The organism is Desulfosporosinus shakirovi (assembly GCF_020595055.1).
In the GTDB taxonomy this organism is placed as follows: Bacteria; Bacillota; Desulfitobacteriia; order Desulfitobacteriales; family Desulfitobacteriaceae; genus Desulfosporosinus; species Desulfosporosinus shakirovi.
This window is the reverse complement of record NZ_JAJDOO010000028.1, coordinates 1-57,671: the sequence shown is the minus strand read 5'-3', so window position 1 is coordinate 57,671 and position 57,671 is coordinate 1. Positions and strand designations below refer to the sequence as shown.

Here is a 57,671-nt window from a genome sequence, read left to right as displayed (position 1 = left end):
GGGAACAACTTTTTGCCTATTTCATCCATTGGCAGCCCCATGCAGCCCTGCATATCTTCAGGGGTTACTGCTTTTGTAATCTGGGGATAGTTGGCTAAGACCGTTTGCCAGGCCTCACAAATTCCTGCTATGGAATTCCAAAGTGTGCCGTCTAAATCAAAAATAATACTATCAATCTCCATTTTCTTACCATCCTTTTAATTGTTACCGATCCAATCGGTATAATTTTTACTCTGTGATTTGGTTTTTTGTATAACTCAATTATACGCCAACTGCTGGTTCTTTCGAATCCACAGTTAAATAGATACAAGATTTCTGTTTATCTCATGTTTCTCTGCAATATCATCGTAAGTATATCTGTACTTATCTGATCCTTGAAACCTTTTCTCTACAAGGTCATCTTTGACGTGCATAGGAACATGTTCATCAAAGGCCTCTTTGCTGTTCGCAGCGGTTCGTTTCAATTTCGAAATTTCAGAATATGGTTGATTATAGGACTAAAAATGAGTTATCTCTGTCATATTGAATATATAAGGTTTAAATCTGTGAGTGTTATAAAAGGGTAACGTCTTATAGGTTAACGTTTAGATCTTATTTATATTTTTATTACTAGGAGGTAAAACAAATCCTACTATCACGATTTTCTTAATACCGACAGTATAAATGGTTTTTGTGGAAGGAAAAAACTAAAATATGGAGAAATGGTTATCCTTAGTAAAGTATAAAAATGGAAGGTGGCCAAGTTTTTATGAAAAAAATGTTATTCTCGGTAAAAGGTTTGGTTTTATCTGTTGGGCTATTAGCTGGACTATCATTTTTTGCATTTTCTAACCCCGCTATTTCTGACAGTTATTATCTGGATGAGGAATTCAGGGTGCAAAAGTCAGTCGCTGACACTTTTGACTTAAATAGTAAGAAAGAAATGAAATCTTACTTTATGAACGATATATTCGATAAGAATATATCAAAATTAAGTAGCGATATAAACAAAAAAGTTCTTTCTGCTATTCTACTGCTGAGTAAAGATAATAAAATCGGGGATTTTAAACCAATAATTTACTTAGAAGGAAACGATAAACTTTTGATAGCAATTAAACATGAAGATAAAACTATTACCCTTACTGAATTTGACATTTCAAAAGATGCACCAATCATAGTCAAGACGCAGACTAAGGAGGGAAAATAAATGAATAGGAAAAAATTAATTATCGGGACAACCTTAGCTATTTTTCTATGTACTGCAACAAGTGTTTTCGCTTGGTCTATGGGTATGTCTAATAATCTGAGTACCGGGATATCAATAACTGGGTATTCTGTAACGACCGCTACTGAAACTTGTTCATCTATTTCCGCATATAATGGAATTTATGAAGATGGGGTACTCAAAGCAAACAATCAAAAAGAAGAAACATTGGCCAAATCCGCAAAATCACTAAAAAATTCTACTCCCAATCATTTGGGGACTCAAAAATGGGAAAGTTATGGAATTCATAATGCGGTTTGCAATGGAGAAGTTTTAATCGATTCAACACTTAAAACTGCAAATTATTAAAGGGGTAGGGTTCAACATCTTTGTTTGGTTTTATCATATTAGTTGGTTTCAGGTCAAAGTTCCTAAAAGTGTAGGTATCGGAAATGTTTAAGCTGATCAACGATTGCATAACAGCAATATCTATTATTCCACTCAAGTTATCCTTTCCTGCTCCCAATTGTCCTATAGCGCTATTCCCCTTTTTTGTTCAAATGGAATTATCCCTAATTCGCCTTTATCATATTCGTCAATTACCTCTGGTTCAATATGATAGTAAATCCTAGAGTCCATATATATTCTACCACATACCAAGTATTGGAATGGTATTTCCTTCTACAATTGACACCAACTTATCAAATTCAATATCTCTTCCCTGTTTGTAATTGACCCGCTCTTATTCTTATTTCAGCAATAACCAGGATGATGACCGGTAAAATCACCTGAAAGGGCAGGGCATAATAAGCATAGATCTCAAAAGCAAAATAAATCATATCCATGATATTTTCATACATGATATAAGCCAGTAAAACCATTAAGAGGCCTGTTTGAACAACAATTGACCTGTAATTATTTAATCCGAATAATTTGCTGATGCCGATACAGGTAACATACAAGCATACACTCACTTTTATAAAGTCGGTAATTACAAATGTCGTAGCAACAGAAACTTCTATTCTCTGGATAAATTCGCCAATATTTATCCGGCTAACTTCAACATAGAGGGGAAAATTAACCACGCTGACAATATCACCGCCTAAAACAAGGATATTTCTTAGGGTAAGAAGGACACCGATGGCCGCAAAGATAAACAGCCCCGAATAATATACCCGGTAAATTGACTTATCGGTCTTCAAGGCAGAAAAAACAGCCAGAAAAAGCACCGTTTCAGCAAGCGGAAAAGAAAAGATATCAAAGGCGCTGTTTAAAACAGGCCCAATCCCGTCATACATTACCGGTTTGAGGTGGGCAAAATTCAAATAAGGAATGACAAGCAAGGTGGTTACAAACATGATAATAACAACGATGGGGAAGAAAATTTTGCTGCAGCGTCCCAGAACCTCCACTCCCGCCATGACCGCCCAGATGGATAAAAAACCCATAAAAAGCATGGGCAAAAGCATGGGTGTCTCCGGCATGGCCACAGTGTTAAAGAATTCTCCAAGATCTCTTATGACCATGGCTCCTAAATGCAAGGGATACCAAATATACGCCAGGGCTACTATTTTCCCTAAAACATTCCCGAAAACCAAATTAAGTATATCGAATATATCCCTTCCTTTAAAAAGTGAGAGCAGCCTGGCGTAGATAAAAATTATGGGCAGAGCCATCAACATTCCCACAAGAGCCGCAATCCAGGCGTCACTCTTGGCAACCGGAGCCAATCCCATAAACAGATTGCTTCCTATCATGAACAGGATTAATAGGTAAACCCCCTGTTTAGAAGTAATCATTTCCTTAATCATAACTAACCTACTTCCCCAAGATTGAAATTATTAAACTTTTGATTGGATTTACCGGACTGGGTATTGCTACATCCAAGCTTATTAAAAAGGCGATGGCAAAGGTCAATAGAGTAAGGGCCATATTGACGCCAAAATCCCGCCAAAGCTTTTTCCTGTATAAAGGCATCAAATCTAAATAGATAATGAATGCATAGGAAAAAATGACTAAAACAACCATACCTTAATCTCCAATTCTAAGAGGTTGAGAGAATGCGGCACTATTTTTGATGGTAAGTTCCGGATGAACAGAAACCTTTAGATCTTTAAATTTGCCGCCCCATAATGTCTCAATTTCTTTCCAAGTGCCGGGCATATCCGCTTTAACTTTAGCTCCAAACCCGAAGATGTCGCTGTTGTACTTCGTTTGAACTTCTTGAACTACATTTTCAAGGCTCTTTTTCATACTCTCTTCGGCACTTTTCTCCAGCCTAAGCCTTCCCGGTTCATCGATATAGTTTTCCGTGCCTTCGATCTCATCGATGGCAACCGTAGTTTTAATTTCAATGGAGATTTCTAGATTCCCATCTTTCTCAATAGGTTTTAGTTTTGTCCTATTTTCTAATATTTTTAAAGATACTTTTGTACCGGCGTTGTCCCCTTCCCCATTCTGGACAAGTGATCCGCCATCAACTTTGTTTTGAATAAAGAGCAAGTCCCTCGTGTCATCCACATTTAAAAAGCCGACCAACTTATCCTTTTTAAAGACAGCGGTTCCCGTCACAGAGGGCAAGGTTCGGCTATTGACTTTCTTGAGGGACACCAAAGGAAGGACTGCAGAAATACCGCTGCCACCTAAATCGTTGATCAAAGTCCATAACTCTTTCTCAGGAGCATTGGCGATAGTTTTTTGGTTTTTTAACACTTTGTCCAGTTCAAAGGAAATGATTTGGTCCGTTTTGCTCCCGGTTTCCAGTATTTCTTTGGCAGTGCTTTCCTGGGATACCAGCACTTCAATATCTTCCCTGAGCTCGGCGTTCCTGGCTAACCAATCAATAACTTTTACTGCCCCCTCTTTCGCCACATCCTGGCTTAAAACCGCGATCCTGGTATGAGCAAAATACAACTTTTTCCCGGAAATAGAATCCATATTTTTTTTAGCGTCCAACAGCGTATCTCCAGCCACTGTCATGGTGTTTGAATTCATGATTGATTCTCCACCGTTCTTAATATCCACCGTTTCGACGGTTAACAGATATTGATCGCCGGTTTCGCTTTTGTCAATGGCTATCCCTGCTACAAACCTCAGGGTATCGATCTCCCGATAGTTCCAGCAACCGGCTAAAAACAGGGTATTCGCTAAAATCAAGATCACTGATAGAATTTTACTTGTCGATTTCATGAAGCTGCTTACCTCTATTTTCTATGATCTGACTCATGGTTCTCCACCACCGGGAGCCGGGGGTGAAAATGCACTTGCCGCCAGGGTGTTCTGGTAACCGTATCCTTGATGTTGTTCTCATCAAAAGCAGTAGTCCCCAACAGATAGGGGACGCCATAGGAACGCATTTGCATAAAATAAATAACCAGTCCGATTAAACCGAAGATAATTCCGTAAAAGCCCATAAGAAAAGCCAGGAATAACAATAATAGCCTGAGAATTATGGGAAAGCTTTTAAACTTTACGGTCAGGAGCGCCGTAATACCCGTCAATCCACTGACGATAACCATAGGAGCGCTGATAAACCTTGCTTCAATCGCTGCTCCCCCCAGGACTAATGCCCCCACAATAACTACCGTCTGCCCAATTGGCGCAGGCATTCTCGTCCCGGTTTCCCTCAGGATTTCGAACAAAAAACCCATGATCACCGCTTCCAGGATTGTCGGAAAGGGCGTGCCTTGTCTGGCAGCTGTAATACTTAATAAAAGGGGTGTCGGTATCATCTCCTGGTGAAATGTTGTCAGTGATACATAAATTGCCGGGAGGAATATTGCTGCAAAGGTACCGATCATCCTTAAGGTTCTGCTGACGGTTGTAAATAAGGAGTCGTTATAGTAATCTTCATCGGCGTGAAAATATTCAACAAACAAAAACGGCAGCGTGAGCACAAACGGACTTCCGTCAACGACAATTGCAATCCTTCCTTCCAGCAGCTTCCCGGCTACATTATCCGGTCTTTCTGTGGAAGCTACCGTTTCCAAAGGCGATAAGGGAGCATCTTTGATGAGTTCCTGGATATAGCCGGAATCCATAATCCCATCGATTTCAATGTTATCCAGCCGGTGAATCAATTCCTGAAGAACTTTTTCGGGGGCCACCCCTTCAATATAGCAAAGGCAGATTTTGGTCTTGGTGCTTGATCCCAATTCTTTAAATTGAAACTTCAAGTCCGGATTTTTGATTTTCCGCCTGATTAAGGACAGGTTTATGATTAAGGACTCGACAAAACCTTCTCTTGGTCCGCGCACGACCCTCTCGGCCAAGGGTTCATCAATGGGCCTGGTCTGCCATCCTTTGGTACTTACAATGAGAGCTTGCTTATAGCCCTCCACCAGCAAGACCGTATCACCATTGATTGCAGACTCGACCAGATCGTTAATATTGGCTGCTTCTTTGACATCGCTGGAGGCAATTACTTTATACTGCAATTCTTCCAGCAGGTTGCCATCAGAAATTTCTTCCTTTAAATTCCCGCCTAAAATAGGCTGAATAATGTTCTCATTGATCACTTCGGTATTTACCATGCCATCAATGTAGATAACACAGCAGGCCGCAGCTTTTAAATACTTATTCTGAAAATTCCTGACAATCAAAGTATCATCATTTGTGAAAATGTCTTTAAATAATTTGATGTTTGCCTCGACGGAATTGGTTAATTTAAGGGAGGCAGAGAGCACCGATTGGTTTTCAGTTTTTGCTTTCTTCTCCTCTTTCTTTCGAAAGAAACTAAACATACACTCAACTCTTCCTAATTTGTATTAGACACTTTATTATGTGATACTATTAATTCCGTTATGCGTGAGCTATATCTCCCGGAGAATCCAGCAAGAACTTTCTCCCTTGCATCTTTTGTTTCAAATCCATACATTAATCCCCTACCTGCCTTAACTGATCATTTGATGTCGTTCACCTTAATGCAGGATGTAAGTATAAATTGCTGGACCGAGCATGTTTAATACCTGGCAGTGGTGGTTCACTGTAGCGATTCTTATATGTATTATCCGCACCTATGCTTTTCTTGCTGAACTGCTGTTTGTGGAGCTCAGAGATTGTGACAAGAAATAGGGGGCCTTCTCCTCAGCCCCCCAATTAATTAAAACTATAGTTAGTATTAGAGCTAAGCTTGAATTAACAAAGCTTAGCTCTTTAGGATGCTATGGAATGTTTGAAAGTTTACTAACCTCGAATTATGAGATAAAGAATAGCTGTACCCGGCAAAGTTGCAACCGACCCCACTCAGGTTATAATTATTTAAGTAATACTATAACCAGCTTCCCACAACATGTTCCGTGCTTGCGTAACCGAGAAACCTCTATTCTTTTCAGTTTGAGATTCCATATCTCTTGGATTAGTCGAAATAGACTTGGATCAACTGCTCGTAACAGTGGACCCGACAGCCGGCGTTGAAAAAGTACCTGACCACTTCACAGCCCGATTTAGTCCAGCATTTTTAAAAAGTCTTTTTCATATCGTTTAAAAAATTCATAGTATGTCCGCACATTTTCCAATTCCGTCCACCGTTTAACATCTACCGGATTCTCGTCAAGATCATATATTTTTGCTCCCCGCAAGGCAAGTAAAAACGGCGAATGGGTTGAGATAATAAACTGGCAGTTCCAAAACCGTGCGGCATCCTCAATAAATTTCATTAATTCCATCTGTCGTTTGGGAGACAGACTGTTTTCAGGCTCGTCCAATATATAAAGTCCATTTTCAGTAATTTTTTCGGTAAAGTACAAGAATGCACTTTCTCCATTGGAATATTCTCGTACATTGGCCATCAATTTCTTTCTCACAAATCGAGACTGTGTTTTACTTCTAGCCATATTTACTGTTTTAAGCAGCTCATAATCGGATAGGGACTTCATCTGAAACTGAGAATACTTGGCATCCAAATATTCGTCAAAGAGTTTATCTCGTTTTTGGTCTATACCTTCGTTGAGATTACGGACATTCAGCATATAGTCAAATACATCATCGCTGGTAATAATTCGGCTGTCTTCAGGAATATCTGCCTCCAGGTGCATCCCGCACATATTAATATAGTTGGGATAAAAATTAGATTTATTATAAATAGAATCTCGATTGATGCCTGTTTTTTCGGCAATCACATTTAAGGCCGTAGATTTTCCCGAACCGTTTCCTCCATATAAAATGGTAACCGGCTCAAAATCAATTCTCTCAAAATTATGTGTGGATAAAACCCTAAATGGATAAAACACGTCATAACATGTTCTTTTTACCTCAAGGAAGAAGTCGAATTCCATCTCGTCATTGGGAAATGTAAAAATACTTAAGTAAACCATTGTTACCTTCCTTCCACTAATAACAATAAAAGGCTAACAATCCTGTCAGCCCTATGATGCCACATTATATATAGTTAAGTCTATCCCTCTCCGATCATGACTGTAAAGTTACTTGAATTATAACATATTATCATAATAGGCATTTAGTCGGTACCCCGCTCCCCAAATCGTTTCTATGATTTTGGGATTACCAGGGTCTTCCTCAATCTTTTCTCGGATGCGATTAATATGCACCATCACAGTTGCACTGTCACCCACATATTCATATCCCCATACTTTCTCGAAAATTTGCTCCTTTGAAAAAACAATATCAGGGTTCATAGCCAGAAACCTCAGTAGTTCAAACTCTCGATTTGGAAATTTGATTTCCTGTTCACCACGATAAGCTTTATAGCTCAATGCAATAATCTTTAGATTCCCAATCTGGATTATCCTCTGCTGTGCTGATGTAACCGGCGTCGGTTTGTTCTTCAAGCCGCCACCGGCTAGTCGTTCATATCTGCTTAAATGGGATTTTACTCTGGCCACCAATTCTGCCGGATCAAAGGGTTTGGCAATATAGTCATCTGCCCCAAGACCTAATCCCCGTATCTTATCAATGGATTCTGTTTTGGCTGTCACCATCAAGATAGGAATATCTATTTTGTCTCGTATTTCCCGACAGATATCATACCCACTGCTGCCCGGCAACATCAAGTCCAATAAGATTAAATCATACTCTCCTGTCAATACAGCGTCTACAACCTTACAGCCATCCTGAATCAGTTCTGTTTCATAGCCGCTGATTTCCAGGTAATCTTTTTCCAGCATAGCTATTTCATTGTCATCTTCTACAATTAGAATCTTGCTCACTACATGTCCTCCGTTACCTGGGGTAAAGATATTATGATTTTTAGTCCCTGATCATTCTCTGCTGTAATGACTCCGTCAAATGCTTCAACAATGTATTTGGCAATATATAAACCAAGACCATTTCCCTCACTGTTTTTCTTACTCCTCGACTCGTCCCCTCTATAGAACTGTTCAAATAAGTGGGGAAGTTTATCTGCATCCACACCACGTCCATTATCAGAAACCACGATTACCTCGCGCTGCTTCTCTTGGGTAAGTGAAATCTTAATCTCCAAAGAGCTCGTATTGGCATATTTTAAGCTGTTCTCAACCAGATTCGTTAATACCCGTTGCATTTGATCTATATCGATGGAAGCCAAATGGATTTTTCCCGAAGTTGCAAAGGAAATACTGGCACCTTTTGTCTCTAAATCATTTTTACATCCTTCGACAAACTTCAGGATGAATTCGTTTAAGTCAGTCATTTGCCGATAGAAGGGCATGTTTCCCGTTTCCATTTTGGAAAAATAAAACAAGCGCTGCAACAGGACATCCATTTCACAGGCCTTCGCATAAGCAATGTCCAGATATTGATGTTGTTTTTCCGGAGTATTAGCGATCCCATCTTTTAACCCTTTTATATAGCCCTTTACGGAAGTAAGGGGTGTGCGTAAATCATGTGAAATACCTGATACCATATCCGTTCTCGCCTTCTCGTAGGTGGCATTTTTTTTCTGTTCCTCGAATAAATAGCTCTGCATATGATTAAAGGAAGTACATACTGTCTCAAATTCATCCTCTCCCGCATAAACAATCGGATCTTCCAGATTTTTTTCTTCAATTCGTTTTGCCCCATCCATCAGCTGATCGATAGGTTTCATAATTCGTTCTACAAGGCTCCTGGTAAATAACTGACTAATTCCTAAAATAACCAAACTGGCCGCCAAACCGATGAGAATAAAATGAATAATAAATCGTTCAAAACTTGTACCAAACCAGGTGAATTCATCATCGGCGTTATTTACTGCAACGATCTTATATTCATGATCCTCGACTAGAATAGATCTTCTTACGACAGTCAACGAATCCCGATAATATACGCTGGCATGGACTCTCGCTAAATCAATTACTTTAAGAAACTCCGTCAGTTCTTCTTCATCATCAGGATCAAAATTAGAGTATTTTTTCTTACCATCTACCATCACAAATAATTGGTAATTGTATTTTGAAAGACTCTTACTAAGAGTTTCATATTCAAGCATGATTGCAGGTGATTGTTCAAACAAGCTTTGGACCTCAAACACATTTTCATCCAGCTTCGCCTTGGCAATCTCTGTATTGATATTTTCATTTAAATTAACCAAGGCTGCAGTGATGGCTAGTAAAGTAACCAACGAAACCAAAACCATGACTGTATTAGAAATGAAAATTCTGTTTCGTATTTTCATACTAACCTCTCTTCCTACAACACAAAGGGTTTTATCACATTGATTGTTCCCTGTCATTGATTCAATAATACCTGATATCATAAGCACAAACAATGTGACCCTCCAAAAAAATCGACTATCCGATTTTTTGCACATTTCTACTATTCATCGATTGCAGGAAGTCTAAGGATGAACACAAACGATAGGGTAAGAGCGGAGCTGGACAATTATGAGGGATCAAAAATCGGAATCGTCATCGACGGTACACGCAACCATCCTATAAAAATGATGCTTACTACTTGGTAAGCTTATTTTAACTGAACTTATAGATGCGTTTAATAAGCTTAAGGCCAAGAGATATAAGGCGTGGGCTGATTTTCTGCCCAAACCTTATGCCTGAATTGAGAAAGTCCTTGCGCAGTACAGTATACAGCTTTTCATCCTTTTGCTTTATAAAGTCCCAAAGCTCGTCGGCCTGGCCGCTAAGCTTTTCATCCTCTGGGATGTAGATATGAGTCACGGTGATGGCGATCATCATGGAAAGATAGAAAATCATGTAGCGTCTAAGTTTCTCACCTGCAATATCCTTGAAAAGATTGTACTCCTCAATCATCAGGCGCGTTACTTTAAGCTGCTGGTCAATCTGCTTGATCATGACCTGGGTGTTGACAGACTGACCGGGCCGGCCAATGAGATAGTGATAGGGAGAACAGTCCAGATAAACGAAGCTCTTCACATAGGGCAAGGGTAGATAGGCGACAAGGTTGTCTACATAAAAGGTGTGTTCCGGCAGCTTGAGGCCGCACTCCCGCAGCAAATCCGTCCGATAAAACAAGGAGTGCATCAGCATTAGCTGGTCGAAGCGAAAACGACCCATACTGTCCCAGGTAATAACCTTGCCTTGTGGAAAAACATTACTGAAGCCCATGACTTTATGCTTACCGTTATAGGAATATTCGTAGACATAGTTGGTAATCAGCAGGTCAATGGAGTCAATGCCGCCCAGCAAGGAAAGCACCGACTTGTAGTCGGAAGTATCCAGCCAGTCGTCGCTGTCGACAACCTTAAAATACCTACCCGTGGCCACCTCCAGTCCGCGGTTGACTGCCGAGCCATGGCCACCGTTCTCTTTCTGCTCAAGGCGGACAATTCCGGGAAAACGAGCGCAGTATTCCCGGGCGATCTCCGCCGTGCGATCCGTAGAACCATCATCCACCACAATAACCTCCACCTCCTGCCCGCCCTTGACTACACTGTCCAGGCAGTGGCGAAGATAGTCCTGGGAATTATAAGACGGTACAACAATTGATAAAAGTTTAATAGTTTTCATCTCCAAATTATCGTTATTTTGTGCGTTTTAGTTTCAGCGATTTCCTGTCCTTCTGGCGATTTCTGTGCCACAGGTTCCCGAGGGCTTCTCCGTATTCTCCATGAAGGGATCTAAGGTAGAGGTAACCTCCCAGGGGCAGGAGTGCAGCATATTGGATCAGATGCAACAGCAAGCTCGCTGACAGTGCCGTAGTCGGATCAATTCCCAGACCCCCAAGGGCCAGAATTGTCCCGTATTGAAAAAGGCCGATGGCACCAGGCGTGGCCGGAATAAAATTAATGATATTGGTGGCGGCAAATACGGCAAGGGACAGGCGAATGGACGCCACCCAGGGGAAGCCGAAGGCGACAAGGCCAATCCAGGTGGATACAAGCAGCATGACCCAGGAAAGGAGCACCCAATTCATCATTTTCACCGTGTCAACATTTAAATAGTCACTGAGATAGCTGCGCAGGGGCGAATGAAAAAAGATGAGAATCACGAACACTATAAACGCGGCAATACTGAGAAAGGTAAGAATCCACAAGGCATTTAACAAATTTTGATCTTTAAATCCGGCAAAGGGAACTGCGGCGATTGAGAGAATCATAATTGCCGCAAAATCTGCCACGGCGGGAATAATCAGCAGGTTGGTTATCTTGATGGCACTGTATCCCTTCGGAAAAAAAGCCGCCCGCAGCCCCTCTCCGATGTGGAAGGGCAAAACCATGTTCGAAGCATGCCCTATACCCACAATTTGAAGAGCTGTCATTCTGTCCATGTCCCGGTCAATACCCCGTGTATAGGCAAGTCCACGAATATAGTTGGCATACCCAAAGATAGCCACTGAAACCAGCGCAAGGCCCCAATTGATGTCAGTCTGGAAAAGCACGCTTACATGCAAGCCTTTGAGGGCCTCAATGGAGTAATAGATAATGACGGCGGTCATGATTATACCTATAAACAGTTTTAGTTTTGTTTTAGTGGACATTCATTTGCTCCCTTGGTCCAAGATTCTATTGATTGCATGCCTTAATGCCTTAATTAAATTTATAGACTTTGCGTGCTATGTTGTATAAGCTGACGGTGATTTTATTGCCGGAACTTCCGGGCAGGTTGGCAACCATCCTCAAGAACCTGATACTCCCATGGCGGTACAGACCGTTGTCGCAGCTTGCGAGGAAGGACCAAAGCTCTTTTTCCTTCCGATTATCTTCCTCTGTGCCGGAAATCCTTAGGAATACAGTGCAAATTATCATCATCATCGCTAAATAGCTCAGCATGTAGTTGGACAGCTTTTTGCTGGCTATGCTCCCAGGGAGACGGTGGCATCCTATCATGATGCGCGTTACCATGAGTTGCTGATCAATTCTTCTAAGCATGACACGTTCATTGACAGATTGGTCTTCCCGCCCGATAAAATAATGGTAAAGATCCACATCCAGATAGTAGATAGTTTTCACTGAAGGCAGGGGCTGATAAACAAAAATATTATCGACATAAAAGGTGTGTTTTGGCAATTTAAGGCCACATTTGTGCAGTAGTTGTGTTCTGTAAATCAACGAATGCATCAGAAGATATTTCCAGGGGGGGAACTTCCTCATGTCATCCCAACCGAAGATCTGATTGTTGGGAAAGACATTGCTATATTTAATGACGTGCCTGGTCCCTTCCAGCAGCTTTTCATAGATATAGTTGCAGACCAGCATATCAGGAGCAGAGTTGCCACCCACGAAGGTTTTAAGGGTGTGCAGCACTTCAATCATACCTGGGCCATCGAGCCAGTCGTCTGAATCCACCACTTTAAAATAAAGACCGGAGGCGTTTTTTAGGCCGGTATTGACCGCTTCCCCATGTCCTCCGTTATCTTGATGGATCACTCGTACTATATCAGGGTATTGCAAGGCATATTGATCGGCAATTTCTTGGGTGTCGTCGGTAGAGCCATCATTGACAATAATAACTTCCGCATCTTTTCCACAGGGAAGAAGAGAATCGATGCAGCGTTCCATATAAGCCGCTGAATTGTAGCAGGGTACGGTAAATGTAATTATTTTCAACATAAGCTCCCTTTCTGCGCTTTAAGTCTGCCTAAAAAATAAATAAGACACCACACTCATTACCTTATTAAGGTGTCAGCAAGCTTCAAGGCCTTATTAACGATAGCGTCCATATTGTAGTATTTGTACTCTGCAAGCCTGCCCAGTAAGTGAACTTGGGGAAATTGGTCGCTAAGCTTCCGGTATCGCTCATAAAGGGTGGCATTTTCAGGGTTTTGGATTGGATAATAGGGAGTCTCGCTGTCGGTGCCCCTATAGGCCCGCGGATATTCTTTGACGATGGTCGTTCGTCCGTCCAAAGTTTGTCCCGTGAGGTGTTTGAATTCGGTGATACGAGTATAGTCTTGGTCAACAGGATAATTCACAGTCCCCCTGGACTGGTACCGGGTGAGATTGTGAGTTTCAAAGACAAAGTCCAAAGTCCGGTAGGGCAGGCTTCCGTAGCGGCAATCAAACAGTTCGTCCGTCGGTCCTGAGTATATTACGGTGCCGTTGAAGGGGGCACCGTCAAAAAACACGTTCCCGAATTCCAGCCGGAGTAACCTGCGGGCATCGGAATTAAGACGGAGCTCTATATTGGGGTGATTTAACATGTGCTCGAAGAGCGATGTATAGCTCTGGGCAGGGATACCCTGATAAGTGTCCTGAAAGTAGCGGTTATCATAAGAGATAAGGACAGGGACACGGGCGGTAACCAAAGCATCAATTTCGTCGGGCGCCAGGCCCCATTGCTTTTGCGTGTAATATAAAAATATATTGTTGTAGATGAAATCCGCAAGGTCCGCAAGTTCTGCATCGGACTGTCGACGCAGATCCAAAATGGGCACCTTGCTTCCGAGGCCATAAATGGCGATCAGCTTTTGCTCTATACGTGCTGCCTTATTAGGTTCAAAGGCCAAATGGAGGGAATTAAGATTAAAAGGAATCGGTATTAGCTTTCCGTGGATGTCCCCCACGACCTCGTGGGAGTAATTTCGCCAACTTGTGAACCGAGAGAGATAATTGAAGACCCTTTTGTTGTCCGTATGAAAGATATGGGGGCCAAATTGATGGACTAAAATTCCGCTCTCATCGAGGAGATCATAAGCATTTCCGCCTATATGGCCGCTCTTCTCAAGGATCAGTACTTTTTTACCTGCCCGTTCCGCCAGTTCACGCGCTATAACTGTGCCTGCCATGCCGCAACCGACGACAAGACAGTCATACATTTCTCTTTTTTTCATATTTCTGGACCCTCCCTTCAAAATTCTAAGGAACATATCTATCCGATTTTTTGCTCGTTTCTTCTATTCATTGTTAATTGCAGCATAGCTTCAACTGCCCGTTCCGTTGAGTGGCCCGGTAAAGCGATGGCCGCTTGCGCGCGGATTTTCTCCATTTCTTTAGGAGTGCTCAAAAAACGTTTGAGAATCCATCCCAGTTCTTCTTCTGTGCCTGCAACCTGTCCTGCGCCCAAACCTTCTACAAAACGCGCATTTTCTTCTTCTTGACCTGGTATGGCCTTATAGATAACCAAGGGCAAGTGTTTCGTCAGTGCCTCGGAAACCGTTAAACCTCCAGCCTTAGTAATGATCAAGTCGGAGACGGACATTAGTTCCTCTAGGTTATGAACGTAACTTAAGCGTACCATGGGGTTCACTGAGTCCTCAATAACCTCTCCTAAAGAATGATAAAGTCTTGTATTTTTACCACAAACAACAATCATCTGGACTGGTACAGGAGAGTCTGTCAGTGTTTTGCAGATTCTTGTTACGCTTTTAGAACCCCCATAAGCTCCCCCCATTACTAGAAAGGTGGGGATATTTGTTCTTAATCCTAACCTGGAAATTATGCTCCCTCGATCCATTTCCAGGTCGAATTTTGGGCTGACCGGTATCCCTGTCACGAGAATACGTGGGGCCTTGATTCCCCAGGATACTAAACTAGCCTTTACTTCCTCACAGGCCACCATGTATCGATCAACCCCTGGATGAACCCAGTGACTGTGGAGAGTATAATCTGTTATAACGGTGATAATCGGCACCTGAAGAAGTTGTTCGAGTCTCAGCTGGGCTAAAATCGAAGAGATGGTTGGATAGGTACAGACAATAAGATCCGGCGCAAAGGCCTGAATGTATTGAAGAAAATCCCTACGACCCATCTGTTTCAGTAAACGTTGAATCCTCGATTCAGGTTGTAACCTATCAGTAATATTATACAGCTTTTCCCAGATTTTTGGGGTGTATTTCGTCATTTCAAGGTAAGCAATTTTGGCCATTGTGTTTAGCCGCTTACTCAAAAAATCGCCAAAATCCAAATGAATGATTTCTGCCTCAGGTGCCTTAAGACGTAGGCCTTCAATTACGGCTTCCGCAGCCCGGAAATGTCCGTTTCCAAACCCAGCAGAAAATACCAGAATCCTTAACTGTTTCAAAGCTACCCCTCCCTCTCCATGTTCTTTTAAAATCTACTCTAGTCTTAACCTTAAACCGTCCAATTGTTGATAAACAAAATCAAGAAACCCAGCAGAAGTGGAAATCGTTAGAGGAATCAAAATTTCTGAAGCTATGCTATAACTTTCTTCCGAACACCCGCTCTCCAATGATACCAAGGGATATAGACCAGCTGAAACATGAGCATTATAATCAATCCATTGGGCTGGGTGGGAAAATGGCAGATACATACCACTCTCAGCAGGAAATTTAGCCCAATTTTGAGTCACCCAGGCTTCGAACTCTTTGTGACCATCGAAAACCATCCCCAAGGAATGGTGTGGTTCACACATGTCCTGTACTAGATGCAGCGCAGCCCCGAGAAAGAACATACCTTTATCGACGTCATTTGGAAACAGAGTGAAAGCCCGATTGAAATAGCACTGGCACTCCCCTGTTGCGCCCGGCCAGATTATGCTCCCTGGCTTGTCGGGATGGCTATAAAAGTGGTTAACGTTTTTCCACCCCCGGTCAGCCCAGTATAATCCTTTGGAGAGCATCGAATGATGATTCTGGAATAATTCAGCAACCTCCTCTTTTCCATCATGAGTCAAGGTAACATAGGCCTGTTCCAGACAGTGAACATGGGTTTCACCAGGTTTGTCAAGAAAATATTGCAACGGTCCCGCTGACGCTAGAAGTAATTTTGTTACTTTACCAAGGGTCTGGACAATAATTCCCTCATTCATTCCAATTCAACACCTTTTCTTTTCTTTTACAACCTAAGTTTACAAAATGATTCTAAATAATAAGATGATAATATCTAAACAATTTCTAAACAGTTCCTAAACTATTCTTGCGTAAAAAAACCATGCAAACGATAAGCCGCTGCATGGTTTTAAAGAATTCTATACTTTATGCATTTGGTTGATACCCATCTCCCTAAACCGTTTCTATGATTATGGGATTACCACATACGCCCTCTCACTATAAAATTTTAACATCATGCTCCAGGATAAATTTCTCCCGCTCATCTTTCGGAATCCCCAGCAGGAGAATGGCCTGTTAGTATGTAAAATTCGTCGGCGCCGACGAATTTTCCCTGCCGCCGTCATCGCCGGCAGGGAATAGTTTATCTCCATATTCTTCAACGAGCTGCATCAGCCATTTTCCTCATTCTCCATGGGGGAGCAGGTCCTTGGCCTCCTTCAAGCGCTTGCCGGTCTCTATGGCATTGATAAGCATGATTTTACAAGCCTGCTGTTTGATTCTATTAATCTCAGCCGCAATGCCTTGCGGCGTACGTTCAGTGCTGGGTTCATTCATTTTGATTCCCGCCTTTATAATAGCTTTAATGACAGCATACGCAGGCGGGTTTCGGATGGTGAAGGCTTGGGTATAAACCTGAGTTGTCTCCGCCTATTGTCCGCACCATCTCCCTGGCCTTTAAAAACAAGAAGGTATTGCCAGATATAGCTTGGTGTTGCCAGGAAGCGACTGCTTGCATATAAGGTACACCATCGATGATTTCCCAACGTTCACCTTCCGGTCAGGTTAGGTAATCAGCATAAGTATATTTTTCCTTTGATTCCGGAATTGGCATAAAATCATAAGATTACTGTCTTTTTCGGCTAAAATTCATCAACAATATCGGTAGCCCTAGATTATAATTCTAGAATTATCTTTTTAATGGCTCTATATTTAAGAAGCTTAAAAACGAGTCTACCTTTAGAAGCTTCGGATTTGACAACAATACGATCCTTCTCAATTGCTGGATTTTTATACCGCTTATTTCATGTAAGGAATCGGTCCCGAACTTTGTATGCTCTCACGCCTGATTTGCATTTGGTCAATTTTTTGTAAGAACAGTTATTTAATATCACAATACTTAAAAACAGTTTTATAAATAACTGTTATATTCTAATCTCAAAAGCGTGGTGGATAAAGTAGCAGGCACTATGAAAAACTATAAAATATCTTACGCCAATGATCTAGCTTGAAATTCATAAATTTATGTCTAACACTATCAAGAGTGATATTTTAAATCAACTGTGATCAAAGAGGAGTCATGTTGGTCGCATGACTCCAATGTAACAGCCACTTAAGAGCGGACGGCGTCAAAGAGTGCGGAATAGACCGAATCCTTGGACAGAGGCGGTCTATTTCCGTTTATGGAATGAAAGTATTAACACCACCAATGTTGCAAATGAAATCATCAGCATCAAAGTCTGGTATCCTTCCACGGCATCACCTCCCTTCGGAGGAATGCCGACCGCCCTGCAAGCTTTTTCAGTTACAATTAAATTACAACATCGTAGCACTCAATTTTGGGTGCTTTTATTATGTCTATCTAATACCAGGTTCGAAATTATGGACAAAGCTAATAAATTCACAGGTAGGAGTACAGGCGCTGCGGGTAGGCCAATTCAATCACTTGAGTTTTCGCATTTGTAATCGCATTTTTGACATTGTGAAAGGATATACTCGCTGTTCTCCCTGTGGTATGCCCCCGACCATCTGCAAATGCTTTGCAGAATGGGTACAACGGATCTTCCCTTATCCGTCAGGTAATATTCCACTCTCGGTGGAATTTCATCAAATTGCTGTCTTTGAACGATTCCGTCTGCAATTAACTCTTTCAAAGTCGTTGCCAAAACCGCGTCCGTGATATTGGTCATTTCTTTGCGCAGAGAGCTGTAACGCAGAACCTCTTTCTCTGCCAGAACACAGATAATCCGGGATTTCCATTTTCCGCCGAAAATGTCTAAGCCATATTCCAGTGGGCAGCGAATATCTTTTTCTAACTTGGGTTTATACATTCCGAACACCCTCCTGTAGTGTAATTATAAAAGGCATACTTTGAAAATGCCAGTAACTATGAAATTTATGAGTAACTCATAAATTTGCGGGTATCTTTAAATCACGCCGCAGCTTGCCTATACTTAAGTAAAGCTTAAATAAGAGCAAATCAAATAGGAGGGTCTTCAAATGAATGCAAATGTGGTTTTTGGGTACATATTCGGATGAGCCGAATGCCGTACCAGTAGCTTTCAAGGACGTTACCGATGACGGCAAACTAGTGGTAGGTGATGTATTTTTGGATACCACACTTTCCAACATTAAAGAAAACGGTAAGATAGCCATCTCTGCCTGCAATGGAGGGACCATGGAAGGATATCAGATCAAAGGCAAGGCCGAGTACGTGACGGAAGGCCCTGTTGTGGAGACTTTCAAAAAACTTGTCTCGGACATGTTCAAAGGTGCTATGACTGCCAAAGGTGCGCTTATTATCACCCCGGAAAAGGTCATTGTCACCACTCCCGGCCCGGATAACAAAAAAGTTATCTGATCCTATGCAAAAAAGTCTTTAGTTTTCTCTTGTAACTAAAAATCCTTGCAACTTCATAAGCTGCAAGGATTTTTAGTTGCTTGAAACTGACATAGGAACCGCTAAACAAATCACTTTTTGAGCTATCTTTTATATCGAAGCCACCCTCTTTTTTATGTGGTTTTGGGTTCTGGACAAAGCTCATTTTTGCTCTGCGAAAGTTGATTTAATAATGATTTCTTTTCCGTCTTTACGCATCTTAGCGAATTCAGCTGTTGCCGTGAAAAGTGCGTCAGTGGATGAGTTAAGAGCCGTTTCGCAAGAATCTTGTAAAACACCTACGATAAAGCCTACCCCAACTACCTGCATAGCAATCTCATTTGGGATCCCAAATAAGCTACAGGCCAGAGGAATCAGTAATAGCGATCCGCCCGCTACGCCTGAAGCACCGCAAGCGCTTACAGCCGACAATACGCTGAGGATTAAGGCCGTAGCCATATCCACTTGAATGCCAAGCGTGTGAACCGCCGCCAGGGTCATAACACTAATGGTAACAGCAGCACCTGCCATATTGATGGTAGCACCTAATGGAATAGATACCGAATACGTATCCTTATCCAAACCTAGATTTTCACACAAGGTCATATTTACAGGGATGTTTGCAGCTGAGCTGCGTGTAAAGAACGCTGTAATACCACTTTCCCTTAAACACTTTAACACAAGTGGGTATGGGTTTTTACGAATATTCACGTACACAATGATTGGATTGACAACAAGAGCTATAAAAAACATACAACCAAGCAGAAGTACAAGTAATTGTCCATAACTAAATAATGCCTCAATTCCATTTGTAGCAATAGCATCAAATACGAGACCCATGATACCCAATGGGGCTAATTTTATGACCCATCTAACCATTTTTGTCACTGCATCTGAAAAATTTGAAATCATCATTTTTGTAGATTCAGGAGCATTTTTTAAAGCAAAGCCAAGAAGTATTGCCCAAGACAATATACCGATATAGTTGGCATTATAAAGTGCTTTTACAGGGTTATCAACAACATTCAGCAGTAATGCTTTGAGAACCTCTACGACCCCTCCCGGAGGCGTCACATTATTAGCGCCCGCTGCAAATGTTAAGGTTATTGGGAATATGAAGCTTGCAACAACCGCTACAAGTCCAGCTAAGAATGTTCCAAAAAGATAAAGAACGATAATGGATTTCATATTGGTTTGATGACCACTCTTGTGTTGAGAGATTGCCGACATGACCAAGAAGAAGACCAATATAGGTGCAATCGCTTTCAAAGCACCTACAAATAAAGTACCAAAGATTGCGATGGGTTTTGCTGTGTCTGGAATCGCTACTGCCAAGATGATACCGATAATCAATCCTATAAGTATTTGTTTTACCAGGCTCAGTTTATTCCAGTTATTCATCAGACTTTTCATAATCACTTTTCCTCCCTAATTAAATCATGATTAGAGTTCCATCTCTTCTTTGACTTGCTTGAAACAAGTAACCGCGAAGTCCAAATCTTCTTTGCTATGGCCAGCCGAAACCTGGATTCTGATTCTTGCCTTTCCCAGAGGCACGACGGGTATCCAATCTCGACACACCCTTTTGTTCATTTCTTAGAGTTTATTCGAATTGATTTTTCCCATAATCAATCTCCATATAATGTCTAAAAACTATTTCTAATCTTTGCTCATGCTCCTCTCTTTCTTAAAACCAAATGTCCTCGCTGGAGAGACATTAAGTCCAAATATTAAGATAATTCACATTAAAGATACCACTTTCTTTAAAAAATGTCCACCCCAGAGAGACACGAAAACATTCCCAATTGATATTGTAAAACTTACGGTAAGGCTGAACGCCTTCTAAAAGTCCATCTGGTCCCTACCTATGCTCCCTTGCCCACGTTCTCCGCTGATCACCCTGGCCTTGCAAAAACTGCCAGTCCAAATTGAAAGGCGTCTTTCAATTTGGACTGGCAGTAATAACTTTTTTAAGTAAATACAATTATCTTCCTTAACTATCCGTCTTTGATGCCGCGAATAATATTCGCGAAAGCAGGGTTATCCTGGATTAACCTCTTTCTTGGCACTCCTTCATTTCCCGTGTTTTATCCACCAGCGCCTGTAAAAGTTTTGTGATTGCATTTCTGCTGTACTCGTCAATTAACTTTCCGCTGGGATCAAACTTCGTGTGCGCACTCATAATGAACACTTCCGGCTTATTTAACGGCAAAAGGTTGAGTACGACGCAGACCTGACGCAAATGGTACTGGACCCGGGCTCCGCCGAATATACCGGGCGAAGCACTCATGATTGCCAGGGGTTTTCCGTTTAACGGCAACTCCGTACTGCGGGACGCCCAATCTATAGCATTTTTCAACACCGGCGGTATGGAATAGTTGTACTCGGGGGTGGAAATCAGGATGGCGTCTGCTTCAGCCAGTTTTCTTTTAAATTGAACGACGACCTCGGGGATCCCTTCTGATTCCAAATCTTCATTAAAAAACGGAATAAGGGATAAATCTACTATTTCCAAATTTGCGCCAGCGGGCAGTAATTCTTTAGCTGCATTAAGAGCTGCTTTATTATAAGAGTTGCGGCGCAAGCTTCCTGTAAAACCAACGATATTAATAACTTTTTCCATTCAGACTCCCACCTTTGCTAATTGACTGCATCTATGTTTCTAGCATTATCACGCTTGGTTATTGGCCGATAACGGTGCCGCGACAGTGTAGATTCTTGCCCCCATTTCGGTATCGAGCATGAGAATTCCTCTTCCATCATTTTCGCCGACAAGTTTGATTTTGCTGAGATTTTGTTCCGCATTGGCCTCTTCTTCCGCTTGCTCGTCTATAAACCACTTGATAAAGGAACTCGTTTTATGGTCCCGTTCTTGGATGGACTGATCGGCAATATTATAAATCGATGCTGTTACCAAACGCTCGTGCTCCACCTGCCTTGTCAATACTTCTTCAATGGACTGAAACTCCCATTCAGGTGCCGCTATAGTCTGAAGCTTAACCCGTCCTCCGACTTGATGAATATAGTTAAAAAATATTAAAGCATGATCCCTTTCCTCCATGGCCTGCACCCGGAACCAATGGGCGAATCCGTTAAGGTTCCTATTCGCAAAATAAGCTTCAAATGACATGTATAGATAGGCGGAATAAAATTCTTTTTGGATTTGCTCATTCAACAAGTTTTCGATTTTTTCGCTGATCATCATTCTAACCTCCTTATATTTTATTAATACTCAGGGATTTTATTTTAATTATAAATTAAATGTTATTAAAAATAAACCAGGCTTTTGAAGGGCAAAAACGTTAAGCGTAAGTAAGCTTGATTATATAACTATCCCTATTCCACTCCACAGTATGTCCAATACTCTATTATTTAATAAAAGCTCAATTACCGTAGTTCAGTTTTTAATGATATTGCAATGCTATGACTTCGTTTGGACACAAATATGTTTGGTCTGCCCCCGACCACGCTGCAGCCTGACTGAACTGAGATTCAGTCAGGACGTTTGTCTATTCTTTAAACTCGAATCAGAGTCTTTCATAGGTTTTCTTTAGTAACAGTGCATCTTTCTCCACTATAGGGCCTTCAGATATTATACAACCTTTTACGTTGAAGTACCTTATAGCCTTCAGGCAATCCACATAATTGAAGTCACTTTGCAGCAACGGGATATGGTTCCGCTCACCTTTTTTAGTGTAATTTACTCCTCCCATATGAATATGTAAGTCTTCCAAAGCCGATTTTCCGAGTTCATCCGAGACATATTGAAGTATTTTAGCAAAATCATTAAACCCTTTTAGTTTGCCATTATATCTTGCGTGTATATGTGAAAAATCAATACACAATTTACACGAGCTGATTTCTTTGCACAAAGAGACTAGTTCCTCAATCGTGCCGAATTGTGTCTCCTTACCAGTTGTCTCTAATCTATAATCTATCCCGGTTAGGGGAAGACGTAATAAATTATCCCTTATGGTATAATACGCATCCTCTTTGGAGTCTCCCAAATAAAAGCCTGGATGAAAGATTAGACTCCTCCCTCCAACTTTGGACAATCCTTCCAGAGCTTTTAAGATCCTTTCTATAGATCGTTCCTGTTTGTCCGATTCATTGGCATTTAAATTTATGTAGTGCGAGCCATGGGCTGATAAGTAAAAATCATTTTTTGACTTGGCTTGTAATATAAGGCTCTTATTGTTATCCGTAACATTAACGTTTCTGACAAAAAGAAGCTCCATTGCATCAAGCCCTATGGACTTAGCATAATCTATGCCACTAGCATAATTAAATTTAGTAGAACCGTTTCCTAGAGGAAGACCAGATATGCCAAATAAAAGTGTATCCATTATCATCATCCTTTTTGACCTTAAGGCTAACCAATTCCATGAGTATCCAATTTAAAGTACACCTAGAAATAGCACGTCCCCTTTTATCAATTCCTCATGGTTTCCTATTTCAGCAACAGTCCCATTATCAATGACCGGAATTTGATCAGCCGCAACCACGGTTCGCTTGATTTCGTCACGCTCGTTCTGATGTTCTACCCAGTTCTCGACATACCCTCAATCGCAGCAGACATAGAGAATAACCGGGATTTTTTTCATAAGCGTAAAAGTCCATGTATAGATATTATTGCCGCCGGAGTGACGATTTGGATTATCCCGCACGCGAACAATATTGCGGAATTGCCTTAAATTGTCCTTGACATGGGGTACACATTAATCCGCTGCTGTCCCTTCTGCTGCATGCACCGGTTTTCGCCGTCGCTTCGCTTCTTCTTTTGGGGGAACTGCTTTTTTAGGCTGATAGTCTACAAGATGTTGGCAGGCACCACCGGCTATGGCCCACAGATAGAGGCTGGCTACCGTAGCATAAGGCGAATAACGGCGTTTGTATTTATTAAAAAGCTGAGGTGTAATTTTACGGTGATGGTACAGCATCCGCAAACCACGGAGGATTGCAAGGTCATACCTGCTCATGACATCCGGGCGTTGCAGGGAAAAAATCAGCAGCATCTCCGCTGTCCAGACACCAATCCCTTTAATCTGGCCAAGGTGTAGGCAAACTTGTTCATCCGACATTGTTTGTAACAGCCTCAGGTTCAAGCTGCCCTTTAGCACGGAATCGGCAATTTCTTTGATATATAACGCTTTGCGCATAGATATTCCGCAAGATTGCAATTCTTCTGCCGATATTGCCCCCAGGGTTTCCGGTGTAATAGATGAGAATTTTTCCAGCATTCGATTCCAGATTGTCACATGGGCCTTTGTGGATATTTGTTGTCCGACAATGGCATTTACCAAAGCCGTGAACATATCGGGGATAATCGGACGGTTGATATGCTCAATCTCATCCATCGCGGCACCGAGTATGGGATCACGGGCTTTCAGCCATTGGATTTCCTTTTCTCCATAATCAAAATACTGTAGATCAGGCATAGCGTTTCTCCAACTCCAATAAATACTGTTTTACGGGAAGACCGCCCACATAACCGGTCAAACTACCGTCTTGTCCCACCACACGGTGGCAGGGAATAATAATGATAACAGGGTTGCGCTTGTTCGCCGTACCAACAGCGCGGCTTGCGCGTGGGTTTCCAATTTGCACGGCGATATCCTTGTAGCTGCAGGTTTCGCCAACAGGGATGGCCTGCAGGGCTTCCCACACTGATTGCTGGAACTCCGTGCCGTGCAGAGACAACGGCAAATCAAATTCTTTTCGCCGGCCGTCAAAGTATTCTCCCAGCTGTCTTGCCGCTTCTCGAATAAGCGGTGTTTGGGCGGTGCTAAAACCCGTAAGGATTTTACTACTTCTTAAAAACACATGGCATAGAGCGCCGTTTTCTTCGGCAATTCCAATTGTACCGATGGGATAATCATAGTACCATACGTTTTTCATAATCTCACTCCTCGACCTATTAGGTTAGCTTCGAAGGGAGAAGTGGTGCAGACTCATAGGCCTCTTCCAAGCTTTTTAAGAACCATTTTATTTCCCGCCACTATAGCCCCCCACGATATTTCTTGGGTGTTGTTCCGGTCTGCCTTTTGAAGAAGCTGTAGAAAGCGGGCAAGCTGCTAAACCCGATATCACCCGCAATGTCGATGATGGACATATCCGTTTCAGCAAGCATGTTCTTTGCCTGCTCAGACCGCAGCCGATTTAAGTATTGGATTGGCGGCACACCATATTGTTGCTTAAAAATAACCGCTAAATGGTTTGTCGTCACACCTAATTGTTTCATTTCTCTGATAAGCCGTTCCCGCCGGCAGTAATAACCGTCGATCAGTTCCTTTGTTTGCCGGGCGATTTCCAACACTGGCGCATAATCTGTTAAATCAGGGCGACAACGCTTACATGGCCTAAAACCAGCGTTTTGAGCATTTTCCTGTGTTTCAAAATAGCAAACATTTTTTCTTAACGGCGTTCTTGATTTGCACGATGGCCGGCAATAGACGCCGACTGTTTTCACTGCGTAGAGAAATCTGCCATTATAGTTATCATCGCAATCCACGACAGCTCCCCACATTTCATCCTCTGCAAATTGCATTGCCTATCCAACCTCCTCAAGATCTGCTGCTCCCTTTGCTCTGGCTATAGTTTACCACAATGATTTTCAGATAATCTTCCTTCTTTCCAAGATGTAATTCCATTCGTGACAGAAGTCTGATAAGCATTTTGTCCCAGAACAACGGATTTCAAAATGACAAGGGAGAAAATTTCCCATCCCTTTGGTTAGAGGGGCTTTCTTCAACTCTGTACCTTGAGGCAGATAATGCGGTTTGCAACGCTAAAGTAAACAATTCTCTCAACTTCATCTAACGTACAGCGTTTAAATAATTCTTCATCAATTCGGTTCTTCTTATCCTTCGAGAAAAGCAACTGCCACCCTCTCCTGTCTTCATACGCATACGAACCCAAAGCCCCTCTTTACATAGGACTTTTATCCTATACTCAATTTTTTCCAAAGTTTATGAAGCTTTTTCTGTAGCTCAATTGTCTAATAAGTATAGATGGTAAAATCGTTTAAATATGCCAGTTGTTAAGAGGTCAGTAATTATTAAGGGAGGACGGTTTGAAGGTTCCCGTTGTAGTAGAAGAAAAAGAATATCCAGGTTCCTATGCTACTTCAAATGAAGTACACGTATAGGAGGAAACACCTATGCTCCAACCCTCTCATGTGTTAATATCGGGGTTAGGAGATCACAGAAAAGGAGGAAATTATACTCTTTTAGTCTTTGATAATAAACGAAAGGTGGTTAATAAATGAATAAAAAGGGGAAATCTTTAACTATGACTGGGGGAGTATTAGCCCTAGCTATTGCCTCATTAGTCATAGTTAATACTAATGCATTTTCTGATGAAATAGTCAAAAAAGGCAGCAAACAAATCGAAGTAGAGACAAATATGAAAGACCGAGCAATAAAAACCTTTGATATTAATACAAAAAATGAAAAGGTTCTTTATAATAGCGATGTGTTTAATAATAAAACTGCAACAGAGAGTGCCGATGTAATATCTAAATATATCCCGATTTATTTCATCGGAGAAAATGAAGTTTCAATAGGAATTAAGCACTCCGATGGGAACTATATCTCTTCACAAATTTGATATATCAAAAGAAAAACCGATTAAAACCGATCATATAGTTAAGAAGGCAAAAAAAATGCCCGTATGGATGGACTGATTACGGAATCCATCAACAGGCACGGCATTAAGTTTGACCCCCTCAACAATGATTCTGATATTGAGTGTTTAGCATCCCTGCAAAAATCCCCTGCTTGCTTGTTAATTCCGCCGGTGTGCCTGTTTCTTCAATCACACCCTCTTTAATCACCACAATTTTATCCGCTCCCAAAACCGTTCTCATCCGGTGGGCAATAATCAAAACCGTCTTATTCTTGACAAGCTCACCCAGTGCCCTTTGGATTTTGCTCTCATTTTCCGCATCAAGAGATGCCGTCGCTTCGTCAAGCAGTATAATCGGGGCGTCTTTCAGTATGGCTCTCGCTATGGAGATCCGCTGTCTTTCTCCGCCGGATAATCGTTCGCCGTTTTCCCCGATCAAGGTGTTATAGCCTTGGGGAAGCTTTTTAACGAACTCATCGCATTGGGCCAGCCGAGCGGCCTTGATGACTTCTTCATCGGTTGCATCCTTCCTGCCCAGACGGATATTATCCATAATACTTGAATTAAACAGTGTCACATCCTGAAAAACGATGGAATAATGATTTAGAAGAGTTTCAGGATCAACCAACGAGATATCCGCTCCCCCCAAGGTAACGGTTCCTTTGTCTAGGTCCCAGAATCTTGCGGACAGCTTGGCAATGGTGCTCTTTCCTCCCCCGGAAGGCCCTACCAGTGCTGTCACGTCGCCCTGCTTTGCCGTAAAGCTGACATTCTTTAAGGTTTGCACACCCTCTTGATAGGAGAAGTCAACGTTCTTGAATTCAATATCGTAGTTTTTAGGATTGAAGTCAGTGCTTCCTTCCTGTCTGGGCATTTTATCCATGTCTTTCATACGGTTTATCCGAACATTTAGGTAGAGCAGCAAAGCCAGGTTATTCATCGCCTCCATGATGGGGTTGTAAATGCGGGCTGTCACGACAAGGAACACCAGGTAAGTAAAGACACTTATCTCTCCTCTTGACAGTAGATAGGCGCCGTACAGTAAAACACTGGGCAGCCCAAGCTTTAATAATACATGGGACAGGTTGAGAAAAGCCCCGATCAAAAGCTCGCCTTTAATCATCAGCCTTTCCAAATTGTCCAGCATGACGTTTAACTGACTGGAAAAAGCCCCTTCCTGGTTATAGGATTTGATTTCCTGGGCCGAGTCAAGCCCCTCCTGAATTTTATCCGCAATCTCCCTTTTGAGCTGATAAAACTTGGCATGCATGGTGTTTTGAAGCTTTCTCGACAGGTAAAAAACCAGGACCGCCACCGGCACTACCCAAAATACGGCGAGGGACAGCTGCCAGTTGTAGAAAAACATCATCACACCCATGATGAGAACCGTGGATACGGCGGCATAAATTTGAGGAACCGAATGGGAAAAGAGCATTTCTATTTGGGTAGCATCCTCCATGATGGTTGAGCTTAAATCCGCAATATCCTTTTTGCCGAAAAAGGCTAAAGGCAGCTTTCTCAGGGTTTCAGCCAGACTGATCCGTCGTTTGGCGCTCTCTTCGTAAATCCTGGTATAGGTGGAGTTGTATTGAAAATAGGCAATCACCAGCATTACCAGAAAGAAGGTTGCCGACATGACAGCATAGTAGGCCAGGCTGTTTTTGGAGGTGCTGGCAGGATCAAAAAGCAAACCCAGGTATTCTTCTAAAAACATAAAGCCGAGAACTACCGGAGCAATAAAGCTGAGGTCCATGACGACGGTCCAAATAATGGCGTAAAAAAGATCCTTGGCCCCTTTTTCAGACATAGCATATTTGTTTTCAAAATAGTTAAGCATTTTGACCTCCATCCTCCTGACGTTTAGCGTTTATTTTCCAGGCCAGAGATTTCTGGTATTCATCCCACATCCCTTTGTAGATACCGCCCATCTTCAGTAATTCTTCTTGAGTTCCTTCTTCCGCGATTTTCCCCCTTTCAATCACCAGTATCCTGTCTGCGTTCTGCACGCTGGTCAGACGATGGGCGATCATAAGCGTGGTTTTGCCTCGGCTCAGCTCTTTCAGGGCTTTGTGAATCAAATGCTCATTCTCAGGATCTGCAAAAGCCGTGGCTTCATCTAAAAGGACGATGGGGGCATTCTTAACAATTGCCCTGGCAATGGCAATTCTTTGCTGTTCTCCTCCTGAAAGATAGGTACCTTTTGAGCCGATGACAGTGTCAAGCCCCTCGGGAAGCTTGGTAATGATTTCTCTGGACTGGGAAGATTCAATGGCTTTATTTAATTCTTCCTCTTTGACCTTTTCTTTGCCAAAAAGGATATTCTCCCTTAGGGAAGCTTTAAATAGCTTAGTATTTTGAAAAACCAGGGCAATGCTCTCCATCAGTTCTTTTTTGGGAAGATCCCTGACATTGATTCCCCCGACCAGAACTTCACCTTTATCTGCATCCCAGAACCGGGCGGCCAGCCTGGCAATGGTGGTCTTCCCTCCTCCTGAGGCTCCCACAAGGGCAATGGTTTCCCCTTCCTTTAATTTAAAGCTGATTTTATCCAGGGCGGGCTTGTCGCTTCCTTCATAGGAAAACACCACATCCCTAAATTCCAGACTGTAATTTTGAATGGTTTTTTCCTTCTCTGTATAGCTCAGGCCGGGATACTCTGTAAGCCCATCCAATCTGTCAATAGCTTGCTCTGCTATCAGAGTATTCTGCTGAAAATACATGGATTTCATCAAAAGCGTGGTAAAGATTGGCGATATAAGCATATAAAAGGTAAAGTCGGCCAGGACAAGAGGGAGGTTATCTCCTCTGCCGATTAAAAAAATAGCCATGGGGATTAAGTAGAATGCAGCGGTTTGCATCACTGTACTGTAGAAGGACATGGGCTTTCGCCAAAGCAGGGTATAAGCATGGACCATCTCTTTATATTTAATGATGCTGGCATAAAATCGCTTAAATGAAAAGATGCTTTGTCCAAAGGTTTTAACCACCGGGATACCCCGTATATATTCCACGGATTCAGAACTCATTTCTTCCAAAGAATCATAATACATTTTTTGAAATCCTTTGCCTTCAGCACTCATCATGAAGCGCATGGTTATAAAGCCCAGAATAATCGGCACAAGGGAAGCAAGCCCCATTCTCCAGTCCACCATCAAGATCAGCGCTATCAGCATAACGGGGGATACGAAGCTGCCTGCCATATCAGGAAGCTGGTGTGCTAAAAAGCTATGGGTTGTTCCCGCTCCGTCATTGACAATCTTGCGGGTTTTCCCGCTTGAATGCTGATCAAAAAAGCCAAGAGGCATAGAGAGTATTTTATCCATGCCGACTTTTTGCATTCCGATTTCTACGCGGAAGGCTGCAAGATGGGAGCTTAAGAGGGCAAAAAAATAAACGATGACGCCTCCTACCGCACTCCCGAAGGCAAGCCAGGCATAAAAGCTGATCTTCGAAAGATTCATGGACTGGGGAGAGGACAAAATATCCCTGGTTATGTACCATACCAGTATAAAAGGTACAATGTTAAGGACTGCGGACAGTCCCGACAATACCAGGGATAAGGGCAACAGGATCTTCTTTTTGCCCATATAGGGTGTGAACCTTTTTAAAATAAATTCTTTTTTCTCTGCAGGCATAAACGTCTATCCTCCTTTTCAATCTTTAGGGCTGTGGATGCAGAAGTACAGAATGGGTTATTTTACAAAAAGACTAGATGGACGATTCTATCGTTGAAATTATTTTTGATGGCAGGAATTAAAGCCAGCCAGCCCATCCATTTCCATCTATCGCGATGAAAATCAAAAAAATTCCATTCTTCAATAAAGCGGATTTGAGGATGTAAAAGCTCCATATCCCTTCCGCTTCTAATTCCCCATTGAAATCTGGCTTCCGTTTTACGGACTGTTTCATGCTTGCCGCCAAATTTCACCAGAAAGCGCGGAAACATTTCAAAAAGCAGATGAGAACCGGGAAACAGTTTGATCAGATGTTTCATCAGTTCCTTTATCTCTTGCTCTGTGAAGTACATAAATACGCCTTCCGCCAGAAACAGAATTTGGGCTCCTTCAGTCTGAACATCCTGCACCCATGAATAATCAAACACAGATTTGCCGATCATCCTGTATCTCCCGCTTTCCTTGAAAAAGCTCTTGCGGATGCCCATAGGCTCGGGAAGGTCCAGGTCATACCAACGGATTCTTCCGTTATCCACTCTTAAATACCGGGTATCCAAACCACAGCCTATGTTAACGATCACCGCCTCAGGATGCTCTTGAATAAACTTTTTCACTTCCTTGTCCAGTATTTCTGTTCTGACAGCAACACCTGTTTGGGTCAGCCATGAACCCTTGAATTTTGAGAAGTCATAGTCGATTTTTCCTACCATTTCAACGGCCTTTTCATCTCGAATAATCGGTTTTTTCTCCTTTGTCTCCGCTGCTCTTGCCCATAAAGGGATCAACAGGGTTTCAGGTACCCCTTGCAAATTCTGGTACATTCCTTGTCACGTCCTTTCCTCTCCTTCTATTTTCTGATATCCACATCCATGTCTCTGGTCAGCATGCTGACCTCTCCCTGTTTCAGCCGTCATCTCTTTCGGACTTGTCTGGGTCCAGCCTAAGGGCAAGCTCGTTTAGCGAATAGGGTTTGCCCTTCTTTTAGCAATCGGTGACCACATGCTGTCCCCATGAGTCAATAACGCTACTTCCCCTAACACCGCCAATATTTGCAGTTGAAGCTCACCAAAAACGGCCTAATAGTGTTTCCCGGCAGTCGATTTATGCAATCAATTTCTTCTGTCAGCTTGCTTTGCTATATTGTTAGAAGAATCTAACTTTATGGCAATTTTTTTGAGGTTCATAGAACCTCATTGTTTTCTTTTGAATCCAGAAGCCTTATCAGAAGATTGCTAAGGATTTAAAATGCTCTTCCAGCCCCCCGTGAAAAATTGCCTTAGACTCTCTATATAGCTGTCTGCCGCTTCCCTTAACATGTCATGCTTTACCACCTCAAATATCGCTGAAAAAAAAGCACTTGAAATAATATGCAGCAGTTCAGGTGTAGCCCTGCCGGAAGTCAGCGCATCGTTCCCTGTGGATTCAAGAAATCTCAAGGTGTATTCTACCTCGATCTCTACCAGATTATGGATAAAATCCGAGAAGGCCGTCCCTTCTGAACAGGAAATAAGCAGCTTTAATTCATCAAAATGATCATAGATATAGGCAATGAATTTCTTGACCTCTTCAGATGAATAATCATAGACATTTTCCTTTTTAGCAGCTTCCGGTAAGTGATCAAATTCCTCCTGTGCCGATAAAAACATTTCCCTCAGTCCATTCACAGCAGGCAGCACTAATGCCTCAAAGAGCGCTTTCTTATCCGGATAATAGCCGTAAAACGCTCCTGTAGTAACACCTGCACGCTTCACAATGTTTCTCAAGGAAGCATCTTTAAAGCCTTTCCCCAAAAATTCTTTCTTACCCTCAGCCATTATTTTCTGCAATGTAGTTAAATCATCGCCGCCCACCTCAGCACCGCCTATATAACAACGTTATGTAACACCGTTATATTATACTGACTGGGTGTATTTGTCAAGGGTTGGGTAAATATTCCTTCAGAATATTTGATCGAGACGTGTAACTAATCTGTTTCGAATGCGGAAGCATTCACGCAATGCGTGGTGAATTGACAAAACTTTTATGTATTGATTTTCTTGCTTGGATCCCATGATCGGCTATGCTAAACTGAATGTAAATAACTTCTATGCAAGGATTCATTTAACAGTTGAATGATTCAGCATAGAATGTCATAACGATATGCGACAATCTCCACTAAAATCATAAAGGAGATTTCCATGAATTTTCAAGTATTAGAAAACCAATTATCCCAAATCAAGGAACTGGCCGTCATCAGCAGGAATGCCCAGCTCGACGGTGTAATCTGTCATATCATGGGTATGGTGCGCCGTGACGATGGTAAATTGCAGATGTTGATTTTGCAATATGACCAGGGGTATCGGGAAAAGCTGGAGAATGCAGAAATTGCAGTATTGACCGCTTCCCCTGGGGAATTAATTACTAACCGCATCGAACAGCGGGGTGACAGGAATCTGAAACCTACCTTGCGTTTTGACAGCGTGGAAAAAGTCTGCTTCGGCGACTTGGAACTGACGAGCAATGAAAGCGGCAGCGGCAAATGCGGGACAAAGCAGTGGGATAAGGTAGCGTTGTTTACCCAATTTCTCTTAAAGGGCTGGAGTCCCGTGGGTATTGATACCAAGGATATGGGTGCCATGTTTCTGACCAATCTGACATTCGTGGGTACCTATGACGCCATTCCGGCGTTTGATACAGAAGTACCTATCCGTTTTTCCATGCGCCAGGACAGAGCACGCCATCTGGTGGAAATGCCTGTGACTTTGACTGTCGGCAGCGAGTATAAAGAAAAGCTGTACTTTACAGACAAGGGAAGCGGAAAGCAGCATTGGGTAAAGATTAACAGCGTTACCCTCTGGGACATGTGGGTGGAGATGTCGAAGACATTTGATAATCCTCGGCTGAAGGAACAAGTATCCCCGGAGGAACTGGCCCGGAGTAAAGCGGAATTTGAGGAGCGCTTTTCTGGAATGTGCCCTAAAGGAATGTGCTATCCGGTTATTGAGTATGAGTGTGAGGAGGATATCTCCCTTCAGTTTTATAGCAAGCGGTGGCTGGATGCGGAAGCAATTCATAAGAACAGTGCTCTGAGCGTTTTCATGAAACCTGACGAACCCATGGGAAAATTGGGACTTAAACTGAAAGCCGCTATGATACAGGAGCCAATGATGGCGAATACCGTAAACATTGAAGCAGAGTTGTTCCACTATAGTCAGACTGGTAAAGCGGAGGATATCGTGTTAGCCAAAAATGCTTAAATACTATCTCTTCCGCCCAATCCTTTGTCTGTGTCCTTATCTGGACTGTTTCGAGAAAACCATCGCACAAAGGATCTCTTTCAAGATGCTGTTGCAGTTTTTCGGCCTGCTCACAACCCTTTACCACGTGATTATCTGTTTATTACAGAGAAATGGCCGCATGGGAAACCGTCCGAGTGAACTGCTGATAGCTCCGGAGAACCTTTTCGTGTAAGGGGTGTTTTCTTGGAATTCCCGTATACTTTGTAATGGTTGCGTCAGCGCCCTTTTCCTGTATCATCGTCTGGATAGTGGTCGCCTGAGCATCATCGGCATGGTCAAACATTAGTCCGGCGGCCATAACCTTTGTTAAGTGTGAGGTGGCCAGATTATGCCCATGAGCTTCCATCGCCGGACGGACAAGGCGCTCGTCCGGGGAGAGCTTGCGGATTGGGCTGCGCCCAACACGCTCAATTTTGTCCACGATGAAGGGATTAGCGAAGCGCTGCATGATCTTCTGAACATATCGTTTGTGATCATTGCGGTTGAACCCGTGTTTTTGTATCAGCAGGTTACCAGTTTCCTGCAAGACAAGACGAATCTTTTCCCGCAGCAAAGGATTACCCATCACTTGTTGAATGGTCTGATAACCTGCTGCATATCCAAGGTACGCGGCGCTGCAGTGCCCTGTATTCAAGGTGAAGAGCTTGCGTTCTACAAACGGATCGAGGGACTCAACATATTGGACACCAGTGATGGGTGGTAACTCACCCAAAACGGCAGATCCATCGATCACCCATTCAAAGAAGGGTTCCGTTCTGATGGCGAGAGGATGGGAATCCGTAAATGCGGGAACGATTCTATCCACCACGACATTGGGAAAAGCGATGTAGCGTTTTGCGTCATCATATAATTCTGGGCTGATATGGGAAAACACATACTCCTTAAGTTTTGTGCTACCGTCTATGGCATTTTCACAGGCCATGATGTTTAGTGGCCTTGGGTTTTTGCTAAGACGCCGTTCTATGCCTCTGGCGATAGAAGCCGCAATAGCCTCCAGATTTCCGGCACCGACGGCAGTGGTAACCAAATCGGCTGTGGCTATAACCTCGGCAACCGCCTCGTGTTGATGAACGCTGAGGGCAGTGACATTATTCACTGTGATAGTTTGTGATAATTCGTTCGCCAAGGTGACGGTATATTGTTTGAGTTGCCTTAAGAGATTCACCTTTTCTTGATTTCGAGTTATGAAGCATACCTCGTATCCGGACTGGGATAGCAATAGCCCGACGAAACCCCGTCCTATATTTCCTGCTCCAAAATGAACAGCTTTCATATATCATGTCTCCTTTCTGGTTGAGTTACCTGGGGAAGTGCAATTTTGGTTATGCTAATTTATCTGGTGCACACTCCGAACAGCTAGCTAGTAATTGTTTGAAATCAAATTCTTCCAAGGATAGGGCTGTGTGTAAAACCGGACCGAATTTGAGTGATTGTGTGATGATGTTGGGTACAACCACGCAGTGCAGACCAGCAGTAATCGCTGCCCTGTATCCATTTGGCGAATCCTCAATGGCAATCGCCTCGTGGCCGTCTATCCCCAGACCGTTCAGGGTTTGCAAGTACAATTCGGGATGTGGCTTCACATGCATTACGTCATCCGCTGTACGGATACACTGAAAGTAATCGCGAAGTTCCAGTCTATCCAGAAAGCGATTTACCCAGTCCAATTTTGAGCTGGATGCGAGCCCGATTTTCAAGCCTTGATCCCTGGCCGACTTTAAGAAATGCACAATCCCTGGGCGTACTTGCTCCGTTTTCATCAAATTTGCGTGGCAGGTTTGAACGGATATTCTAAACTTGTCTAAATCAATAGGTAGATGAAGATCTGTGACCAGGTATTCATATGGATTGAAAAAATTCAGGCTGGTACCAATACATTGAGAATATTGTTCCAGCGTCAACTCGACACCATATTCCTTATAAGCGTCTCGGAATGCAACATACCAAGCAGTCTCCGTATCGATTACCGTCCCGTCAAAATCAAATATCAATGCTCGGATCATTATTTTTCCTCCTTATTAAGGCAATTTACTTTTTGAACGACGTCAAAACAGCTTCGATTGAGCCTAAGAGCGTGCAGAAGAGATAAATGAGCTCCCTTTTTTTTACTGACAACTTTATTATATCATATAAGTTGCCAGTCGGTCAATTTTTACTGGTCATACCAACATTTTAACGAAATTATACATTAAGACACATTTTGGGAAAAACAACCCAGTTTTCCTTTTAAATAAAAACGCCCCCAGATCATCAATACCCGGAAAGTAACAAATGATCGGAAGGCGTTCGCCCCTAAAAAATAATAGCTAATGGATTGTTAGGTTTAGTTCTAAGTGTTGGTTTGCTAATGACTAATTCAGTTACTGTTTTAGCAGCATATGAGAACAATGTGGTATCTGACATCGATTTAAGTACAAAACATATTATAGAGCCATTAACTAAAATTGAAAAACAAAAGTTAGTTCTCATTTCTGTGAATATCTAAAGCTCTAAAAGTTAAACATACCAATCATCAAAATAACAAATTTAGCAAATGCAATAAATTAAGTAAAGAGATTTTCTAATTCTATGCTTAATCCCTCAAATAAATAGGAATGAGCAATTTCACCATAGATTATCTGCTCATCAGTATTGAAATTCCAAACAATGATAACTTTTGATTTAGGATCGATAATCCAATATTCCTTGACACCAGCTCTTTTATATAGATCCGCCTTCTTAATATTGTCAGCATAAACTGTAGATGGCGAAACGATTTCAACGGTGATTGTGGGGATATCCTCAATAAAAGTTACATTAAGATCCTTATACTGACAAAATACTGAAATGTCAGGGATTACATCCCCGATTTTTCTTTTCTGCTCATCGTAAAGCCTGACATTAACTCCCTGCAACATCTGGCAACTTTTGTCCGCAACGTACCCATCCAAAATCTTAGCTACTTTAAAACATATTTTTTGATGCATAGGTGTTGGGGCTGGCGTCATATATACAACATTATCGATTAACTCCGCTTTATCATCTGTCTCTTCTCTTAGTTTAAGAAGATCTTCATAAGAAATAAGTCTATTTTCCATTAAGGTCATCCATCAATCACCCTCTTTTACACATATTAACAACTAGATTATACCATAGATGGACTACCTATTGCACTTTACCCAATAACTGCGAATTTCTTCGTCAGTGTCACGGCGTGGCTTTTGCCCGATATGTCGGGGATGCAACACGTAAGAAGCAAACACCATTATTGGCGTTTGCTTCTTACGTTCAGGATTAACTATTTAGTGAAAATGATTATACAGAATCCAACCTTTGTATTGCCTTATACTTGCACCATTTCACACAGGTTCCGCATTTTATGCACTTTTCTTCATCGATTACATAGACCGCTTGGCCACGTTCTCCGCTGATCGCCCCGACCTTGCAGACTTTTCTACATCGGTCGCAGCTCCGGCATTCCTCAGCGTTAATCTGATACTGATAGAGAGCTGTGACTGGATTTATTTTCGGCTTCTCTTCTGCATTTTTGGTGAAACGAGACAGTATATTCTTTAGCATGTTGCCCCTTCTTTCTTTCTCTTTCTTTAATCCAGGATCGCTCTCTTTACCAATGGCTTACTTCTTGGATTCAATGACTCTCGCTGTGGTTTTGATTTTAGCGTTCAAGGCTATCGGCACTGGGGTTCAAAAATACCGATGTTATGGCTTTGGTCGGGCAATTCTTTTTGCACTTGCCGCAACGGATGCATTCCATGTGGTTCGGTGTTTTAGGGTATAATATCTATTCTCCCTCGTGAAACAGCATTAATTTTCTTCCATCTGATCAGCCAATTCACTGTCAAATAGAGCGCTAATTTCTGTAAAGAACCGTAATAATGTTGCTTGCTCATCGTCGCTGTAGTGATCTAAAAAGGCCAACCACTCTTCTCTGGCTTTGTTATGAATTTTTTTATGCTGGTCATAGACAGTCTTTCCGCGCTCAGTCAGTTGAAAATAAATTTCTTTGTTATTGTCCGGCTCCTGGTAGCTCTCTATTAAGCCCTTACCCAGTAACCTTTTGCTGATTCTGCTGATGCCTCCCCGCGTCAGGCCCATCTTTTCGGAAATTTTTGTGACATTCGGATGGTCAATCATACCAATCCAGTCAATACAGTGGACTTCTGCAATGCTGAGTTCAGCCAACAGTCCCTCTTGTTTATGTTGGAGTAAGTCCGAGTTCTCCTGTACTTTCATAAAAATGTCTAAGATTCTCAGCGCTTGATTCATGTGGTCTCTCCTTTTTGTTGACGGTGTAACAATAATGTATCACGTTTTTGTTCCATCGTCAACAAAAAAGGTTGCGCAAAAACAGATGGCCCAACGGACTTTCCCGCTGTGCCACTCTCTCGCCGAAGCGTTACTGGTTGATATCGCCCCATCCATTTCTCGTCTCGGACAGACAGTTTGACAAGGTTCTTCACACAAGTTGATAATTGCGATTAACAGAACCGCTACAGTGGTGGTGTTAGAAATACCAAATTGAAAATTCATTCCTGTGGTAAGCTGTTGGGCACCCAGCCCGAGGAAAGTTGCAACTCCAAATAGAGTTACGATAACTGCAATGGCATCAATAAATTTGCCAATAGGGCCTCTGATACCTCTTTCCCCAATTAGTGGGTAGAGAGTGGAACTGATTAGGCCAGGCAGACTTTTGCGGAATTGAAAGTATGCCTGGGAAAGGGCAACCACGGCATACAAATCCCAAGGATGCTGCGCCCCAGAACACCAGGCCGACACCCATGCCGGCAGCAAACAGCATGCCAGACCAATTCTCATTGCTTGCTTTGAGCTACTTATCAAGCTTCGTATAGACCTTTACGATGAGCTTTTAAATAATTCATACAATAGGAATCTAGGCCCAATAAGGCCTGAGAAGCATAAATTGCTCCCATCATCTCTTTATCAGTTGGATTAAGAATATAACCATCCATACCCATGGTCATGGTCTGTACGACGAATAACCTGTTTAATATCTTACGGTTGGGAAGTCCATAGGAAACGTTGCTGAGACCACAAGTAAAATGCACCTTAGGGTATGATCGTTTAATGAATTTTATCGACTCTAATACTTCGATACCGGCTTTTTCCACGGCACTAATGGGCTTAACCAGCGGGTCAAAGTAAATATTTTCGTCAGGAACACCGGCTTCAGTAAGTTTTTGATAAAGACTCTTGGCCACTCGCAGGCGATCCTCGCCGGTTTCCGGCATTCCGGTATCATCCATGCATAAGGCGACAATTTTAGGATTGTATTTAACTGCTAATGGTAAAATACTCTCAAAACGTTCCTTCTCATCAGAAATGGAATTAATCATGGGCTGGCCATATTTAACAAGTCTTAAACCGGCCGCAATGACTTTCGGATCAGGGCTGTCAATACTGAGGGGAGCTTCAACTGCTTCCTGTACAGTATTAACCAGCCATTCCATGATCTCAACTTCGTTATTAACCATTGTTCCACAGTTGACGTCAATATAGTTAGCTCCAGCTTCTAACTGTTCTCTGGCCGCTTGTTGAATATAATTGGCATCTTTCATTTTGACGGCTTCTTTAATCGCTTTTCTACTCGTATTGATAAGTTCTCCTATAATTAACATTTCTTAACCCGCTTTCTGATTTTTTTCATTAAATGGCTCATTTTAAGAAAAGGGTTCAGGCAGTTATATTACTACCTGAACCGTATTCATTCTGCTAAACCGCGAGTTTCTCGCATAGTTCCTTGGCGGACATAGCATCCGAGGCATAACCGTCTGCACCAATTTGGTTGGCAAAATCTTGGGACAAAGGCGCACCACCCACAATAACTTTTATGTTCTCGCGTAAACCTGCTTCTTTAAGGGCATCGATAGTATCCTTCATGGCAATCATAGTTGTCGTTAAAAGAGCAGACATTCCAATGACTTGGGGATTATATTCTTTTGCTGCCTCAACAAATTTATCTGTCGAGACATCGACACCTAAATCTATTACCTTGAAGCCGCCGCTTTCTAAGATCATGGCTACTAAGTTTTTACCGATGTCATGAAGATCCCCGGCTACAGTTCCAATGATGACGGTTCCTTTAGAAGGAATATCCACATCATTAATCAAAGGCTTCAGTAATTCCATGCCCACAGCCATGGCTCTGGCAGCCATCATTACTTCGGGCACAAACATCTCTCCTGCTTTAAACTTAGGTGCTACGATATCCATACCTGCGATTAATCCTTGGTTGATGATTGCTAAGGGATCCGTCCCATTATCGATAAATTCCTTGGTGATTTGCCCGGCACTGCCAAAGTCTCCTCGAAAGACGGCCTCTGCTAACTTAGTGAAATCGCTCATTATTATTTCCTCCCATTTCTCTTGAATTTAAATGCCTTTTATTCTTCAAATCATCGATGTCTTCTGATCATTCCCACGGATTTTTAGCCAGGACTTAACAATTCTTAATCCCACTGTTTAGGTTCCTTCAGAAATCCATAGAATATTAAACCCATAATGATCATTGTAGGAAAAGATCCGGCTGTAGCCGATGTCTGAAGTGGTTTAAGACCACCTAAAAACATTAAGGTAAGGCTTAGACAGCCAAGAATGACTGCCCAGACTATCCTGCTCAATTTACCTGGCTCTTCTCCATACTTCAGTTCTTTTGACGAAACCATTGCTAAAGTATAGGCCACGCTATTAATAACATTCGCGGTTGAGATAAAAATCAAAACTACAAAAATTGGCAGAATAATCATACTTAATGGCAGCGTATTCCAGATTTCAACAACAGCTCTCTGGGCTCCAAAATCGTTAAAGATTTTTGTTACGTCTATAACCTGGTCATTAAAGATCTGAATACTGTAGTTGCCTAGCACAGCAAAATAGAGATAAGCGCTTAATACTCCGGAAAAAGTAGCTCCCAAGGCAAATTCGCGCACAGTACGTCCTTTGGATATGCGTGCCAGATAGATACCTGTACTGAGGGCAAAGGACATAAACCAGGCATAGAAGAAAATGGTCCAACCTTGGGGGAATCCGGTCTGCAGGTGGGAATCTGTATACAAACTCATCCGCATAAAATTATTCAGGGAAATTCCTAAGGCATCAAAAAAATTGTTTAACATGAATGTTGTTGGCCCAACAAGTATAATAAAAATCAACAAACCATATCCCAAATAAACCCGGACATTACTGAGAAAAGCAATACCTTTTTCCAGACCAGAATATACGGAAATCGTGAATATAATCGTCCAGATAACGATGATGGCTGCATCCAAACCCAGGGTATGCTGAATGCCGGATATCTTGGTAATTAGTTCACTAATAATTGGAGTTCCTAAGCCAATTGAGGTACTAACCCCTGCTATAACTCCAATCATATAGAAGATGTCAATGACCTTGCCGGCAATTCCACTCGCATGTTTACCTAAGAAAGTTTCACAGGCCGTACTGGGGCGAAAAACCTCTTTCTTCTGAACAAAGAAAAAATAGCCAAAAACAACTCCAATTGCTACATAAAGTCCATACCCCCCTATTCCCCAGTTAAAGAGACTGTAAGCCATGGACCAATCCCAGGCCTCAGGGGAAAAGGGCTCAATGCCAAAGGGTGGCCCGGAGAGAAAGTAATAAAATTCAATGGTGGCCCAAAAAAATATGGTGCCGGTGGTACCGGCTGTGAAGAGCATTCCCAGCCAGGTTAAGGTGCTGAATTCCGGCAATTCATCCCCAAATCTCTTTTTGGCATATTTGCCGAAAATAAAGTAAAGAATCAGCCCAATGTTAGCCAGGACAAATATCTCATAAGTCCAGCCAAGCTTACCGGTTACCACAGCAAAGACACTGTTGACGGCTTTATTACCTGTTTCCGGATTTAAAACGATCCAAGCACAAAGTAGTACAATCGCCAGCAATGGAGGCCAAAACAACATATGGTCGATTTTGGCTTGATTATTGCCTTTGTCTTTCATATTTCTACACCTCTGTTCTGCATATTTTCAAGCAGGAGCAACATTATCAGCTCTGTTGTGAGCATTTTTGCTTGTCAGCTTCTATTTGTCTATATATTTTCTTAACGCGGCATCCACATCTTTGTCCAAAACAGGTTCTACGTACTCATTAAGCAGTTTCTTCCACCGGGCATTGGCTCTCTTTTCTGCAGTCAGAGCACCTTCCGCTTCCCACTGGGTGGGATTATTGCGATCGCTCAGGATTGGCTGGTAGAATTCTTTGCGGAAATGGGTAAAGGTATGGACATGGGTGAGGAATTGGCCCTGAGGACCGACTTCCTTGGTGACGTCAAAGGCTAGGGTCTCTTCATTGACGACAACACCTTGACCAATACGACGAATCATACCAATAATTTCATCATCAATCATCATTTTTTCCAGTGAAACAGTGTTATAGGTGTCGATGATACCGGCACTGTGCAGAATGAAATTGCCACCAGCCATTTGGGCCATACTCAAGGTAAGCATAGATTCATATGCAGCCTGAGCATCTGCACATTTGCTGTCGGAAAGAGCACCGCTGATCCGGCAAGGAAGGTTATAGAATTTGGCTAACTGACCATTGATAAGGGAAAATATTGCATCTTCCGGAGTACCGATAGCGAGAGAGCCGTTGCGCATTTCGGCATTGGAAGAGGAGGCGGAATAGATAACAGGAGTTCCTTCACTGACCAACTGGGCAAGAACTATACCTGCAAGTACTTCTGCATTTTGAAGGGCTACAGTACCTGCGATAGTGACGGGGGTCGTTGCACCGGCGATACAGAGTGAGTTCACTAACTGCGGCTGTCGATATTCTGCATAGGCAATAATAGCCCCTGCCATTTTGTCATCATAACTAAGAGGGGTTAAGGTACAGGGAATGCCTACTGCAACGGGTTTTTCCTTGATTACCTCTAGGCCGCCAAAAAGGATTGCCGCCATTTCTATGTTCCGTTTGGTCATCTCATAACCTAAAACAGTGGCCATCAACGGTTTGTCGCTGTGCTTCAGTGTCTGATAAACCATCTCCAGACTGCGAACATTTGCATCCACGTCTTGAGGCTCACAGGGAATGTGGCTCATAATGTCAATATTGTTCATTTGATATTGAAGTTTACAGAGGTTAATGAAATCATCCAATTCAGCAAAACGGCGTCCGTTGTCCATATCCATGACAAAGGGTGAACCATAAGGACCAACAAATGCTGTTCTCTGAGTGTTAATCAAAACATTCTTTTCGGGATTCCTGGCGTAAAGAGTAAAAGAAGAAGGAGCTTTTTTTATTTCTCTTTCCACCATATCTTTGGGAAAATAAACTCTTTGCCCATCAACCTTGGCCCCTCCTTTGGACAGGATTTTCCGGGCTGGGGCATAACTGAAAATCACCCCCACCTCTTCCATGATCCGTAAGCTTGTCTCATGAATTTGTTCGATTTCATTTTGTGATAAAATCTGATACCTTTGCATGACTGCATCCTCCTTAACTTTTAATGACCACCGCAACTTAATATACGCAATATTCATGCCAGTAAAAAGTTTGTGAATTATGCCATAATTACAAACTCCACCCTAGATATTTGTCTAAAATAGTTTAAAATTTAATATTATTGTTTAAAATTGTTTAGTATTTTTGCACAAGAACTAAGCCTGCCGAGAGGCAGGCTTAGTTCTTGTGCAATTGTAATTGCTAAGTTATATTATATTTTTTAATCCTATACATAAGAGACTGACGATGCATCCCTAATTGTTTGGCGGTTTTGGAAACATTCCCTTTATTCTCCATTAGGGCCTCAATAATCTCTTCTTTTTCTTTCTGAAAAATTGTTGAAAATACGCCGTTCTTTAGCGGCTCAGAATAGTTAGGATGATGATTATTTTCAATCGGCATTTTTTGGATGTAACCGCCGGTGGTAACATTATTTCCTGAAAGTAAATAAGCAGGTAAATGCTTTATTTTGATTTTTAGATCTTCATCGGTAACTAGGTTCATTGCTGCTTCCAAGCAATGCTTCAACTGGCGGACATTACCGGGCCAAATAAAATTCATAAAGAAACGTAAAACTTCTTCATCGAGGCCCAAAATATGTTTTTGAAAGCTTTCATTATACAACTTAATATAATGATTAGTTAATAAAAGAATATCACTTTTGCGGCTGGCCAAGTTAGGGATCATAATATTCACTACGGCCAAACGATAAAAAAGGTCTTCCCGAATCTGCTTTTTACGGATTGCATCCTCTGGGAAAACGTTACTGCTGCTGATAATACGGGCATTGATCTTGATTCGCTGTTTGCTCCCAAGATGTTGAATTTCTTTTTCCTCCAAAGCCCGAAGCAGCTTTGACTGAGAAAAGAGAGGCATGGAATTGATTTCGTCTAAAAACAATGTTCCTCCTTCAGCCTCTTCGAAAAGTCCTTTCCGTTCCACTGCCCCAGTATAAATACCCTTAGAAGTTCCAAAAAGAATGCTTTCCAGCAAGGTTTCCGGAATAGCTGCACAATTTATCGCCAGAAATGGGCCATCTTTCTGTTTACTGTTTTGATGGATACAGCGCGCGAAGAGTTCTTTGCCGCTACCCGTTTCTCCGGTGAGAAGAACTGGGGAGTCGCTTCTTGCCGATTTTATTGCCATATCCTTGCATTCCTTGAAAAAAGGATGCTCCCCGATGAGACGATTAAGGCTGCCCATATCTTGGCGAGATCCCTCGAGATCATCCTCATTGGGTAAAAAAAATTTTTTTTGAAGAATGATATTTTGTTCTATAACCTCCATTAACTGAGTCACATCTTTTTGGATTGTATATGCCCCCACTTTTTCCCCTTCAAAAAAAACTGGACGGGCATTACAAATCTGATAAACTTCCCGACCATTAACAATATAGCGAAAAGCTTTATCCACCACAGGTTTTTCCGTAGTCAAAGCCAGCAACATCGGACTAGTTCTCCCATCTAAGCCATAGGCCTCTCCTACAGTGCGGCCATAAAGTTCTTCATTGGCATACCCATCCAGTCTCTCGGCCACTTTATTGATATAAAGCAATCGGCCATTAACATCACAAAAGTATACAGCTTCGTCAAGGGTTTCTAAAATGTCACAAAAAAACGGATATTGATTTATAATATCCTTGAACTTAGTCTCCATACCTTCACCTCAATCATATCGCTTGATGTTCGGAAGAGGATTTATAGCTCATTGGTTTTTGTAAGTGTCCCTTAAGTCAATGGGTGTAAAGACTGCATTATGCCCGTCCTGAATCTGTTTGGATCCCTCGATTTTTTAATTCCTTTGGACTGAATACCCCGTCGTTCTTGTGATTTTAAGTTTATATAATAAAAGGACTTTATTCAAGCTTTTCTGCGGCTAAATATGCTGCAGAAGAGTGGTATTTCCATTCGGTTCCCCCGGTGGAGCTGCCTGTTTTACCTGATTCTCCAGTTGGACATCCAATTATCTTTTCTTAATCTAATTAAATATCAAACTAAAATTAATTTTACGTACTCTAATGTTTTTAATTTGCTCATTGGTATGGGGGCAGGCTGATCCCTGACAAGTGTAAATTCTTATCGGCAAAGCCATTGAGGACATTGAACACAACTTCTCCCTTATAAACATCCTGTCCTAGAATCGAATGCGCATTCGATTCTAGGACAGGCTAGTATTACTTCTCAAGTGTTAATCCCTGAGTAAAATTCATTATCGTTACCACTAGTTGCCGTAAAGCCCCTAGTTTCAACTATGGGGATATAAGGCAATTCTAAAGAGTTCTTAGTTTGCATTTTATGGTATAATTGAATTTGATACGATCTTTTGAAAATTGAACATATGCGGTTGTGGCAGATAGTAACAGTCTGTCAGCCTAAGATGCTATACGCACTGTCTTAGGAGGGCTAATGGCATAGCCTTAACTTGGGGTCATACTCGATTGCCGGAAACGGACTTTCGTTTCATCACCCAAGAATCCTCCAGATTCATCTGTGAGGAGTGTCAATTAAGCCTATATTTCTTGAGTTTTCTGACAACCGTGGAATGATCAATCCCTAATATATGCCCTATCTTACGAGTGCTAACGTAGGTTCGCAAAGCGTTAGTTAAGATCTGCTTCTCAGTTTCCTCAATTGCATAGTTAATTGGCATAATTCCGGTTACGATAACCGAAGGATGCAGTTCAAAATCATTCCGCAGAGATTCGGGCAGCTCTGAGACGCTAAGATAATCCCCATTACTCATGACTACCATACGTTCAATCACATTGCGAAGTTCTCTGATATTGCCCGGCCAGTCATATTTCGTTAATTGACGCAATACTTCGTGGCTTAGCCTTTTCTGACGATGATACTGGTTATTAAAGAGGTTCATAAAGTACATGCCCAAGGGGATTATATCTTCACGGCGATCACGCAGGGGCGGAATTTTTATTCGGAAGATATTAAGTCTGTAAAATAAATCCGAGCGAAATTCCCCAGCTTTTAGCATTTCTTCTAAATCACGATTGGTTGCTGCTATAATTTGAACATCAATTTTAATTGGTTTTACTGCCCCGATTCGTTTAATTTCTTTAGTTTCTAAGACCCTCAGAAGCGCAGCCTGAAAACTTTGTGAGATATCGCCTATTTCATCCAAAAACAAAGTGCCACCTTGAGCTGCCTCGAAAAGTCCTGACTTTCCAGCCCGGGCAGCCCCGGTGAAAGCACCTGAATCATAACCAAACAATTCCGATTCGAGTAAGTTTTCCGGAAGTGCGGCACAGTTCACGGCAATAAACGGTGCCTCTTTACGTGAACTTTGTTTGTGAATATAGTTGGCTATGACATCTTTTCCCACACCTGATTCACCTGTTAACAGAACGTTGGCGGCAACCTGGGCAATATTAGCGGCCAATACCAAGGTGTGGTTCATCATTTTACTGACAGCTATGGGTACATTATGAGTTGTAGAGTACTCTTTTTGATTATATTTAAAATACATTTCTTCAATCTCTTTGGCTTGCATTAGTTCTTCACGCAGGCGAACAATTTCAGTCAATTCCCGGACAAACGTAACTACTACAGCAATTGAACCATGGGTGTCGAAAACAGGATTTGAACTCACAACAATGGTACCTTTTTCATTGCTGTGAGTCATGCTTACCGGCTGTCTATCCTCCAATACCCTTAAGGAAGCGATATTAGTTGCGTATTTTTTGCGAATCAGCTCACGCATATTCATCCCAACAAGGCTTTCGAAGGGTAAAAAGGTTAAACGTAAGTAAGCTTGATTATGCATTAAAACAAAGCCCTGTGAGTCGGTAATAAGAACGCCGTCGTCCCAATTTTCAAAAATCTTATGAAAATCAAAATTCTCCAACGAATTACTGCAATCGGTCATTCTTATTCCACTCTCCAGTACATCCAATACTCTTTTTTTAATAAAAGCTCAATTACCGAAGTTTTTAATGATATTGCCTTATAGAAATATATCCGAAATGCCAAGACTGATTATACATGACTATATTATAATCCATTTTTCTGCCGCAGTGTATAAGGTATTAGCTCTATGCCCAAAAAGTATTCTTAAAGGAGCCAATTGTTTTGTCATTAGGCCATTTCATGGCTATGGCTCCCCTTTGTCAAAGCACTTTGAAGTAAAGTCTGTATACCTAACGCTTATTGGAATGCCGCCAGATTTTCAATTTCTCTGCTTTTTTCACAAGTTCATCACGGAGATCCGGGTGGCCAATACTAATCAGTTCTTCTGCCCTTTGCCAAGTCGGTTTGCCCTTCAGATTGACAATTCCATACTCAGTTACGATGTAATAGGTAATATAGCGAGGCAAAGATACGGCAGTGCAAGGTTCTAACCCTGGTACAATTCTTGAGATCAAATTGCCATCCTGGTCCATGTATGAAGAATTCAGGCAGGCAAACCCTTTTCCTCCCTTAGACCGGTGGGATGCGAAAATAAAATCGAATTGACCGCCTATCCCCGAAATTTGCCGCGCTCCCATGGATTCCGATGATACCTGCCCATATAAGTCCACTTCTAAGCAGCTGCACACTGAAAAGACCTTATCATTTTGAGCGATCACAAAAGGATCATTAGTGTAGTCGGGAGCAGCTGCTTTACAAAGGGGGTTATTATGGATAAACTCATAAAGTTTATCACTTCCCATTGCGAAGGTAAAAACAAATTGTCCTTTGTCAATAGTCTTGCGCAGATTGGTTATCCGCCCCGCATGATAAATATCGACAAAGGAATCCACCAGCATTTCCGTGTGAACCCCCAGGTCTTGCACATCGGATTGGGCAATTAATTCACCGACACGATTGGGCATGCTCCCTATACCCAGCTGCAGACAAGCCCCATCCTCAAGCTCATTGACGATATAGCCGGCAATCTTATCATCAATTTCAGAATAACTTTGTTTGGGAATCTGGAGTAATTGGGGGTTTTTCCCTTCTACCACCCGGTCAACTTGTGATATATGAAGATAATTCTGCGGGCCATGTACCCGAGGCATGTTGGTATTAACCTCGACAATCAGGCGGTCAACCATCTCAGGCAGCAGAGGATTCATGGAACAAGTCGTCCCAAAGTTAAAGTACCCATTTTCGTCCATAGGACTCACCGTCACTACTCCTACAGTGGGGCGTTCCGAATCCGGCAGCTGTCTGAAAATCTTGTAGGCTTCATGATAAGTCGAGGGCATATAAAACAACAACCCGGCATCGGCAAGTTTTCGGCTGATTAAGCTATAGGAAAAATCAGTAGCAACGAAGTGCTCGTGGGACGGATCGCAAAGGGCTACCTGGGGAACGGAGGTTAAGGTACTCATTAAGATCCGGACATCATCTAATTCATCCTTACATTGGGCTAAGGCTGCATCGCATTCGATAGGGAAGGAAAGAAACTCCCCATACTGAACACGATCCTGGGAACGGATCAGTTTGACAGCTTCTTCTGCCGTAACCAGTTTCTTTTGGTATTCTTGCTGGGGATTACTGATAGACTGTTGTATCTTGGACATCTCTAACCCCTCCACTTAATTATTAATTATCGTTTCCTAGAAATCATTTCTGCAAAGCTTTGGATTCGAGTTCTTACTTGCTCTAAAGAAGGTGTAACCAGATCTAATTCCAGATAAAGCAAGGGGATTTTAGCTTCTTCTAATGTTTTCTTGTAAATGGGATAATCGAACTCTTCCATTTCACAGAACTTCATGATGCAGGCCACAACACCATCTGCCCTGCTCTCTTCCGCCATTCTTTTCAGCATAAAGCGGCGGTTCTTTTGGGGGTCATATAGTAAGGAACAGCCTTCCATGCAGCTCCAATAACGCGCTAATCCTTCCAGAGGGTCTGTTCCCTGGGGTACATCCGTTCTAAATTGCCGGCTTTCTTGAGCCAGATCATCGTCAACGACAGCCAAACCGTAGTCCTCGAACATGTCTAGAATTTCATTAGGTTCGGCCATAATCCCTGTCAAAACAACCCTCTTCCCTTGCCATGCTTCGGGAGGGGCTTTTTTTAACTCTTCAATTAAACCATTGACAAGTTGGGTATGTTCCAATTTATCCATGAAGTAACCACTCTTGATCACGTTGTGGCGGAGGGAAGGGGTAATCGTTGTACAATAGTCCCGGGCAATCAGGGTAAACTCCCTTAAGGTTTTCCGGTGATCGTTATAGATCTCGATCGCTTCACTTAAGGCCTGATCGGATATTGGCTGGCCGCCAATTTCTTCAAGGACACTCTTGATCCGGGAATACTCACTTTTTAAGTATTCAACAGCTGCTTCCAATTTGCGATTAATGGGATGAGCCAGTGGTATAAACCTTACCTGGGGTACGGCAACCTTCCAATCCTGTCCGAAACACTTGAGATGATCGCAGTGGGCAGGGACAATAACCCCTGCAAGTCCGTCATATACTCCGCGCATCCCCAGCTCTAAGGTGGTCTGAACTAAAGAACAGGCAAAGGCCGGAAAATACTGGTTGGCGTTTTTGATGCTCGTTAACCCACCCCATAAACCCACGGGAAGCATTCCGGCAGCGTAGACAATTTCCTCCGGACAATATTCCGGGGCACATCCGATCATCAGCCGCTTCTCCTCAAGGCATTTATTAATAACTTGTGCCGGATGTTTAGCGGCGTTATCCAGCGCTGACATGAGCTCCTTAAGCTGGGTCATTATTCGTCACCTCTTTGCTTTTCTTAGCTGACTTATGATGAGCTACAATTTCCTTTAAGGCCTCAAGACGGGTTTCAAACTGAGCTGCAGCAAAATTACGAGGATCGGCCTGGTCTCCATCAAAATTCATAATGGAAACACCTGTACGAGCTGCAACCAGGCGTTGTTGCTCATATTGCATAAAGTCCATAACCTTACAACTTCGATTCACATGGAACAAGATACCATCAAGCTTAAAGTTCTTTACCTCACGCTCTCTTTTATCTGCTTGATATTCCATGCAAGTGTTGTTGCCGATCATGGAATAGACTTTGGCTAATTCATCAAGGTTTCCCGGTTCATAGAGCAAAACCCAGGCTTCAGGATAACTGCTGCAAACGATATTGATCCCGTTCTTTGCAAAAGCCTTAAAGTTATGTTTAATATGAGGCCAACAAGCGATGCCATCCCACATCACCCTGCATTTTTCGCCATCCTCATAGCAAGATTTGCCTAACTTGATTTTTTCTTCTAATTCTTCAATCAAGAGTTTCAACAATTCTCCGGTTTCTTGGCGACCCCTGGCACAGACCATTTGGGACATATAGTTAAATAGTTCAAAGCCATTCAAGGGAGCCGGAACAGCTTGATTCAAATCCAGCACCCGTTTCCAGGCGCGTGAGTTCTCGTTGGATAGTATCATGACCTTCCGGAAACCCTCGTGATTAAATGGGCGGCCGGTAATTTTTTCAAGCTGCCGGATACACTCCCCAAACTCAGATTTGATATAATCAATGGCTGCCGGTGTTGGTTCATACCCATGGTTATAGGGGACATCAATCAAAATCATGGGTATGTTAAGTTCTGCGGCGATGTTTTCGTACCATTTTATTAGAGTGTTGCAAATATTATTGCAGCATAAAATGAAGTCAGGCAGTGGGATAGGGATTTCTGCTGCCTGAGATTTCATATAGGCAAGATTAATCCGGGCATAGGAGCACAAATCCATGCTATACCCTTCGCTTTCGGCCTGCTCTAACAGTGGCAAGGCTCCTCTCTTAGCAGCGACGGCAGCTGCATGATTCTCGGGATAAACCACCGTTAAATCCATAGTCTCACAGAATTCCTGAGGAAAAATCGAGGTTGCCCAGCCAACTAATTGTCCTTTTATTTTGGCAGCGTAAGCATTCGTATAATGACGAGTTTGCAGCTGATTCAGTAAATTTCTTGACGTAAGTTTTTCAGGCACTTAAAGTCACCCCTTTTCGATCTGATTCATTTTTCCATTTCCCAAGCAAATATTAGTTCCACCTTGTTGCTCGTCAAGGTCGGCAGTTTTAGAACGCCTCAGCACTGGTGCATTATTGCCCCAATATACTGAAAATAGCGAAAATTTCGGTGGCGTGAAGCACCACCCCATTCCTGAGAGGTTAGCTTGCACTTTCGAAAGCCAGTAGAGCAGCCCCAAGAGCACCTGTCAATTGTGCCATGGGAGAAGCTATTACGGGTACAGCAAGCTCTTTCTCCATCACTTTAATGATCATCCAGTTTAGACACACTCCACCGGTCATAACAACCTCACATTGCACGCCAATACGTTTAACGAGTCCTGCAACACGGCCTACCACAGATTGGACAATACCCGCTGCAACATCCTCCCGAGATGTGCCGGTAGAAAGCTGTGAAATAACCTCAGACTCTGCAAATACTGTACAAGTATTACTAATTGAAATCTCGTTTTTCGCTAATGCAGCCAAATCTGCTAAATCCTCAATATTAATTTCTAAAATACGTGACATGACCTCCAAAAATCTTCCGGTACCCGCTGCGCATTTATCATTCATGATCAAGTTAGAGACAGTTCCACCCTTGCCAATTCCAATGGCTTTAGCATCCTGACCACCGATGTCAATAATCGTTTTTACACCCGGAACAAGTTCATAAACTCCACGGGCGTGACAGGTTATTTCCGTAATCTGTTGGTCTGCACCTGTAAAAGTGTTTCTGCCGTATCCCGTTGCAATCACCCTTTTTATATCCTCTCGACTCAAATTCACCTCCCGAATAGACTGTTCAAAGGCTCTTGCCGGCCCGCTGCTTCCGGCACCAACAGGTATTATGACTTTGTTTAAAATCTTTTCGCCTTCTGCCAAAACTACAACTTTTGATGAGGTCGATCCAATGTCCACACCTGCTGTTATCAATTACAGCCCTCCCTTCTTTCTAAAATAATGTATAATAGCAATTACTATGCCATAGGCAAATGTTTAAATCCATCTCAAGCAAAGGGCAGGATTTAAGCATATCTAAGGCAATCGGCAACGTAATTTAGACAACCCCCAAAAAAGAAAACGCCCCTATGAGGTGCATCATTACACCGCTCGGAGGCGTTTTCTACTCAAAATTAGAACTTTATCCGGCGAAAGGAGTCATTTCGCAAAGGGTCCTCCCTTGTTAACTTTGCCTATTCGCATTAGTATTCCTTAGTACTTATCTAAGACAGTATGAAATTCCTGGCAGGCTGCAGCAGCTTCCGGACCGGTAGCGGCAATTTATTTTGCATCCTTAACTATATGATCAATTTTCACTGGTTCTTTTTCCGATATGTCAAATTGTGTTAGAGAGATAGTCCCATCAGCATGCTTTATTGCTATATCACCCCCTTTTCGTTGATAATAGAATAAACTATAACGCATCCCAAACGCCTACCTTGTTTATGGCTGGATGTCTTTCTTTGGAGATTGTAGCTGGTTTTCATATTCTAAAGGTTTTAATTTGTGGCAATATCGAGGGGGGTTACCGCTCTCTTTCTCCCTCAACATGGTGGCGAAACAGGTCTATCTCAGTAGTTATGGGTATAAGGTAATATCTTATAAACAGCCTGTCCAAGAAACGAAAGCGCTTTCGTTTCTTGGACAGGCATAGGCCCTGGGGAATCTCCCTACCTGGATCCCTTTGGAAGAATGACAACTAAACCATGGTCCTTAAACTTTTGCAGTATTTCAGCTATCCGCTTAAAACCTCTCACGATGCCAGCCTGGGATCGGCCATACATATTGACCTGATAACCGGCTAAAGCAAACATTTTGTATTCACCTTAATCCGGCTATATTAATAAATTGATTAAATTTATTCATTTGATAACCTCAGAGAATGATACACTTTTGTAATATTAAGTTAAGGTTTTTGTGAGAAAACCGTTCTCGTACAGTAATCCTTCTCTGTTAAACTATGCAGGTAGTTAAGACAATCAGAGGAGGAAAATTTAATGAAAAAACAAGCAGCAATAATTATGTTGGCAGCCGCCTTGGCTTTCCCGCTAACCGGGTGTGGAAGCGACAATCAAACAATGGGAAACGAAGGCACCCTACAGAAGACGGAAATGAAGCAGGATCAAGACACCATGATGGATGACAAGGATGCAATGAATGACGGGAAAGATACCATGATGGACGACAAGGATGCAATGAATGACGGGAAAGATACCATGATGGACGACAAGGATGCAATGAATGACGGGAAAGATACCATGATGGACGACAAGGATTCGATGAACGATAGCAAAGATACTATGAAGGATGGCAAGACAACTGATAAGATGTAGATGTTAAGATGAGAGTTTTTTTCTCCAGTTGCCATGATTTGATAACTGACAGTATAATAGAGACTTAAGAACATCTTAACACTGCATTTAGACACACTGGTCAAGGAGGAGAACCAATGACTGCCTGCATTCTGGTTGCCGATGATGAACAGAATATAACCGATGTATGCCGTCGTTACTTAGAACGAGAAGGTTATGTGGTCTGGGTGGCACATGACGGAGAAGAAGCTTTACAGCTTTGGAAGGAACAATCTCCTGATCTGTTGGTGCTCGATCTTATGATGCCCGGTCTCGATGGCTGGGAGGTATGTGAAAAGGTGCGGGAGGCCGGAGAGACACCCGTCATCCTGCTGACCGCACGGGGAGAGGAACCAGATCGACTGCTTGGGCTAAGTATGGGCGCGGATGATTATATGACAAAGCCTTTCAGTCCGCGTGAACTGGTGCTGCGGGTCAAAAATATTTTGCGGCGGGTGTCGCCGGCCCAAAGCCCTCACAAAGGCTCGGCATCGGGAGAGGCGCAGGAGGCCCTGCATTTCGATGGTCTATCCATTTTCCCATCCCAGCGGCGAGTAAAGGCAGCAGGCTCTGAGGTGGATTTGACTGCTAAGGAGTTTGATCTTCTCTTCCTGTTGGCATGTCACTCGGGGCAAGTCTTTTCCCGCAGCCAATTGTTAAAACGAATTTGGCATACAGATTATAATGGAGATACAACCACTGTAACTGTGCTGGTCAGACGATTGAGAGAAAAGATTGAGTTGGATCCGTCTCAACCTCGCTGGATTAAAACAGTTTGGGGTATCGGGTATAAACTGGATGGGAAGAACCCTCATGAAACTAAATAATTATCTGGTACTTGCCAACTTGATCAGCATCGCGGCAATCGTTTCGGTGCTGTTTATTTTTTATAGTTACATGCTGCTGTCTTCCCAGCAGTTGCTTATGCTTTCCATTGCAGCTATTGCTGCGGGGTGTGTTTCGGCAGGGTTACATTTTTTTGTTATGCGCCCGGTAGTTAGTGCGGTTCTGAGAATTGGGACTGCAACCGCCGAATTCGCCTCGGGAGCATTGCGCACTCGGGTGCCCGTGGTCGGACCGGTTGAGCTGAAAGTATTGGCTGAGCAATTTAATCTTATGGGGACTAAGCTGGAAGAGAGTTTTCGCCAAGTGAAAGCCTCGGAAAAATCAAGGCGGGAATTAGTGGCTAATTTGGCCCATGATTTGCGGACCCCCTTGGCCTCGGTGCAGTCGTATGTGGAAGCATTAGAGGATGGAATAGTAGAGGATGAGGAAGCCTTCCGGCGCTATCTGGCAACCATCCGAAGCGAATCACTGAGACTGGGAACTTTGATTCAGGATCTTTTTGAGTTGTCGACACTGGATGCTGAGGAACGATCTCAGGAAACTGTGTCGGCACTTTTAGATGATGTGCTGATAGAGCTTCTTCCCCGCTTTGCTAAGCTGCTGGAGGACAAGACCCTTGACCTCCAAGTGAAGTTACCAGAACAATTCCTGCGCTGTCAGATGGTTCCGCAGCAGGTTCAACGAATTATCCAGAATCTCTTAGAGAATGCCATCCGGCATTCTCCCAGAAATGGAATTATCGGCATCGAAGTAGATGATGTAGCAAAGGGTTTTGTTCGGGTAAGTGTTACTGACCAAGGAAAAGGGGTTCCTGAGCAAGCAAAAGAACAGATATTTGAACGCTTTTACAGGCTTGATCCTTCTCGCAGCCGTTCAGAGGGCGGATCGGGGTTGGGGCTGGCAATTGCAAAATCCCTGGTTCTACAGCAAGGCGGAGAAATCGGAGTGATCAGTCGACCGGGAGGCGGAAGCTGCTTTTGGTTCACGTTGCCCAAAGGGGACTAATTGCGAGAGGAGGGATCAGATGAATGACTAACGGGCGCCAAGAAAAGGACAATGGTTTCCCTAAAAGGCTGGCTTTGCTCCATTATTGGAACGCCTTGCTCGTTGCGTTGTTGGTGTTTTCCGGGCTCTTGCTATTCAGCAGTTCCTGGAAAGAGCTGCTGGGGGAAGCTAAGATCTGGATCAAGTGGCTGCACATCATGATCGGCTTGGTCTCAATCCTTCCGGTGCTAGCTTACTTGGGGTCAGCAGTCAGACACTGGCAGTTGCTTAAGGGTAAGCCTTGGCAGCGATTGCATATTATTGTTGTTCTATTGTTAGTTATGGGCTGGTTTATCTCGGGAGTTCTTTTGTGGCAGTTCCAAGCCATGGGACCTGGGGTTTCCAATGCAGCCCTGCTGGCTCATGATGTGTTTGTTTGGCTCGGGCTTCCCTTGTTCCTTTATCATTCTTTAACAAAGCTAGGCCGGCTTAAGGAACCTCGGCGGCATCAAAGCCAGGGTTTCGGACGGTTCTACACCCGTAAGGACTTCCTTCGCACCGTCATCGGTGCTGGCTTGGCCATTTCAGTTGTCCCAGCTCTGATCAAGTGGATCGGTGACCTTGGCTCAGGGCCAGAGTTCCAGGCGGTAAATAAAGAGGGAACTAACCAGCTTCTGCCGGCTCCCCAACCATCAGCAGATTCGGCTCCACCCGTTGGCGGAGGAGCCAGTGGTTCTTTTCGCAGCTATTCAGTCACCAGGCTTCCCTTCTTTACCAATGATAACTGGTTATTTACAATTAACGGACTGGTTGAGAAACCAATAACCTTGAATTGGGAGGAGTTTGTGGCCCTCAAGCGTTCTGTACAAGTCAGTAATTTTCACTGCGTTACAGGCTGGTCGGTATATAACAATACCTGGGAAGGCATCCCTCTTAAAGAACTGTTGGAGAAAGCTGAAGTTAAGGCAGAGGCGAGGGTGGTCAAGCTCTACTCCGGGGATAGTATGTACACGGACTCACTCACTTTGCAGCAAGCTGATATGGACGACATCATAGTAGCGGTGCTGCACGATGGCCAACCCATTCCTAAGGACCTGGGTGGTCCGGTTAGATTAATAGTTCCGCAGATGTATGCTTATAAATCTGTCAAATGGCTGAATCGGATTGAGTTAATTGAAGAAGATCATATTGGCTATTGGGGTCAACGAGGGTATGAACAGGATGCCTGGGTGCAGGGATAGGGATTCAATTATTATTAGTGTCCTCAATACCCGGCTTATCACACAGGTCTTGCTCTATAGTGCGATCATCCCATCCCATCTCATCCACGAGTTTTGAAAATCCGGCAGTTTTGAGGCGACTCATCAAGATTAGTCATCTCAAAACTGCCGGATTTTTTTAACCATTCATTGCAATGATTGGACTCTGCTTATTGAGTATGTAAAAATAATTGATCTTTCATTTCCGCTACCTTTTCCAGTAGAAGCTCAGTCAATTCGTAAATATTTTCAACCAAGTCTCCCCTTCTCAGCATTTTTTCAGCTATCCTAAGGGCCTTCTGCGTTCCCCCCCCCCATATCTTTGGAGAGGAATATGCAGGCAAACACCTTCATAGCTCCTTAAACTGAATTTCATATTCTTCTTCCCGCGTCGCAGTTGATCTTGCAGGATGGTCCGCAAAAAAATCTGATAGCCTTAATCTTCTTTTGCTGTGAAAAACCGTACCGCAGTCGCGATGACCTGCTTCAATCCGCCCGGAGTCATAATACGGTGATCTGCACCTTTGACTTCAGTTAATCTCGCTCCGAACTGCTGTGAAAAGCGCCGGGCGTCCACCACTGAGGCGGTCTCGTCGGCGTCACCGTGTATCATTCCTATCAGCGCCATATCCGGCCGACAGAGTTTGAACACATCATGCATCTCTAGGTCGTCATAGAATTCCCGAGTAATCTTCAGAGGGCGAAGGTAGTCAAAATCCGGTATAATGTAGCCCTGCTCCTTTAGCTGAGTATACTGCTCCGGGGAAGTACTGTTCCGAAACAGCCCCGGCATATCCACTGCCGCACAGCGTAAGAAAGATTTCTTGCCCGCAGGGGTGCGCGTCGCCAAATAGATCAGATTGATGTATGCTCCGAAGCTGGAGGAGAAGTAAGCGATATCCGCCTCGGGACCGAGCTCACGCACATGGGTTTCAACCGCAGAAAGGTCGTTCAGACAGTTGGGTATCCTAAGCAGCTCGCCATCCACCGGACTGTCACCATGGGCGGGAAAATCAAAGCTAAAAGTCCCAATGCTGTGTTCCGACAGTGCTGCAGCCATAGACTTAGCCGTCGGACTTTCCTTGCTGCTGCCGAGTCCATGGCTAATGATAACGATCCTCCTCTCCCCACCACTTAAATTGTTCACGCAGGGGATATCGTAACCGTTTAATCCTCGAATGGTTTCTTTTTTCATGACAACTTCCTCCATTCTCCTCATTATCAGATCATTTCGACAAGCAAATGTCATATCCTCCCTTTGAAATTTTTCACGCCGAATAGCACAAGGGGCCGTAACGAAACTTGAGATTTTTTCAAGCTGGTGGTGCGTTATCCCA

At 42.8% G+C, this 57,671-nt stretch carries 57 protein-coding genes and 2 pseudogenes (1 of these 59 running past the window's edge); 9 read left to right on the top strand and 50 right to left on the bottom strand.

Translation table 11 applies throughout. The annotated features are described in order from the left end of the window. Both LJE72_RS19435 and LJE72_RS19430 read right to left on the bottom strand, forming a co-directional pair. Positions 1 to 182, bottom strand: the 5' end (the start) of a protein-coding gene (locus LJE72_RS19435) for an HAD family hydrolase (RefSeq protein WP_229249651.1). The gene continues 448 nt to the left of window position 1, outside the view; 182 of the gene's 630 nt are visible here — the first part of the coding sequence; its start codon is at positions 180 to 182; its stop codon lies beyond the left edge, outside the window. A 114-nt stretch (positions 183 to 296) separates the two neighbouring features. Beyond that, positions 297 to 464 (bottom strand): hypothetical protein, encoded by a 168-nt coding sequence (locus LJE72_RS19430; RefSeq protein ID WP_229249650.1) that lies wholly within the window; start codon positions 462 to 464, stop codon positions 297 to 299. 284 nt (positions 465 to 748) lie between these two features. Here LJE72_RS19430 and LJE72_RS19425 point away from each other — a divergent pair, with 284 nt between their 5' ends. Both LJE72_RS19425 and LJE72_RS19420 read left to right on the top strand, forming a co-directional pair. Continuing rightward, positions 749 to 1,186: a hypothetical protein gene (locus tag LJE72_RS19425; RefSeq protein WP_229249649.1), complete on the top strand. Its 438-nt coding sequence runs from the start codon at positions 749 to 751 to the stop codon at positions 1,184 to 1,186. Next, positions 1,187 to 1,552 carry a hypothetical protein gene (locus LJE72_RS19420; RefSeq protein ID WP_229249648.1) on the top strand — a complete coding sequence of 122 codons (366 nt, stop codon included), beginning with the start codon at positions 1,187 to 1,189 and terminating at the stop codon, positions 1,550 to 1,552. Between the two features lie 338 nt (positions 1,553 to 1,890). On the opposite strand, the gene LJE72_RS19415 is transcribed toward LJE72_RS19420, so the two are convergent. From LJE72_RS19415 to LJE72_RS19340, 17 genes and pseudogenes are all read right to left on the bottom strand, one after another. Beyond that, positions 1,891 to 2,994 (bottom strand): GerAB/ArcD/ProY family transporter, encoded by a 1,104-nt coding sequence (locus tag LJE72_RS19415; protein WP_229249647.1) that lies wholly within the window; start codon positions 2,992 to 2,994, stop codon positions 1,891 to 1,893. A 7-nt stretch (positions 2,995 to 3,001) separates the two neighbouring features. Continuing rightward, positions 3,002 to 3,211 carry a hypothetical protein gene (locus tag LJE72_RS19410; protein WP_229249646.1) on the bottom strand — a complete coding sequence of 70 codons (210 nt, stop codon included), beginning with the start codon at positions 3,209 to 3,211 and terminating at the stop codon, positions 3,002 to 3,004. Positions 3,212 to 3,214: 3 nt separating this feature from the next. Next, entirely contained in the window at positions 3,215 to 4,372 is a 1,158-nt protein-coding gene (locus LJE72_RS19405) for a Ger(x)C family spore germination protein (RefSeq protein ID WP_229249645.1), read from the bottom strand. Between the two features lie 14 nt (positions 4,373 to 4,386). Next, on the bottom strand, positions 4,387 to 5,925 hold the full coding sequence (locus LJE72_RS19400; RefSeq protein ID WP_229249644.1) for a spore germination protein: 1,539 nt from the start codon (positions 5,923 to 5,925) through the stop codon (positions 4,387 to 4,389). A 702-nt stretch (positions 5,926 to 6,627) separates the two neighbouring features. After that, positions 6,628 to 7,497: an AAA family ATPase gene (locus LJE72_RS19395; RefSeq protein ID WP_229249643.1), complete on the bottom strand. Its 870-nt coding sequence runs from the start codon at positions 7,495 to 7,497 to the stop codon at positions 6,628 to 6,630. A 117-nt stretch (positions 7,498 to 7,614) separates the two neighbouring features. Next, positions 7,615 to 8,349, bottom strand: a complete 735-nt coding sequence (locus tag LJE72_RS19390) for a response regulator transcription factor (protein WP_229249642.1) — start codon at positions 8,347 to 8,349, stop codon at positions 7,615 to 7,617. Further along, complete coding sequence (locus LJE72_RS19385) at positions 8,349 to 9,863, bottom strand: sensor histidine kinase (protein ID WP_229249659.1); 1,515 nt, start codon at positions 9,861 to 9,863, stop codon at positions 8,349 to 8,351. Before LJE72_RS19385 ends, LJE72_RS19390 begins: the two co-directional genes overlap by 1 nt. Positions 9,864 to 10,068: 205 nt before the next feature. Further along, positions 10,069 to 11,085 (bottom strand): glycosyltransferase family 2 protein, encoded by a 1,017-nt coding sequence (locus tag LJE72_RS19380; protein ID WP_229249641.1) that lies wholly within the window; start codon positions 11,083 to 11,085, stop codon positions 10,069 to 10,071. A 13-nt stretch (positions 11,086 to 11,098) separates the two neighbouring features. Continuing rightward, entirely contained in the window at positions 11,099 to 12,055 is a 957-nt protein-coding gene (locus LJE72_RS19375; RefSeq protein WP_229249640.1) for a lysylphosphatidylglycerol synthase domain-containing protein, read from the bottom strand. 49 nt (positions 12,056 to 12,104) lie between these two features. Further along, the gene (locus tag LJE72_RS19370) at positions 12,105 to 13,127 is read right to left on the bottom strand and encodes a glycosyltransferase family 2 protein (protein ID WP_229249639.1); all 1,023 of its coding nucleotides are present in this window, start codon (positions 13,125 to 13,127) and stop codon (positions 12,105 to 12,107) included. A gap of 56 nt (positions 13,128 to 13,183) precedes the next feature. Next, the gene (gene glf, locus LJE72_RS19365; RefSeq protein WP_229249638.1) at positions 13,184 to 14,347 is read right to left on the bottom strand and encodes a UDP-galactopyranose mutase; all 1,164 of its coding nucleotides are present in this window, start codon (positions 14,345 to 14,347) and stop codon (positions 13,184 to 13,186) included. Positions 14,348 to 14,385: 38 nt separating this feature from the next. After that, positions 14,386 to 15,537 (bottom strand): MGDG synthase family glycosyltransferase, encoded by a 1,152-nt coding sequence (locus LJE72_RS19360; RefSeq protein ID WP_229249637.1) that lies wholly within the window; start codon positions 15,535 to 15,537, stop codon positions 14,386 to 14,388. A 33-nt stretch (positions 15,538 to 15,570) separates the two neighbouring features. After that, positions 15,571 to 16,284: a phospholipase C/P1 nuclease family protein gene (locus LJE72_RS19355; protein WP_229249636.1), complete on the bottom strand. Its 714-nt coding sequence runs from the start codon at positions 16,282 to 16,284 to the stop codon at positions 15,571 to 15,573. 247 nt (positions 16,285 to 16,531) lie between these two features. Continuing rightward, positions 16,532 to 16,861 (bottom strand): annotated as a pseudogene (locus LJE72_RS19350) (DUF3102 domain-containing protein); the annotation flags it as partial. Positions 16,862 to 17,003: 142 nt separating this feature from the next. Continuing rightward, a pseudogene (locus tag LJE72_RS19345) lies at positions 17,004 to 17,138 on the bottom strand (Uma2 family endonuclease); the annotation flags it as partial. Between the two features lie 556 nt (positions 17,139 to 17,694). Further along, entirely contained in the window at positions 17,695 to 17,778 is an 84-nt protein-coding gene (locus LJE72_RS26815; protein WP_396391513.1) for a putative holin-like toxin, read from the bottom strand. 183 nt (positions 17,779 to 17,961) lie between these two features. Beyond that, positions 17,962 to 18,354 (bottom strand): winged helix-turn-helix transcriptional regulator, encoded by a 393-nt coding sequence (locus LJE72_RS19340; protein ID WP_229249635.1) that lies wholly within the window; start codon positions 18,352 to 18,354, stop codon positions 17,962 to 17,964. Between the two features lie 173 nt (positions 18,355 to 18,527). On the opposite strand from LJE72_RS19340, the gene LJE72_RS19335 reads away from it, so the two are divergent. Beyond that, positions 18,528 to 18,884: a pyridoxamine 5'-phosphate oxidase family protein gene (locus LJE72_RS19335; RefSeq protein ID WP_229249634.1), complete on the top strand. Its 357-nt coding sequence runs from the start codon at positions 18,528 to 18,530 to the stop codon at positions 18,882 to 18,884. Positions 18,885 to 19,064: 180 nt separating this feature from the next. On the opposite strand, the gene sstT is transcribed toward LJE72_RS19335, so the two are convergent. The 8 genes from sstT to LJE72_RS26345 all read right to left on the bottom strand — a co-directional run bounded on the left by sstT (position 19,065) and on the right by LJE72_RS26345 (position 25,781). Next, a complete protein-coding gene (sstT, locus tag LJE72_RS19330) occupies positions 19,065 to 20,315 on the bottom strand; it encodes a serine/threonine transporter SstT (RefSeq protein WP_229249633.1) in 1,251 nt (416 codons plus the stop codon). A 637-nt stretch (positions 20,316 to 20,952) separates the two neighbouring features. After that, on the bottom strand, positions 20,953 to 21,525 hold the full coding sequence (locus LJE72_RS19325) for an NADPH-dependent FMN reductase (RefSeq protein WP_229249632.1): 573 nt from the start codon (positions 21,523 to 21,525) through the stop codon (positions 20,953 to 20,955). Between the two features lie 48 nt (positions 21,526 to 21,573). Beyond that, positions 21,574 to 22,104 carry a ferritin gene (locus LJE72_RS19320; RefSeq protein WP_229249658.1) on the bottom strand — a complete coding sequence of 177 codons (531 nt, stop codon included), beginning with the start codon at positions 22,102 to 22,104 and terminating at the stop codon, positions 21,574 to 21,576. Positions 22,105 to 22,429: 325 nt separating this feature from the next. Then, positions 22,430 to 23,248: a TIM barrel protein gene (locus LJE72_RS19315; protein WP_229249631.1), complete on the bottom strand. Its 819-nt coding sequence runs from the start codon at positions 23,246 to 23,248 to the stop codon at positions 22,430 to 22,432. 372 nt (positions 23,249 to 23,620) lie between these two features. After that, positions 23,621 to 24,340 carry a DNA-3-methyladenine glycosylase family protein gene (locus LJE72_RS19310; protein WP_229249630.1) on the bottom strand — a complete coding sequence of 240 codons (720 nt, stop codon included), beginning with the start codon at positions 24,338 to 24,340 and terminating at the stop codon, positions 23,621 to 23,623. Next, the gene (locus LJE72_RS19305) at positions 24,333 to 24,800 is read right to left on the bottom strand and encodes a methylated-DNA--[protein]-cysteine S-methyltransferase (protein WP_229249629.1); all 468 of its coding nucleotides are present in this window, start codon (positions 24,798 to 24,800) and stop codon (positions 24,333 to 24,335) included. Before LJE72_RS19305 ends, LJE72_RS19310 begins: the two co-directional genes overlap by 8 nt. 100 nt (positions 24,801 to 24,900) lie before the next feature. After that, entirely contained in the window at positions 24,901 to 25,449 is a 549-nt protein-coding gene (locus tag LJE72_RS19300; RefSeq protein WP_229249628.1) for a bifunctional transcriptional activator/DNA repair enzyme AdaA, read from the bottom strand. A gap of 200 nt (positions 25,450 to 25,649) precedes the next feature. Then, positions 25,650 to 25,781, bottom strand: coding sequence for a hypothetical protein (locus tag LJE72_RS26345; protein ID WP_282437930.1), 132 nt, complete (start codon positions 25,779 to 25,781; stop codon positions 25,650 to 25,652). Positions 25,782 to 26,165: 384 nt separating this feature from the next. Here LJE72_RS26345 and LJE72_RS19295 point away from each other — a divergent pair, with 384 nt between their 5' ends. Beyond that, positions 26,166 to 26,510, top strand: coding sequence for a hypothetical protein (locus LJE72_RS19295; protein WP_229249627.1), 345 nt, complete (start codon positions 26,166 to 26,168; stop codon positions 26,508 to 26,510). A 118-nt stretch (positions 26,511 to 26,628) separates the two neighbouring features. Here LJE72_RS19295 and LJE72_RS19290 read toward each other — a convergent pair whose 3' ends face one another. The 4 genes from LJE72_RS19290 to LJE72_RS19275 form a co-directional block, all read right to left on the bottom strand. Beyond that, entirely contained in the window at positions 26,629 to 28,365 is a 1,737-nt protein-coding gene (locus LJE72_RS19290; RefSeq protein ID WP_229249626.1) for an ABC transporter ATP-binding protein, read from the bottom strand. Beyond that, positions 28,358 to 30,163: an ABC transporter ATP-binding protein gene (locus LJE72_RS19285; protein ID WP_229249625.1), complete on the bottom strand. Its 1,806-nt coding sequence runs from the start codon at positions 30,161 to 30,163 to the stop codon at positions 28,358 to 28,360. The genes LJE72_RS19290 and LJE72_RS19285 overlap by 8 nt, the downstream gene beginning before the upstream one ends. A gap of 62 nt (positions 30,164 to 30,225) precedes the next feature. Continuing rightward, complete coding sequence (locus LJE72_RS19280; protein ID WP_229249624.1) at positions 30,226 to 31,023, bottom strand: class I SAM-dependent methyltransferase; 798 nt, start codon at positions 31,021 to 31,023, stop codon at positions 30,226 to 30,228. A gap of 411 nt (positions 31,024 to 31,434) precedes the next feature. After that, positions 31,435 to 32,052, bottom strand: a complete 618-nt coding sequence (locus tag LJE72_RS19275) for a TetR/AcrR family transcriptional regulator (RefSeq protein ID WP_229249623.1) — start codon at positions 32,050 to 32,052, stop codon at positions 31,435 to 31,437. Between the two features lie 327 nt (positions 32,053 to 32,379). On the opposite strand from LJE72_RS19275, the gene LJE72_RS19270 reads away from it, so the two are divergent. Then, positions 32,380 to 33,438: a hypothetical protein gene (locus LJE72_RS19270; protein ID WP_229249622.1), complete on the top strand. Its 1,059-nt coding sequence runs from the start codon at positions 32,380 to 32,382 to the stop codon at positions 33,436 to 33,438. Between the two features lie 142 nt (positions 33,439 to 33,580). Here LJE72_RS19270 and LJE72_RS19265 read toward each other — a convergent pair whose 3' ends face one another. The 18 genes from LJE72_RS19265 to LJE72_RS19185 form a co-directional block, all read right to left on the bottom strand. Continuing rightward, a complete protein-coding gene (locus LJE72_RS19265) occupies positions 33,581 to 34,753 on the bottom strand; it encodes a mannitol-1-phosphate 5-dehydrogenase (protein ID WP_229249621.1) in 1,173 nt (390 codons plus the stop codon). Positions 34,754 to 34,802: 49 nt separating this feature from the next. After that, positions 34,803 to 35,483 carry an HAD family hydrolase gene (locus LJE72_RS19260; protein WP_229249620.1) on the bottom strand — a complete coding sequence of 227 codons (681 nt, stop codon included), beginning with the start codon at positions 35,481 to 35,483 and terminating at the stop codon, positions 34,803 to 34,805. A 540-nt stretch (positions 35,484 to 36,023) separates the two neighbouring features. Then, positions 36,024 to 36,566 carry a Uma2 family endonuclease gene (locus LJE72_RS19255; protein ID WP_229249619.1) on the bottom strand — a complete coding sequence of 181 codons (543 nt, stop codon included), beginning with the start codon at positions 36,564 to 36,566 and terminating at the stop codon, positions 36,024 to 36,026. 208 nt (positions 36,567 to 36,774) lie between these two features. Next, complete coding sequence (locus LJE72_RS19250) at positions 36,775 to 37,038, bottom strand: DUF362 domain-containing protein (RefSeq protein WP_229249618.1); 264 nt, start codon at positions 37,036 to 37,038, stop codon at positions 36,775 to 36,777. A 97-nt stretch (positions 37,039 to 37,135) separates the two neighbouring features. After that, positions 37,136 to 37,234, bottom strand: coding sequence for a 4Fe-4S binding protein (locus LJE72_RS26810; protein ID WP_396391497.1), 99 nt, complete (start codon positions 37,232 to 37,234; stop codon positions 37,136 to 37,138). A gap of 50 nt (positions 37,235 to 37,284) precedes the next feature. Continuing rightward, positions 37,285 to 37,746, bottom strand: coding sequence for a MarR family transcriptional regulator (locus tag LJE72_RS19245; RefSeq protein WP_229249617.1), 462 nt, complete (start codon positions 37,744 to 37,746; stop codon positions 37,285 to 37,287). Positions 37,747 to 37,785: 39 nt separating this feature from the next. After that, positions 37,786 to 38,319: a BCCT family transporter gene (locus LJE72_RS19240; protein ID WP_449508555.1), complete on the bottom strand. Its 534-nt coding sequence runs from the start codon at positions 38,317 to 38,319 to the stop codon at positions 37,786 to 37,788. Continuing rightward, a complete protein-coding gene (locus tag LJE72_RS19235) occupies positions 38,316 to 39,116 on the bottom strand; it encodes a methyltetrahydrofolate cobalamin methyltransferase (protein ID WP_229249616.1) in 801 nt (266 codons plus the stop codon). The genes LJE72_RS19240 and LJE72_RS19235 overlap by 4 nt, the downstream gene beginning before the upstream one ends. Positions 39,117 to 39,210: 94 nt before the next feature. Beyond that, a complete protein-coding gene (locus LJE72_RS19230) occupies positions 39,211 to 39,843 on the bottom strand; it encodes a cobalamin B12-binding domain-containing protein (RefSeq protein WP_229249615.1) in 633 nt (210 codons plus the stop codon). Positions 39,844 to 39,947: 104 nt separating this feature from the next. Next, positions 39,948 to 41,456, bottom strand: a complete 1,509-nt coding sequence (caiT, locus tag LJE72_RS19225) for an L-carnitine/gamma-butyrobetaine antiporter (protein WP_229249614.1) — start codon at positions 41,454 to 41,456, stop codon at positions 39,948 to 39,950. A gap of 81 nt (positions 41,457 to 41,537) precedes the next feature. Further along, positions 41,538 to 42,944, bottom strand: coding sequence for a trimethylamine methyltransferase family protein (locus LJE72_RS19220; RefSeq protein WP_229249613.1), 1,407 nt, complete (start codon positions 42,942 to 42,944; stop codon positions 41,538 to 41,540). Between the two features lie 220 nt (positions 42,945 to 43,164). Next, positions 43,165 to 44,619: a sigma-54 interaction domain-containing protein gene (locus LJE72_RS19215; protein ID WP_229249612.1), complete on the bottom strand. Its 1,455-nt coding sequence runs from the start codon at positions 44,617 to 44,619 to the stop codon at positions 43,165 to 43,167. An 843-nt stretch (positions 44,620 to 45,462) separates the two neighbouring features. Continuing rightward, positions 45,463 to 46,842, bottom strand: coding sequence for a sigma-54 interaction domain-containing protein (locus LJE72_RS19210; RefSeq protein ID WP_229249611.1), 1,380 nt, complete (start codon positions 46,840 to 46,842; stop codon positions 45,463 to 45,465). A gap of 271 nt (positions 46,843 to 47,113) precedes the next feature. Next, positions 47,114 to 48,481 (bottom strand): acetyl-CoA hydrolase/transferase family protein, encoded by a 1,368-nt coding sequence (locus LJE72_RS19205; protein ID WP_229249610.1) that lies wholly within the window; start codon positions 48,479 to 48,481, stop codon positions 47,114 to 47,116. Positions 48,482 to 48,507: 26 nt separating this feature from the next. After that, positions 48,508 to 49,644, bottom strand: a complete 1,137-nt coding sequence (locus tag LJE72_RS19200) for a 2-hydroxyacyl-CoA dehydratase subunit D (protein ID WP_229249609.1) — start codon at positions 49,642 to 49,644, stop codon at positions 48,508 to 48,510. Then, the gene (locus tag LJE72_RS19195; RefSeq protein WP_229249608.1) at positions 49,631 to 50,872 is read right to left on the bottom strand and encodes a 2-hydroxyacyl-CoA dehydratase subunit D; all 1,242 of its coding nucleotides are present in this window, start codon (positions 50,870 to 50,872) and stop codon (positions 49,631 to 49,633) included. Before LJE72_RS19195 ends, LJE72_RS19200 begins: the two co-directional genes overlap by 14 nt. A 181-nt stretch (positions 50,873 to 51,053) precedes the next feature. Beyond that, positions 51,054 to 51,827 (bottom strand): acyl-CoA dehydratase activase, encoded by a 774-nt coding sequence (locus LJE72_RS19190; protein ID WP_229249607.1) that lies wholly within the window; start codon positions 51,825 to 51,827, stop codon positions 51,054 to 51,056. Between the two features lie 737 nt (positions 51,828 to 52,564). After that, complete coding sequence (locus tag LJE72_RS19185; RefSeq protein WP_229249606.1) at positions 52,565 to 52,708, bottom strand: hypothetical protein; 144 nt, start codon at positions 52,706 to 52,708, stop codon at positions 52,565 to 52,567. A gap of 183 nt (positions 52,709 to 52,891) precedes the next feature. On the opposite strand from LJE72_RS19185, the gene LJE72_RS19180 reads away from it, so the two are divergent. The 4 genes from LJE72_RS19180 (at position 52,892) to LJE72_RS19165 (ending at position 56,316) form a co-directional block, all read left to right on the top strand. Continuing rightward, positions 52,892 to 53,227, top strand: coding sequence for a hypothetical protein (locus LJE72_RS19180; protein WP_229249605.1), 336 nt, complete (start codon positions 52,892 to 52,894; stop codon positions 53,225 to 53,227). A gap of 116 nt (positions 53,228 to 53,343) precedes the next feature. Continuing rightward, positions 53,344 to 54,072 (top strand): response regulator transcription factor, encoded by a 729-nt coding sequence (locus LJE72_RS19175; protein WP_229249604.1) that lies wholly within the window; start codon positions 53,344 to 53,346, stop codon positions 54,070 to 54,072. Then, positions 54,059 to 55,096, top strand: a complete 1,038-nt coding sequence (locus tag LJE72_RS19170) for a sensor histidine kinase (RefSeq protein ID WP_229249603.1) — start codon at positions 54,059 to 54,061, stop codon at positions 55,094 to 55,096. Before LJE72_RS19175 ends, LJE72_RS19170 begins: the two co-directional genes overlap by 14 nt. Before the next feature lie 23 nt (positions 55,097 to 55,119). Further along, entirely contained in the window at positions 55,120 to 56,316 is a 1,197-nt protein-coding gene (locus LJE72_RS19165) for a molybdopterin-dependent oxidoreductase (protein ID WP_229249602.1), read from the top strand. Positions 56,317 to 56,770: 454 nt separating this feature from the next. Here the strand turns inward: LJE72_RS19165 and LJE72_RS19160 are convergent. Beyond that, positions 56,771 to 57,671: alpha/beta hydrolase (locus LJE72_RS19160; protein ID WP_229249601.1), on the bottom strand; the 901-nt coding region annotated here is incomplete at its 5' end.

What these genes read in the sequence shown, in the direction of transcription:
- LJE72_RS19280 (WP_229249624.1), bottom strand. Translation starts at nt 31,023, where the DNA reads ATGTACCAGAATTTGCAAGGGGTACCTGAAACCCTGTTGATCCCTTTA.
- LJE72_RS26810 (WP_396391497.1), bottom strand. Translation starts at nt 37,234, where the DNA reads ATGGAATGCATCCGTTGCGGCAAGTGCAAAAAGAATTGCCCGACCAAA.
- LJE72_RS19270 (WP_229249622.1), top strand. Translation starts at nt 32,380, where the DNA reads ATGAATTTTCAAGTATTAGAAAACCAATTATCCCAAATCAAGGAACTG.
- LJE72_RS19335 (WP_229249634.1), top strand. Translation starts at nt 18,528, where the DNA reads ATGCAAATGTGGTTTTTGGGTACATATTCGGATGAGCCGAATGCCGTA.
- LJE72_RS19215 (WP_229249612.1), bottom strand. Translation starts at nt 44,619, where the DNA reads ATGGAGACTAAGTTCAAGGATATTATAAATCAATATCCGTTTTTTTGT.
- LJE72_RS19220 (WP_229249613.1), bottom strand. Translation starts at nt 42,944, where the DNA reads ATGCAAAGGTATCAGATTTTATCACAAAATGAAATCGAACAAATTCAT.
- glf (WP_229249638.1), bottom strand. Translation starts at nt 14,347, where the DNA reads ATGAAAAAAAGAGAAATGTATGACTGTCTTGTCGTCGGTTGCGGCATG.
- LJE72_RS19245 (WP_229249617.1), bottom strand. Translation starts at nt 37,746, where the DNA reads ATGAATCAAGCGCTGAGAATCTTAGACATTTTTATGAAAGTACAGGAG.
- LJE72_RS19405 (WP_229249645.1), bottom strand. Translation starts at nt 4,372, where the DNA reads ATGAAATCGACAAGTAAAATTCTATCAGTGATCTTGATTTTAGCGAAT.
- LJE72_RS19310 (WP_229249630.1), bottom strand. Translation starts at nt 24,340, where the DNA reads ATGCCTGATCTACAGTATTTTGATTATGGAGAAAAGGAAATCCAATGG.
- LJE72_RS19305 (WP_229249629.1), bottom strand. Translation starts at nt 24,800, where the DNA reads ATGAAAAACGTATGGTACTATGATTATCCCATCGGTACAATTGGAATT.
- LJE72_RS19250 (WP_229249618.1), bottom strand. Translation starts at nt 37,038, where the DNA reads ATGCTAAAGAATATACTGTCTCGTTTCACCAAAAATGCAGAAGAGAAG.
- LJE72_RS19235 (WP_229249616.1), bottom strand. Translation starts at nt 39,116, where the DNA reads ATGTTAATTATAGGAGAACTTATCAATACGAGTAGAAAAGCGATTAAA.
- LJE72_RS19295 (WP_229249627.1), top strand. Translation starts at nt 26,166, where the DNA reads ATGAATAAAAAGGGGAAATCTTTAACTATGACTGGGGGAGTATTAGCC.
- LJE72_RS19175 (WP_229249604.1), top strand. Translation starts at nt 53,344, where the DNA reads ATGACTGCCTGCATTCTGGTTGCCGATGATGAACAGAATATAACCGAT.
- LJE72_RS19265 (WP_229249621.1), bottom strand. Translation starts at nt 34,753, where the DNA reads ATGAAAGCTGTTCATTTTGGAGCAGGAAATATAGGACGGGGTTTCGTC.
- LJE72_RS19420 (WP_229249648.1), top strand. Translation starts at nt 1,187, where the DNA reads ATGAATAGGAAAAAATTAATTATCGGGACAACCTTAGCTATTTTTCTA.
- LJE72_RS19165 (WP_229249602.1), top strand. Translation starts at nt 55,120, where the DNA reads ATGACTAACGGGCGCCAAGAAAAGGACAATGGTTTCCCTAAAAGGCTG.
- LJE72_RS19170 (WP_229249603.1), top strand. Translation starts at nt 54,059, where the DNA reads ATGAAACTAAATAATTATCTGGTACTTGCCAACTTGATCAGCATCGCG.
- LJE72_RS19285 (WP_229249625.1), bottom strand. Translation starts at nt 30,163, where the DNA reads ATGCCTGCAGAGAAAAAAGAATTTATTTTAAAAAGGTTCACACCCTAT.
- LJE72_RS19380 (WP_229249641.1), bottom strand. Translation starts at nt 11,085, where the DNA reads ATGAAAACTATTAAACTTTTATCAATTGTTGTACCGTCTTATAATTCC.
- LJE72_RS19425 (WP_229249649.1), top strand. Translation starts at nt 749, where the DNA reads ATGAAAAAAATGTTATTCTCGGTAAAAGGTTTGGTTTTATCTGTTGGG.
- LJE72_RS19410 (WP_229249646.1), bottom strand. Translation starts at nt 3,211, where the DNA reads ATGGTTGTTTTAGTCATTTTTTCCTATGCATTCATTATCTATTTAGAT.
- LJE72_RS19370 (WP_229249639.1), bottom strand. Translation starts at nt 13,127, where the DNA reads ATGTTGAAAATAATTACATTTACCGTACCCTGCTACAATTCAGCGGCT.
- LJE72_RS19290 (WP_229249626.1), bottom strand. Translation starts at nt 28,365, where the DNA reads ATGCTTAACTATTTTGAAAACAAATATGCTATGTCTGAAAAAGGGGCC.
- LJE72_RS19340 (WP_229249635.1), bottom strand. Translation starts at nt 18,354, where the DNA reads ATGTATAAACCCAAGTTAGAAAAAGATATTCGCTGCCCACTGGAATAT.
- LJE72_RS19395 (WP_229249643.1), bottom strand. Translation starts at nt 7,497, where the DNA reads ATGGTTTACTTAAGTATTTTTACATTTCCCAATGACGAGATGGAATTC.
- LJE72_RS19180 (WP_229249605.1), top strand. Translation starts at nt 52,892, where the DNA reads ATGAAAAAACAAGCAGCAATAATTATGTTGGCAGCCGCCTTGGCTTTC.
- caiT (WP_229249614.1), bottom strand. Translation starts at nt 41,456, where the DNA reads ATGAAAGACAAAGGCAATAATCAAGCCAAAATCGACCATATGTTGTTT.
- LJE72_RS19355 (WP_229249636.1), bottom strand. Translation starts at nt 16,284, where the DNA reads ATGAATGAGGGAATTATTGTCCAGACCCTTGGTAAAGTAACAAAATTA.
- LJE72_RS19255 (WP_229249619.1), bottom strand. Translation starts at nt 36,566, where the DNA reads ATGACCTTAATGGAAAATAGACTTATTTCTTATGAAGATCTTCTTAAA.
- LJE72_RS19260 (WP_229249620.1), bottom strand. Translation starts at nt 35,483, where the DNA reads ATGATCCGAGCATTGATATTTGATTTTGACGGGACGGTAATCGATACG.
- LJE72_RS19415 (WP_229249647.1), bottom strand. Translation starts at nt 2,994, where the DNA reads ATGATTAAGGAAATGATTACTTCTAAACAGGGGGTTTACCTATTAATC.
- LJE72_RS19205 (WP_229249610.1), bottom strand. Translation starts at nt 48,481, where the DNA reads ATGTCCAAGATACAACAGTCTATCAGTAATCCCCAGCAAGAATACCAA.
- LJE72_RS19325 (WP_229249632.1), bottom strand. Translation starts at nt 21,525, where the DNA reads ATGGAAAAAGTTATTAATATCGTTGGTTTTACAGGAAGCTTGCGCCGC.
- sstT (WP_229249633.1), bottom strand. Translation starts at nt 20,315, where the DNA reads ATGAAAAGTCTGATGAATAACTGGAATAAACTGAGCCTGGTAAAACAA.
- LJE72_RS19300 (WP_229249628.1), bottom strand. Translation starts at nt 25,449, where the DNA reads ATGCAATTTGCAGAGGATGAAATGTGGGGAGCTGTCGTGGATTGCGAT.
- LJE72_RS19315 (WP_229249631.1), bottom strand. Translation starts at nt 23,248, where the DNA reads ATGGATACACTTTTATTTGGCATATCTGGTCTTCCTCTAGGAAACGGT.
- LJE72_RS19400 (WP_229249644.1), bottom strand. Translation starts at nt 5,925, where the DNA reads ATGTTTAGTTTCTTTCGAAAGAAAGAGGAGAAGAAAGCAAAAACTGAA.
- LJE72_RS19230 (WP_229249615.1), bottom strand. Translation starts at nt 39,843, where the DNA reads ATGAGCGATTTCACTAAGTTAGCAGAGGCCGTCTTTCGAGGAGACTTT.
- LJE72_RS19185 (WP_229249606.1), bottom strand. Translation starts at nt 52,708, where the DNA reads ATGTTTGCTTTAGCCGGTTATCAGGTCAATATGTATGGCCGATCCCAG.
- LJE72_RS19375 (WP_229249640.1), bottom strand. Translation starts at nt 12,055, where the DNA reads ATGTCCACTAAAACAAAACTAAAACTGTTTATAGGTATAATCATGACC.
- LJE72_RS19320 (WP_229249658.1), bottom strand. Translation starts at nt 22,104, where the DNA reads ATGATCAGCGAAAAAATCGAAAACTTGTTGAATGAGCAAATCCAAAAA.
- LJE72_RS19210 (WP_229249611.1), bottom strand. Translation starts at nt 46,842, where the DNA reads ATGACCGATTGCAGTAATTCGTTGGAGAATTTTGATTTTCATAAGATT.
- LJE72_RS19200 (WP_229249609.1), bottom strand. Translation starts at nt 49,644, where the DNA reads ATGACCCAGCTTAAGGAGCTCATGTCAGCGCTGGATAACGCCGCTAAA.